Annotated in this window: 55 protein-coding genes and 1 pseudogene (1 of these 56 running past the window's edge); 27 read left to right on the top strand and 29 right to left on the bottom strand. The window is 68.2% G+C overall.

The window, feature by feature from the left end:
- Together DFR50_RS16610 and DFR50_RS16605 are read right to left on the bottom strand one after the other, a co-directional pair.
- Positions 1-576, bottom strand: the 5' portion of a protein-coding gene (locus tag DFR50_RS16610) for an ABC transporter permease (protein ID WP_113890395.1). The gene continues 453 nt to the left of window position 1, outside the view; 576 of the gene's 1,029 nt are visible here — the first part of the coding sequence; its start codon is at positions 574-576; its stop codon lies beyond the left edge, outside the window.
- A 39-nt stretch (positions 577-615) separates the two neighbouring features.
- A complete protein-coding gene (locus tag DFR50_RS16605) occupies positions 616-1,599 on the bottom strand; it encodes a substrate-binding domain-containing protein (RefSeq protein ID WP_113890394.1) in 984 nt (327 codons plus the stop codon).
- Positions 1,600-1,702: 103 nt separating this feature from the next.
- Between DFR50_RS16605 and DFR50_RS16600 the strand changes: the two genes are divergently transcribed.
- The 3 genes from DFR50_RS16600 to DFR50_RS16590 all read left to right on the top strand — a co-directional run bounded on the left by DFR50_RS16600 (position 1,703) and on the right by DFR50_RS16590 (position 3,307).
- Positions 1,703-2,584, top strand: coding sequence for an IclR family transcriptional regulator (locus tag DFR50_RS16600; RefSeq protein WP_113890393.1), 882 nt, complete (start codon positions 1,703-1,705; stop codon positions 2,582-2,584).
- A 73-nt stretch (positions 2,585-2,657) separates the two neighbouring features.
- The gene (locus DFR50_RS16595; protein ID WP_210208937.1) at positions 2,658-2,960 is read left to right on the top strand and encodes a S16 family serine protease; all 303 of its coding nucleotides are present in this window, start codon (positions 2,658-2,660) and stop codon (positions 2,958-2,960) included.
- A 41-nt stretch (positions 2,961-3,001) separates the two neighbouring features.
- Complete coding sequence (locus DFR50_RS16590; protein ID WP_245427861.1) at positions 3,002-3,307, top strand: hypothetical protein; 306 nt, start codon at positions 3,002-3,004, stop codon at positions 3,305-3,307.
- 52 nt (positions 3,308-3,359) lie between these two features.
- Here the strand turns inward: DFR50_RS16590 and DFR50_RS16585 are convergent, their stop codons facing one another.
- From DFR50_RS16585 to DFR50_RS16575, 3 genes are all read right to left on the bottom strand, one after another.
- Positions 3,360-4,901 carry an oligosaccharide flippase family protein gene (locus DFR50_RS16585; RefSeq protein ID WP_113890392.1) on the bottom strand — a complete coding sequence of 514 codons (1,542 nt, stop codon included), beginning with the start codon at positions 4,899-4,901 and terminating at the stop codon, positions 3,360-3,362.
- A gap of 449 nt (positions 4,902-5,350) precedes the next feature.
- The gene (locus DFR50_RS16580) at positions 5,351-6,952 is read right to left on the bottom strand and encodes an O-antigen ligase family protein (RefSeq protein WP_113890391.1); all 1,602 of its coding nucleotides are present in this window, start codon (positions 6,950-6,952) and stop codon (positions 5,351-5,353) included.
- 333 nt (positions 6,953-7,285) lie between these two features.
- Positions 7,286-8,092: a methyltransferase domain-containing protein gene (locus DFR50_RS16575; RefSeq protein WP_113890462.1), complete on the bottom strand. Its 807-nt coding sequence runs from the start codon at positions 8,090-8,092 to the stop codon at positions 7,286-7,288.
- 426 nt (positions 8,093-8,518) lie between these two features.
- Here DFR50_RS16575 and DFR50_RS16570 point away from each other — a divergent pair, with 426 nt between their 5' ends.
- Positions 8,519-8,866: an ArsR/SmtB family transcription factor gene (locus DFR50_RS16570; RefSeq protein ID WP_113890461.1), complete on the top strand. Its 348-nt coding sequence runs from the start codon at positions 8,519-8,521 to the stop codon at positions 8,864-8,866.
- 93 nt (positions 8,867-8,959) lie between these two features.
- Here DFR50_RS16570 and DFR50_RS16565 read toward each other — a convergent pair whose 3' ends face one another.
- From DFR50_RS16565 to DFR50_RS16550, 4 genes are all read right to left on the bottom strand, one after another.
- Positions 8,960-9,169, bottom strand: coding sequence for a YgaP family membrane protein (locus tag DFR50_RS16565; RefSeq protein ID WP_210208936.1), 210 nt, complete (start codon positions 9,167-9,169; stop codon positions 8,960-8,962).
- Between the two features lie 2 nt (positions 9,170-9,171).
- Entirely contained in the window at positions 9,172-9,795 is a 624-nt protein-coding gene (locus DFR50_RS16560) for a Crp/Fnr family transcriptional regulator (protein WP_281016379.1), read from the bottom strand.
- Between the two features lie 74 nt (positions 9,796-9,869).
- A complete protein-coding gene (locus DFR50_RS16555; RefSeq protein WP_113890389.1) occupies positions 9,870-13,091 on the bottom strand; it encodes an efflux RND transporter permease subunit in 3,222 nt (1,073 codons plus the stop codon).
- Complete coding sequence (locus DFR50_RS16550; protein WP_113890388.1) at positions 13,088-14,047, bottom strand: efflux RND transporter periplasmic adaptor subunit; 960 nt, start codon at positions 14,045-14,047, stop codon at positions 13,088-13,090. Before DFR50_RS16550 ends, DFR50_RS16555 begins: the two co-directional genes overlap by 4 nt.
- A 66-nt stretch (positions 14,048-14,113) precedes the next feature.
- Between DFR50_RS16550 and DFR50_RS16545 the strand changes: the two genes are divergently transcribed.
- The 7 genes and pseudogenes from DFR50_RS16545 to DFR50_RS16515 all read left to right on the top strand — a co-directional run bounded on the left by DFR50_RS16545 (position 14,114) and on the right by DFR50_RS16515 (position 17,921).
- Positions 14,114-14,422, top strand: coding sequence for an ArsR/SmtB family transcription factor (locus tag DFR50_RS16545; protein WP_245427859.1), 309 nt, complete (start codon positions 14,114-14,116; stop codon positions 14,420-14,422).
- A 30-nt stretch (positions 14,423-14,452) separates the two neighbouring features.
- Positions 14,453-14,656: a YgaP family membrane protein gene (locus DFR50_RS16540; protein WP_113890386.1), complete on the top strand. Its 204-nt coding sequence runs from the start codon at positions 14,453-14,455 to the stop codon at positions 14,654-14,656.
- 43 nt (positions 14,657-14,699) lie between these two features.
- Entirely contained in the window at positions 14,700-15,071 is a 372-nt protein-coding gene (locus DFR50_RS16535; RefSeq protein WP_113890385.1) for a carboxymuconolactone decarboxylase family protein, read from the top strand.
- A 14-nt stretch (positions 15,072-15,085) separates the two neighbouring features.
- Positions 15,086-15,421, top strand: coding sequence for a rhodanese-like domain-containing protein (locus DFR50_RS16530; RefSeq protein WP_113890384.1), 336 nt, complete (start codon positions 15,086-15,088; stop codon positions 15,419-15,421).
- A 69-nt stretch (positions 15,422-15,490) separates the two neighbouring features.
- A pseudogene (locus tag DFR50_RS16525) lies at positions 15,491-15,862 on the top strand (thioredoxin family protein); the annotation flags it as partial.
- 37 nt (positions 15,863-15,899) lie between these two features.
- Positions 15,900-16,766, top strand: coding sequence for a LysR substrate-binding domain-containing protein (locus DFR50_RS16520; protein ID WP_113890382.1), 867 nt, complete (start codon positions 15,900-15,902; stop codon positions 16,764-16,766).
- A gap of 3 nt (positions 16,767-16,769) precedes the next feature.
- Positions 16,770-17,921 (top strand): TDT family transporter, encoded by a 1,152-nt coding sequence (locus DFR50_RS16515; protein WP_245427857.1) that lies wholly within the window; start codon positions 16,770-16,772, stop codon positions 17,919-17,921.
- A 265-nt stretch (positions 17,922-18,186) separates the two neighbouring features.
- Here DFR50_RS16515 and DFR50_RS16510 read toward each other — a convergent pair whose 3' ends face one another.
- From DFR50_RS16510 to nirK, 3 genes are read right to left on the bottom strand one after another with little or no spacing between them, the layout of a single operon-like run.
- A complete protein-coding gene (locus DFR50_RS16510) occupies positions 18,187-18,780 on the bottom strand; it encodes an SCO family protein (protein WP_113890381.1) in 594 nt (197 codons plus the stop codon).
- On the bottom strand, positions 18,777-19,568 hold the full coding sequence (locus DFR50_RS16505; RefSeq protein ID WP_113890380.1) for a formylglycine-generating enzyme family protein: 792 nt from the start codon (positions 19,566-19,568) through the stop codon (positions 18,777-18,779). The genes DFR50_RS16510 and DFR50_RS16505 overlap by 4 nt, the downstream gene beginning before the upstream one ends.
- Positions 19,568-21,028 (bottom strand): copper-containing nitrite reductase, encoded by a 1,461-nt coding sequence (gene nirK / locus DFR50_RS16500; protein ID WP_113890379.1) that lies wholly within the window; start codon positions 21,026-21,028, stop codon positions 19,568-19,570. Before nirK ends, DFR50_RS16505 begins: the two co-directional genes overlap by 1 nt.
- A gap of 388 nt (positions 21,029-21,416) precedes the next feature.
- Between nirK and DFR50_RS16495 the strand changes: the two genes are divergently transcribed.
- Entirely contained in the window at positions 21,417-22,082 is a 666-nt protein-coding gene (locus tag DFR50_RS16495; RefSeq protein ID WP_113890378.1) for an alpha/beta hydrolase family protein, read from the top strand.
- Here DFR50_RS16495 and DFR50_RS16490 read toward each other — a convergent pair.
- Positions 22,036-23,205: a lytic murein transglycosylase gene (locus tag DFR50_RS16490; RefSeq protein WP_113890377.1), complete on the bottom strand. Its 1,170-nt coding sequence runs from the start codon at positions 23,203-23,205 to the stop codon at positions 22,036-22,038. The genes DFR50_RS16495 and DFR50_RS16490 overlap by 47 nt on opposite strands.
- A gap of 225 nt (positions 23,206-23,430) precedes the next feature.
- On the opposite strand from DFR50_RS16490, the gene DFR50_RS16480 reads away from it, so the two are divergent.
- Positions 23,431-23,862 carry a DUF1036 domain-containing protein gene (locus DFR50_RS16480; protein WP_113890375.1) on the top strand — a complete coding sequence of 144 codons (432 nt, stop codon included), beginning with the start codon at positions 23,431-23,433 and terminating at the stop codon, positions 23,860-23,862.
- A 75-nt stretch (positions 23,863-23,937) separates the two neighbouring features.
- Positions 23,938-25,365 (top strand): pyruvate kinase, encoded by a 1,428-nt coding sequence (gene pyk / locus DFR50_RS16475; RefSeq protein WP_113890374.1) that lies wholly within the window; start codon positions 23,938-23,940, stop codon positions 25,363-25,365.
- A gap of 14 nt (positions 25,366-25,379) precedes the next feature.
- Here pyk and DFR50_RS16470 read toward each other — a convergent pair whose 3' ends face one another.
- Entirely contained in the window at positions 25,380-26,432 is a 1,053-nt protein-coding gene (locus tag DFR50_RS16470) for a P1 family peptidase (protein WP_113890373.1), read from the bottom strand.
- Between the two features lie 1,394 nt (positions 26,433-27,826).
- Between DFR50_RS16470 and DFR50_RS16465 the strand changes: the two genes are divergently transcribed.
- Positions 27,827-28,336, top strand: a complete 510-nt coding sequence (locus DFR50_RS16465; RefSeq protein WP_113890372.1) for an RNA pyrophosphohydrolase — start codon at positions 27,827-27,829, stop codon at positions 28,334-28,336.
- Between the two features lie 16 nt (positions 28,337-28,352).
- Here the strand turns inward: DFR50_RS16465 and deoA are convergent, their stop codons facing one another.
- Positions 28,353-29,681, bottom strand: coding sequence for a thymidine phosphorylase (gene deoA, locus DFR50_RS16460; protein WP_113890371.1), 1,329 nt, complete (start codon positions 29,679-29,681; stop codon positions 28,353-28,355).
- 168 nt (positions 29,682-29,849) lie between these two features.
- Complete coding sequence (locus DFR50_RS16455; RefSeq protein WP_113890370.1) at positions 29,850-30,659, bottom strand: purine-nucleoside phosphorylase; 810 nt, start codon at positions 30,657-30,659, stop codon at positions 29,850-29,852.
- Between the two features lie 242 nt (positions 30,660-30,901).
- Between DFR50_RS16455 and DFR50_RS16450 the strand changes: the two genes are divergently transcribed.
- Complete coding sequence (locus DFR50_RS16450) at positions 30,902-31,318, top strand: DUF29 domain-containing protein (RefSeq protein ID WP_113890369.1); 417 nt, start codon at positions 30,902-30,904, stop codon at positions 31,316-31,318.
- Between the two features lie 24 nt (positions 31,319-31,342).
- On the opposite strand, the gene DFR50_RS16445 is transcribed toward DFR50_RS16450, so the two are convergent.
- The 9 genes from DFR50_RS16445 to DFR50_RS16405 all read right to left on the bottom strand — a co-directional run bounded on the left by DFR50_RS16445 (position 31,343) and on the right by DFR50_RS16405 (position 39,012).
- Positions 31,343-31,702, bottom strand: a complete 360-nt coding sequence (locus DFR50_RS16445; RefSeq protein WP_113890368.1) for a helix-turn-helix transcriptional regulator — start codon at positions 31,700-31,702, stop codon at positions 31,343-31,345.
- 16 nt (positions 31,703-31,718) lie between these two features.
- Entirely contained in the window at positions 31,719-31,967 is a 249-nt protein-coding gene (locus DFR50_RS16440) for a type II toxin-antitoxin system RelE family toxin (RefSeq protein ID WP_113890367.1), read from the bottom strand.
- Between the two features lie 43 nt (positions 31,968-32,010).
- A complete protein-coding gene (gene cdd, locus DFR50_RS16435) occupies positions 32,011-32,424 on the bottom strand; it encodes a cytidine deaminase (RefSeq protein ID WP_113890366.1) in 414 nt (137 codons plus the stop codon).
- On the bottom strand, positions 32,408-33,379 hold the full coding sequence (locus DFR50_RS16430) for an ABC transporter permease (protein WP_113890365.1): 972 nt from the start codon (positions 33,377-33,379) through the stop codon (positions 32,408-32,410). The genes cdd and DFR50_RS16430 overlap by 17 nt, the downstream gene beginning before the upstream one ends.
- Positions 33,380-33,393: 14 nt before the next feature.
- Entirely contained in the window at positions 33,394-34,503 is a 1,110-nt protein-coding gene (locus tag DFR50_RS16425; RefSeq protein WP_113890364.1) for an ABC transporter permease, read from the bottom strand.
- Positions 34,500-36,044 carry an ABC transporter ATP-binding protein gene (locus DFR50_RS16420; protein WP_245427855.1) on the bottom strand — a complete coding sequence of 515 codons (1,545 nt, stop codon included), beginning with the start codon at positions 36,042-36,044 and terminating at the stop codon, positions 34,500-34,502. The genes DFR50_RS16425 and DFR50_RS16420 overlap by 4 nt, the downstream gene beginning before the upstream one ends.
- 107 nt (positions 36,045-36,151) lie before the next feature.
- The gene (locus tag DFR50_RS16415; RefSeq protein WP_113890459.1) at positions 36,152-37,144 is read right to left on the bottom strand and encodes a BMP family lipoprotein; all 993 of its coding nucleotides are present in this window, start codon (positions 37,142-37,144) and stop codon (positions 36,152-36,154) included.
- A gap of 235 nt (positions 37,145-37,379) precedes the next feature.
- Positions 37,380-38,315, bottom strand: coding sequence for a ribose-phosphate pyrophosphokinase (locus DFR50_RS16410; protein WP_113890458.1), 936 nt, complete (start codon positions 38,313-38,315; stop codon positions 37,380-37,382).
- A gap of 151 nt (positions 38,316-38,466) precedes the next feature.
- Positions 38,467-39,012 (bottom strand): hypothetical protein, encoded by a 546-nt coding sequence (locus DFR50_RS16405; protein WP_147262785.1) that lies wholly within the window; start codon positions 39,010-39,012, stop codon positions 38,467-38,469.
- Between the two features lie 263 nt (positions 39,013-39,275).
- On the opposite strand from DFR50_RS16405, the gene uvrC reads away from it, so the two are divergent.
- The 3 genes from uvrC to DFR50_RS16390 all read left to right on the top strand — a co-directional run bounded on the left by uvrC (position 39,276) and on the right by DFR50_RS16390 (position 42,151).
- Positions 39,276-41,390, top strand: coding sequence for an excinuclease ABC subunit UvrC (gene uvrC, locus DFR50_RS16400; RefSeq protein ID WP_113890361.1), 2,115 nt, complete (start codon positions 39,276-39,278; stop codon positions 41,388-41,390).
- Between the two features lie 152 nt (positions 41,391-41,542).
- A complete protein-coding gene (locus DFR50_RS33605; RefSeq protein ID WP_425376077.1) occupies positions 41,543-41,842 on the top strand; it encodes a type II toxin-antitoxin system RelE/ParE family toxin in 300 nt (99 codons plus the stop codon).
- 12 nt (positions 41,843-41,854) lie between these two features.
- On the top strand, positions 41,855-42,151 hold the full coding sequence (locus DFR50_RS16390) for a HigA family addiction module antitoxin (protein WP_170153243.1): 297 nt from the start codon (positions 41,855-41,857) through the stop codon (positions 42,149-42,151).
- 27 nt (positions 42,152-42,178) lie between these two features.
- Here DFR50_RS16390 and DFR50_RS16385 read toward each other — a convergent pair whose 3' ends face one another.
- Positions 42,179-42,754, bottom strand: a complete 576-nt coding sequence (locus DFR50_RS16385; protein WP_245427852.1) for a cupin — start codon at positions 42,752-42,754, stop codon at positions 42,179-42,181.
- Positions 42,755-42,857: 103 nt separating this feature from the next.
- Between DFR50_RS16385 and DFR50_RS16380 the strand changes: the two genes are divergently transcribed.
- Positions 42,858-43,772, top strand: a complete 915-nt coding sequence (locus DFR50_RS16380) for a 50S ribosomal protein L11 methyltransferase (RefSeq protein WP_113890359.1) — start codon at positions 42,858-42,860, stop codon at positions 43,770-43,772.
- Between the two features lie 35 nt (positions 43,773-43,807).
- Here DFR50_RS16380 and DFR50_RS16375 read toward each other — a convergent pair whose 3' ends face one another.
- A complete protein-coding gene (locus tag DFR50_RS16375; protein WP_113890358.1) occupies positions 43,808-44,797 on the bottom strand; it encodes an SAM-dependent methyltransferase in 990 nt (329 codons plus the stop codon).
- A gap of 734 nt (positions 44,798-45,531) precedes the next feature.
- Between DFR50_RS16375 and zwf the strand changes: the two genes are divergently transcribed.
- The 6 genes from zwf (at position 45,532) to DFR50_RS16345 (ending at position 50,097) form a co-directional block, all read left to right on the top strand.
- Positions 45,532-46,995: a glucose-6-phosphate dehydrogenase gene (zwf, locus tag DFR50_RS16370; RefSeq protein ID WP_113890357.1), complete on the top strand. Its 1,464-nt coding sequence runs from the start codon at positions 45,532-45,534 to the stop codon at positions 46,993-46,995.
- Between the two features lie 41 nt (positions 46,996-47,036).
- On the top strand, positions 47,037-47,540 hold the full coding sequence (locus DFR50_RS16365; RefSeq protein ID WP_113890356.1) for a GNAT family N-acetyltransferase: 504 nt from the start codon (positions 47,037-47,039) through the stop codon (positions 47,538-47,540).
- Between the two features lie 166 nt (positions 47,541-47,706).
- Complete coding sequence (locus tag DFR50_RS16360; protein ID WP_210208935.1) at positions 47,707-48,630, top strand: fatty acid desaturase; 924 nt, start codon at positions 47,707-47,709, stop codon at positions 48,628-48,630.
- Positions 48,627-49,442: a phosphate/phosphite/phosphonate ABC transporter substrate-binding protein gene (locus DFR50_RS16355; RefSeq protein WP_113890354.1), complete on the top strand. Its 816-nt coding sequence runs from the start codon at positions 48,627-48,629 to the stop codon at positions 49,440-49,442. Before DFR50_RS16360 ends, DFR50_RS16355 begins: the two co-directional genes overlap by 4 nt.
- Positions 49,443-49,591: 149 nt before the next feature.
- A complete protein-coding gene (locus DFR50_RS16350; RefSeq protein WP_113890455.1) occupies positions 49,592-49,864 on the top strand; it encodes a type II toxin-antitoxin system ParD family antitoxin in 273 nt (90 codons plus the stop codon).
- Positions 49,861-50,097 (top strand): type II toxin-antitoxin system RelE/ParE family toxin, encoded by a 237-nt coding sequence (locus tag DFR50_RS16345; RefSeq protein ID WP_113890353.1) that lies wholly within the window; start codon positions 49,861-49,863, stop codon positions 50,095-50,097. The genes DFR50_RS16350 and DFR50_RS16345 overlap by 4 nt, the downstream gene beginning before the upstream one ends.
- 72 nt (positions 50,098-50,169) lie before the next feature.
- On the opposite strand, the gene DFR50_RS16340 is transcribed toward DFR50_RS16345, so the two are convergent.
- Together DFR50_RS16340 and zapE are read right to left on the bottom strand one after the other, a co-directional pair.
- Entirely contained in the window at positions 50,170-50,778 is a 609-nt protein-coding gene (locus DFR50_RS16340; RefSeq protein WP_113890352.1) for a TetR family transcriptional regulator, read from the bottom strand.
- Positions 50,779-51,948, bottom strand: coding sequence for a cell division protein ZapE (zapE, locus tag DFR50_RS16335; RefSeq protein WP_113890351.1), 1,170 nt, complete (start codon positions 51,946-51,948; stop codon positions 50,779-50,781). It abuts the gene before it with no gap.
- A gap of 345 nt (positions 51,949-52,293) precedes the next feature.
- Here zapE and DFR50_RS16330 point away from each other — a divergent pair.
- A partial coding sequence (locus DFR50_RS16330; RefSeq protein ID WP_210208934.1) for a beta strand repeat-containing protein occupies positions 52,294-55,055 on the top strand: 2,762 nt, incomplete at its 3' end.

Here is a 55,055-nt window from a genome sequence, read left to right as displayed (position 1 = left end):
CCAGAGAACAGCGACATTGGCCTGCCCCCATTGCGAACCGAACAGCAGTTCGACCCCTGGCGTCGTCTGGATCGACGAGGATGTCGTGTTGGTGAGAAGGCGCGAGAAACCGAGCGCGGCTCCGATGAGCGCGTAGTTGGTCGCGAGGGTCACGATAAAGGACGGCAGCCGCGTTTTCACGGTGATTGCGCCATTGACGAGACCCGTGACCGCGCCAAGGGCGAAACACATCGCCAGCATGATCCACGGATTCATCTGGTAATGATTGGTCCCGATCGCAAAAAGAATCGAGGTCGCCCCGATGACCGAGCCGATCGAGAGGTCGAATTCCCCTGCGATCATCAGAAGGCCTACGGCCAGCGCGACGATCCCGACTTCGGCCGACGTGTCGAGCCACGCGGCGGTTCCATTCAAGGAGACGAATCCAGCCCTCCACGCGCAGACCGCGAAGAACAGATAGACAAATGAGGCTGCAAACACTGCGCCGGCCTCGGGTCGGCGCAGCAGGCGTTGCAAATCAAATCGTCTCGGCGCGGCTTGCGCCGGGAGCGCGGCGGGGAGGCTTCGTTCGGTCATGACGGCGGGATCGCTGTCGGGCGCGGCGGCGTCATGGCCCTATTCGACCCCTCGGTAGCCGGCGTATTCCTTGTTGACGTCGATGATATGCTGGGCGTCCCCCTGCAAGATGAAATGCGGGGCGGCGAAGATCGGTTCCGCCGGCAGCATGTCGAACTTGGCCTTTTGATAGGCCATGGTCAGACCGAAATATCCGTCGAGATATCCTTGCAGGTCGACCACGAACATCGCCTTGCCGTCGCGCACCGCCTCGAGAACCCGGCGCGACACCGTGAGGCCGCCAATCTCGACCTTGCCGGTTCGTCCGGCCTCGTCGACTGCGCGAATGGCCGACTCGACCTGCGTCGGGCCCAGCGCGTAGACGCCGTCAATCGCGACGTCGGCGGCCAAGGCCCCCTTGATGGCCTGGAGATTAACCTGGGGGTTCTGCGTGTCCTGAAGCGGAATCGTCATCGTCTTGGCGTCGCCGCCGCCCGCCTTGATCGCTTCGACATATCCGCGGCACATCGCTTCGAGCGCCGGGTTGCCGGGCACCTGATTGACGCAGAGCCCATGCTTGACCCCGGCCTTGCTCTGCAGGTCGCCCGCCTGGGCGCCGACGAGATGCGAATCGTATCCGACATAGGCCTGACCGCCGACGTCGCGCCAAGATTCGTATCCCCCGTCCATGATGATGACGGGGATCCCGGAAGCGGCGGCCTTCTTGATCTGAGGGCCCATGGAGTCGGGAAAAAAGTCGGAAACCACCAGCACGTCCGGCCGCCGTGCGGCGGCCTGCTGCACGAGCCGAGTGAGGTCGGCTTGTACGTTATTGAAATCCTGAATGGTGGAGTACTGATACTCGACGCCGAGCGCCTTGGCGGCGTCGTCTGCGCCCTTCTTCAGCGGCCCGAAGAACGGCTCGATGAGCGGTCCCGACACCATGATGATGAATGGCTCCTTGGCCTGGGCGGATGGAACGGCCGAGGCCGCAATCAGACCAGCCCAGGCGAAACCCAATCCCAACTTAGCGAGCGCCCTCATGGATCATTTCCCTCCCGTCAGACGCTTTCCGGTCTTGCTCCGTCCGCGTCCTTTCGTCATATTTCACTTATGACATTCAAACTTCATATAAGAAATTATCGGCTTGTCAAATGGTCTGGAGGTCGTGTTGTCGAGTGAAGGGCCGCCCAATGCCGCCGCCGCGATCGCCCCTGATCGGCTGCAAAGCCAAGAGCCTCCGCGCTATGTGGCGCCGGCCGTCGAAAAGGGCCTGGACGTTCTGGAGTTGCTGGCCTCGTCCGCTGTCCCGCTGTCCCAGCGCGGGATCGCCGACCGTCTCGGCCGCTCCGTGCCTGAGGTCTACAGAGTGCTCGCTTCGCTGGAGCGGCGGGGATACATCGCTCGGGGCGCGGACGAGAGCTATTTCCTGACGATGAAGCTGCACCAGCTGGCGATGGAGCATCCTCCGGTCAAGCGGCTGGTCGAAAACGCGATGGCGCTCCTGAACCGGCTCGCGGCGGAGACCATCCAGGGCTTCCATGTCTGCGTGCTGGACGGCGCTGAGATACAAGCCATTATCCAGGTCGACAGCCCGGCCCCGATAGGCTTTCGTGTTCGAGTCGGCGGTCGGAATTCAGCTTTGCGGTCGGCGTCCGGCAGAACGTTGCTGGCTTTTCAGCCGCCCTCCGCCCGGCAGTGGGCGCTTGCGGCCTCGGGCGAATTCCCGGCGCGGGACCGCCTGATTGCGCGCATCGAAGCGATTGCGAAGGTTGGCTATGAATATGTCGTCGACGATACGCTCAAGGGAATCATCGACGTCAGCTTTCCAATCCTCGATTATTCGGGACATGCGATCGCCGCGCTGACGATGCCGTTCCTTGCGGCCCAAGCTCCGGTGATCACGCTTGAAGAGGCCGCGGCGATGGCCTCCGAAACGGCCTCGCGAATTTCGGAGAGCCTGGGAGGACGACAGCCGCAGACGATTCTGCCGGTTCGCGATCCGCTGTCGTACGCGGCAAGCCCCTAAAAGGCGCCGCCGCTCACGCCGCAATCGCGCTCGTCTCGCCTTCATCGAGCGCACCACCCGCAGCGGCGCCGCGATGACCGGCGAGATTTCTCTGCGCGGCCTCACTGTTCCGGTCGGCGGCGTCAAGGAGACGATCGTGTCGGCGCAGCGGGCGACGCCGCCGGCGCCCAACCGCAAAGACGACGAGGATATTGCCGAGGACGTGCGCGACCGGCTGTGGCGTTCGTACGGCTGGAAAACGTCGACGGCGCCGTCGCGCAGGCGCCGAAGCCGGCGAAGACTCCGGGCCCGGCGGCGGCGGAGCAGCCTGCGCCACGACCGCGGCGTCGACCGGGTGACGCCGACAGGCGGGGCGCGTCAACGTTCCCGCGTGTAAAGTCTTGCGCAAGTCGCCGGGAGGCATCATTTTAGCCAAGCATGACGACAGACGCTCTCGAAAAGAAACTGATCGAAGCCCTGAAGACCGTCGACGCGCACGGAGACGTGGCGCCGGCGCATGTCCACGACCCGATGACCATGCTCATCCGCGAGAACGCGATTCAGGCCAACCTGATGCGTTGGGACGAGGACCGGGGCCGCTACGTGCTGACCGGCACGGGCCGTCGGCGGGTCAGCGCGGGCAGCCGGGCGCCCGGCGCCGTGGTGGCGTTCCGACGGCGCGCCGCCCCGAACGGGGATCAGGGGACGGCGAAGCCCGGCAGCCACAAACCGCAGCCGGAATAGGGCAGGCGCCGCTCCTTCCATGCGGGCCCCCTCCGCGCCCGGTGCGAACGCGTTACGACGCCGAGGCGTCCGTCGCGGCTGTTTGTCCTTGCACGATGGCGGCCCGCAGCCGACTCATTCTGCGACGCAGGTCCACGACGCCCCAGGCCAGGACCGCGATCACGAACACGACGGTCGCCGCCAGCGACGGCAGAAGGGAGTCGCGCGCCGAGCCGAGCGCATAGGATCCAAGGCAGGCCAGGCCGAAGAACAAAAGCGCGACGAGGGTCGAAAGCGTGAAAGCGAACCGTCCGCCTTCCGGCGCCCTGCGAGCCATGAAAAACGTCACGACCCAGCTCGTGAGTTCTCCCGCCAGTCGAGCGCCGAGCAGCCCGTTGATGGAACGGTCGAGGAACGAAGCGCCGACCATGTAAGCCAGCGCGCTCGACGTCAGGATGTTCGAGGCGGCCAGTCGCTTGGTGCGGCTGGCGTTCAACATCACCGACGTGAACGGCTCGGTCCGCGCCAGCCGCGTGAACGCGGCGGCGCCGAGAAGGCCCATCGCCATGGGATCGGCATGGAACTTTGCTCCGAACACGAGCGTCACCACCGGGCTGAGCAGGAGAACGACCCCGCCGCCGTAGAGTGCCGCCAGAACGGCGACGACGCTGGCCGCCAGCTTGACCTCCGCGTTCAGCCGCCCCGGGTCCGAACTCGCGTGATAGAAGCGCGCGAGGATCGTGGTCTGGAGGACACGGTTCAACAGGGTCAGGGGGACAGTCGCCGTGAGCAGGATGACCGAATAGATCGCCAAGGTCTTGAGGTCGAAAAAAGCCGCGACGACGAACCGGTCGCCCTGCATGGCGATCGACAGACCAAGCCCATTGAACAGAAGTGGATAAGAAAACCTGAAGGCCGTCTTGAATAACGGGCTACGGAAATCAATCCGATACGGGACATCGGCGAATATCCGGCTCGCCAGAACGAGGGCGACGACCTGCGCGTAGGTCGAAGCGATCATGGCGTAGTAGTTTCGTGTGATCAATGCGACAATGATCATGACAACGATAGAAACGGTCGCGGTGACTCCCATGGTTCCGACCTGAGGCCAGTAGCGGAAGTCGCGTTCCGCGATCCTCGGCGACAAATTCTCGAACGAACGAATCAGCATCGGCGGCCCGAGCAATGCGAAGCTCGTCCAGGAATCGCCGAGCGATACCGCTGAGGCGACGAGAGGCGCGACGCAAACCGCGAGAATTGAAATCGCAACGCCTCTGACCAGGGCGAGCGCATGGGCGCTCGCCAGCGCCTCCTCGTAACGGTCTTTAGGGGCCGAATAGACGAAGCGGTAGATCGCTATATCGGTCGATACTTCAAGAAAAATACTGAAGGCCGTCAAGACGGAAATGAAACCGATCTGCGTCAACGACAAGATATGGGTCAACGCGAGCATCCGGACGAACGGCAGGCCGGTCTCGATCGAGCCGACGATCACCAGCGGATAGCTCTTTTTCAGGTTGGCCAGCAGGTTGAATTGCAGCGGAAGCAGTTCAATCAGGGTCGCCGCCAGGCGCGCCAACTTCGCCGTCGGTCGCGGGTCCCTCCGGTCAGACATCTTGGAAAGTCGCCGGACGCGCGGAACACGCCCGGTCCTGTGAGCAAGACCAGGGAGACGACGGCGACCGCCGACGCTGCCTGTTGATGACCGCGCCCGTCACAATCTGCAGACCCTGCCTGGTGCCAACGTCATCTTGCGTGCCCGGCTTTCGCCTCGCGCCGTTCGAAGTCTTTGAATCAGCGACGGCTCTGCGCGCCCACGCAGCCAAGATCCGGGCGATTCGACACCGGCGACGGGCGAGGTCGACCGCGCAGTTTTATATCGACGCCTCAAGCGCGAGGAAAGGGACATTGTCTGACCGCTCCGAGGGACACTCCATCCGGCAAACCCGTCGGAGACCGATCGAACCGGGCTGGACGAGACTGCCTTCGTGCCGGTCCATCCGATGTCCGAGGCGGGGAACGCCAGGCTGCGGGCGAACCCGATCTCGGGCGGCCGCCTGGAGATTATCCGGCTGGGGTTCGGGCCGCTCGCTCCTCTACATACAGATGGCGCACGATCGCGACGCAGCCAACGAGAATGAAGAGCAACGTCTGGTTTTCGCGCTGCGACAGAAAAAATCGATAGGCCGTGAACCCTGTAATCGAGCAAGCCAGTCCTCCCGCCAGGACGCCGCCTCTACCTTGATCAAGAAAATACTGCTTGACGCCGACAAACGTAGAGACAAGTGAGGTTCCAAAGTAAAGAATGACAGAAGGCAGGCCGGTTTCCACCAACAATGACAAAAGAAAACTATCGACGCTCAATGGAGCGGCAGCGGAAGCTCGGTATCCAACGATTTCACCGCCTGCGGCAAAACCGTGTCCGGTAACGGGATTTGCGACGATCTTTGGCCATGCCAAAGTCCATTGGAGCAGGCGCGCCTGATTGCTCGAGTCGCCTTCCCCGCTTGCGAATATTACGTTGTGAACCCTGCCGACGAAGGCGATCGCCACAGCGACGACGACGAACGCCGCGCCGCCGAGAATCCCGAACAACGGCGCAATCAAGCTGCGCGGTTGCAACAGCCGGCTCCGCACGACGAAAAGCATGACGAACATGAAGTTCCCGACCAGGAAGGACAGATATCCGCCGCGCGAGCCGGACATGTAAATCGCGATCAAACACGCAAGAAGGACAGCGATCCCGAATACCCTGTCAAACATATTGCGGCCGTGGAGCAGGAAGGCTGCGCCGAACGGCGCGACCATCGCCTGGAACTCGGCAAAGGACAAGGAAACCGAGTAGGGGCCGTTGACCCGAACCTGACCCATTCGGTTGTGGAAACCGGACGTCAAGACATCCCGAGCATAGTCAGAATTCGCGATCATCTGATCGTACATAAACCTCGGCATGATCGAAATATAAAGGCTCTTTCCGGTAACGAATTCGACGGCGGCGACGAGCATCAAGCCGATCGCGCACCAACAAATAAACCGAATCATCATTTCGACGTCTTTTACGTCTCTCAAAACGTAAATTGCACAAATGAACGGAACGTACCATTCCAGGAGCGCACTGACCAGACCGTTCAACGAACCAAATGGAGTAATTGAAGTAAAAATCGACGCAACGATGGTTATCAAAAAGCCAAATACTCCAACAAAGATCAATTTGTTATCATTTACAACGCTGAATATTCTCGCTCGAGACGATCTAGACGTAGAAAACGCGATTGAAAACATGAATATCAGTACAAATGTGACAACTCTTCGCACCGAGATCCAGGGAAGGCCTGGCACCTGTAACGAATAGTATGTCGGGATGCAGATATCGGCGAAAACCACAATCAGCAGATTGAGCCGAATGAACCTGTCCGGCGGGGTCAATCCATCGGGCAGCACCCAGAGGAGGGCCAGGCCAAAGATGCCGACAACGCCCGCGAGTCCCATCGGAGGGAGAGCGACCGCGACGACGCCGACGAGCAGCCCGCTCAGGATCGCCGCAACGGTCCATCCGGCGAGGCCCAGCAATCGCCAGGCGACCTGCGGCGCTCCAGCCGATGCGATCCGCGCCTCGCCGCGCGCGACGGCGAAAAATCGGACGATGGAGACGCGGAAGGAACTCATGTCCAAAGATCCTCGACCGATCGAGCGCTGCAGTCGCTCTCCTCGCCAGGCGCAACGTCAGCGCATCTTCCTTCCGTCGCCTGTTCTGCAACGGGCGTTGCGAGGGAGACCGGACCTCGAGCGGGGCCTCGCCCGGCCCGGGTCACGCCCCGCCGCCTCGTCGACCCTTAAGCGACCAAGCGCGCCCCAGGCTGGCGCTCTTGGCCCCTCGTACCGGCGCGCGCCGCCCGGCTCAAGCGCTAATGCGCGCGAGGTCGCGGTCGCGCCCTCGGCGGCGTAACGCGCGTCGAGAGCGGCGTCGGGTCTTCGCCGCCCCGCAGCTGCGCCGGCTCCTCAGTCGGCTCGCGCGAACGCCTTGAAGAAGGTGTAGCAGAACACGGCGTCCGGGCTCGCGGTCCGCCGCAGGTCGGCGGCGCCGCGGTCGAAGTCATCGGCAGTCGCGAGCCCCGAGGTCACGGCCGCTTCGCGAACGCCTTCGATCATGCTCGTGAATGTCTTTCTGGTGAAGCTGTCGATCAACTGCGGTCTGCTTCCGTCGACGTAAACCAGCCGCGGAGACACGCGGACGTCGGCGAAGCCCGCGTCCGCGAGCAGCGGGAACAGGCGGCGACCGATCATGGCGTCGCCTCCGGCGCGCGCCTGCAGTTCGACCTGACACGCGATCGCCCGTCGCGCGTAAGAACTGTCGGGATGGAAACAGGCGGTGCCGTGATCGCCCTCGATAACGGTCAGCGTTCCCCCGGGACGAAGGACCGTTCGGATCTCGCGCAGAGCCGAGGCCGGGGCGGACAGATGTTCGAGCACGAAACACAGGAACACATGGTTGAACGAAGCGGGCGGGAACGGCAACGCGAAGACGTCGGCGACCAGAAAGCGGACGTCGGCGAACCCGGCGCGCTCGACCGCGCTCCTCGCCTGCTCCAGCGACGCCGCGGACCGGTCGATGCAGGTGAATCGGGCCTTCGGGCTGTTGCGCAGCAGGGTCACGGTCTGCGCGCCGACCCCGCAGCCGACCTCCAGAATCTCCTCCCCCGGCGCGTAGCGCGTGTCGGAATGCAGGAGGTCCGTTAGGGCGCCGGCCTGATCCTGAAGCCGGCGGGCTTCGAGGTCGTCGTATCCGTGGACGTAATCGATCGGCATGAGAGGCCCTTCGCTCGATTCCGACCGGCCCTGTTGGCCGAGCCACGCTCGGCCTCGGCCCGCTTCGGCGTCGATCTCCAGCGCCCCAAAGGCGCGCGCCCGGCCGCCGGCCCGGCCGAGCCCGGACGACATTCGGCGTCGACAAGGCGGTGTCCCTACAGGCTCATGGATGTCGTTGCAACGCTCGGATCGACCGTCGGGCGGGGTTGGCCCTGCCGTCGCCCGCGGCCTCCGCGGTTCCTCACGCGGCATCGGGCGGATGCGGGAACCGGTCGATGCGCCGGGATCCGCCGAATGCGCCTTGCTCTCCTCGCCGCTCCGGGCGGAAAGCGGCGGTCGCGCGCCGCACGGCGATATGGCTTGGCGCAGCGGCGGATTCGGTTATAGTCGAACATTCGTAGATATGAAAATTACGCGATGGACGGGATGGCTTTGGCGAAAGCGGTCGAGCGGCAGGAGAGCGTGAAGGTCGACCGGATGGCCGACAGCGCGCGCGAGGCCAGCGACTTTCTCAAGGCGCTCGCTCACGAGTCCCGGCTGATGATCCTGTGCAACCTGCTCGACGGCGAGAAGTCGGTCGGCGAGCTCGAGGCGTTTCTGTCGCTGCGGCAGTCGACAGTGTCGCAGCAGCTCGCGCGCCTGCGGCTCGAAGGGCTCGTGTCGGCGCGCAGGGACGGCAAGACCATCCACTACAGCATCGCCGACGACAAGGTGCGCGCGCTCATCGACGTCCTGTACACCACATTTTGCGGCGGGCGGTCGCCGACCGGGTGACGTCGGGCGCGCGCCGCAGCCGTCAGCCGCGGGTCGTGAACCCGAGCGCGCTGTCGAGCGGGCAGGTCCCCAGGGACGCGGTCGCGAGCCGGATCACCCGACCCAGCCGACCCAGTTGAATCCGGTCCCAGGCGCGATGAAGCCGAGCGCGAAGGCGATGAGCGCGGCGCCGAGGACGAAGCGCACGATCCGGTCCAGCGTTCCAACATTCGGCGACCTGAGCCTCTCCCGACTTCCTCTCGGCCGGACTTCGGCCTCGACCGCCCTCGCGATCGCTTGAAGGGCCGCCGACGTCGGTGACATGGTCACGGTTCGCCTGCGGCCATTCGTCGCAGTGCGTCCCGATCGCGGATCACGATCCGCCCGCGTTCGACCGCGATCAGCCCCTCGCGCTCGAAGGGTTGCGCCACGCGGGTCACGACCTCGCGCGCTGCCGAGTTCGCCCGCCAGCGCCTGATGCGTCGCTTCGACGACCCCTCCGCTTTCGCGCGCGAGAAGGGTCCGCGCCAGCCGCTCGGGGATCGAGCGGAACAGCGCGCCCTGATGGTCACGACGAGATCGGCGACCCGGTTGGCGTAATTGCGCAGGACGTCGCGGCGGAAGGGCGGGTCTTCGGCGACGAGGCGCTCGAAGGCCGCTCTTGCGACGATACGGGCTTCCACGTCGGTCTCGGCCCAGCCTTCGGCCGGAAGCGGTTCGTCGCCCATCAGCGCCGACGTCGTGGGGAGGCAGGAATCGCCCGCGCCGATGCGGTAGAGCGTCGCCTCCCGGCCCGCGGGGGCGAGCATGCTCACGCGCACGCGGCCGCTGACGATGGCGATCAGGCCGCCCGGCCGGTCTCCGGGCGCAAACAGCCTGTCGCCCGCCTTGAAGCGAACGGGCTGGCCCTCGGCGCGAAGGGCGCGCGCGACCGAGCCGGACGATCTCAGTCATTGTCCCTCGCCGGCGCGGTTTCCGCCGACGCCGAGCCGGGCGCGTTCTCCCTCCGCCGGCATGGATCGTATCAATCGTCCCCGTCCAGCGCCCGCCCGTCGTCCCTGAGCCAGACGTAGATCGCCGGGATGACGAGCACCGTCAGCGCCGTCGAGGAGGCGAGGCCGAAGACGAGGGAGATGGCGAGGCCCTGGAAGATCGGGTCGGTCAGGATGAAGGCCGCGCCGATCATCGCGGCCGCCGCCGTCAGCACGATCGGCTTGAACCGCGTCGCGCCCGCCTCGATCAGCGCCTGGCGAAGCGGAATGTCGGCGCCGGTCCGCCGGTGGCGGATGAAATCGACCAGAAGAATCGAGTTGCGCACGATGATGCCGGCGAGCGCGATGAAGCCGATCATCGAGGTCGCGGTGAAGGCGGCGTTGAACAGCCAGTGCCCGATCACGATGCCGATCAAGGTCAGCGGAACGGGAACGAGGATCACCAGCGGCAGCAGGAACGAGCCGAACTGCGCCACGACGAGCAGGTAGATGCCGAGGATCGCCACCCCGAAGGCCGCGCCCATGTCGCGGAAGGTGACGTAAGTGACTTCCCATTCGCCGTCCCAGAGCAGCGTCGGCTTCGCGTCGTCGACCGGCTGGCCGTGGTACGTGATGGTCGGCGGCCCCTCCTTGCCCCAGTCCTGCTTCGCAATCGCGTCCTCGACCGCGAGCATGCCGTAGACCGGCGCTTCGAATCGGCCCGCGACGTCGCCGGACACCATCTCGGCGAAGCGGCCGTTGTGGCGGAAGATCGGATAGGAGGCCGGCTCGCGCACGACCCGGACGACGTCGCCGAGTTCGACATTGGCGCCCTGCCGCACGGTGCCGCCCGCGGGCAGAGGCGTCGACAGAAGCTTCTCGCCGAGTCTTCGTTCGCTCCTCGGCAGCGCCACGCTGATGTCGATCGGCTTCAGACCGTCGCCGCGCTGCGAATATCCGACCTTCACCCCGCCGATCAGCGCGCCGATCGTGTCGTAGATCGCCTGCTGCTCGACCCCGTGGAACTCGGCCGCCTCCTGATCGACGGCGAAGCGCAGCCGCTCCGACGGCTTGCCGAAGCTCATGTCGCTGTCGACGACGAAATCGACCGAGTCGAACGCTTTGCGCACGCTCGTCGCGAGGTCCCGTCGCGCCTCGGGCGTCGGCCCGTAGACCTCGGCGAGCAGGGTCGCGAGCACCGGCGGACCCGGCGGAACCTCGACCACCTTGAGCGCCGAGCCGGGCGGAAGGGCGAGGCCCTGAAGCCGGCGGCGGACGTCGAGCGCGATCGCGTGGCTCGCCCGGTCGCGCTTGCCCTTGTCGAGCAGGTTGATCGCGAGGTCGCCCTGCTCGGGATTCGCGCGCATGTAGTAGTGGCGCACGAGGCCGTTGAAATTAAAGGGAGCAGCCGCGCCGGAATAGGCCTGGATCGACACCAGCTCCGGCAGGTCCTTCAGCCGCTCGGCCGCCGCTATCAGCACGCGATCGGTGTCCTCGAGGCTCGCCCCGTGCGGCAGGTCGAGCACGACCTGGATCTCCGACTTGTTGTCGAACGGCAGCAGTTTTACGCGCACGTCCTTGGTGATGAAGAGCGTGCACGCGGCGATGGTGGCGACGCCGATCGTGACGAGGAAGACCTTCGAGCGCCGCCGGCCTTCGAGCAACGGCCGGGCGATGCGGACATAGAAGCGCCCCATCGCGCCGATCCCGTGGCTCCCGTGCTCGCCGAGCGCGGCCGCCTTGCGCCCGGCGAAGCGCAACAGCAGCCACGGCGTCACCGTCACCGCGACGAAGAACGAGAACAGCATCGCGATCGAGGCGTTGGCCGGGATCGGGCTCATGTACGGGCCCATCATGCCGGAGACGAACATCATCGGCAGGAGCGCCGCGACGATGGTCAGCGTCGCCACGATCGTCGGGTTGCCGACCTCGGCCACCGCTTGAATCGCAGCTTCCGCGGGGCTGCGCTTGCCGAGCATGCCCCAATGCCGCGCGATGTTCTCGACCATCACGATCGCGTCGTCGACCAGAATGCCGATCGAGAAGATCAGCGCGAACAGGCTCACGCGGTTGATCGTGTAGCCCATCAGCCAGGAGGCGAAGAGCGTCAGCAGGATCGTGGTCGGAATGACGATCAGCACGACGAGGCCCTCGCGCCAGCCGATCGCGAGCGTGATCAGGGCGACGATCGAGACGGTGGCGAGCGCGAGGTGGAAGAGAAGCTCGTTCGCCTTTTCGGTCGCAGTCTCGCCGTAGTTGCGGGTGACGGCGATTTCGAGGCCCGCCGGAACCACGCGGCCGCGCACGATCTCGAGCCGCTTCAGCACATCGTCGGCGACGGTGACTGCATTCGCCCCCTTGCGCTTGGCGACCGCCACCGTCACGGCGGGCCGGCGCTGCAGGTCGCCGTTCGGACCGCGCGTGATCGTCCAGGCGCGATGCTCGAGCTCGGCGCTGCCCGCGACCACGTTGGCGACGTCTTTGACGTAGACCGGCCGACCGTCGCGGGTGGTGAGCAGGAGAAGCCCGATGTCCGGCACGCCCTGGAGCGTCTGACCGGCGAGCACAGGCAGCGCCTTACCGCCGTCGCGGAACGCGCCGACCTGGAACGAGCGGTTGGCGTTGGAGATTTTATCCACGAGCTGGTTGAGCGTGACGCCGAACACGGAAAGCTTCTCAGGGTCGGGCTCGACGCGGATCTGGTTCGGGGCGCCCCCGACGATCGTGGCCGCGCCGACATTGTCGACCTTGGCCAATTCGTGACTCAGTTCCTCGGCGATCTGGAAGAGGCCGTTGTCGGACCACCTTTTCGCTTCGCGCGCGGAAGCCGAGAGCGTGAGCGTGACGATGGCGACGTCGTTGACGCCGCGCCCGACGATCAGCGGCTCCGGAATGCCTTTCGGCAGATCGCCGAGATTGGCCCGGATCTTCTCATGGATGCGCAACGTCGCGACATCCTGGTCGGCGCCGACGAAAAAGCGCGCCGTGACCAGGACGGAATCGTCGTTGGTCTGGGAATAGACATGCTCCACGCCGTCGATGCCCTTGACGATGTCCTCGAGCGGCCGCGTAACGAGTTCGACCGCCTGGTCGGCCTTGTAGCCGTTCGCCTGAACGAGGATGTCGACCATCGGCACGCTGATCTGCGGCTCCTCCTCGCGCGGCAGGGACGTGAGCGCGATCATGCCGGCGACCAGCGAGGCAAGCAGCAGGAGCGGCGTCAGCGGCGAATTGATGAACGCGCGCGTGAGCGTCCCTGAAATGCCGAGATTCATGGCGTCACGACCTCGTCGCCGTCTGCGAGACCGGCGAGGATCTCGACCGTTTTGTCGTCGCCCGACCCGATCTGGACCACGACCTCGACGCCGTCCTTCAGCTTGACGTAATCGACCCCCGCCCGGCGGTGGACGTAGGCCCGCGGGACGACGATTGCGGGCCGGTCGCCGGTCGCGACATAGACCCGGGTTCGCTCGCCGACGAAATAGTCGCCGACGTCCGGCGCCTCGACGTCGGCGATCACCCGTCCGCCCTCGATCTCCGGATAGACGATGCGGACCTTGCCTTCGCTCAAGCTCCCGCCGCCCGCGGCGCCGCGCCCGCCGATCTTCACCACGTCGCCCGCGCGCATGACCCTCGCGTGGCGCTCGGGAAGCTGCAGGCGCAGGATGTAATGGTTCTCGGCGATGGTCGCGATCGTCTCGCCGGGAAGCACGACCGAGCCCTCGGCGCCAGGCGTCTTGAGCACCCGGCCCGCGCCGGGCGCGAGTGTCGCGCCTTCCTTCATCTGCTGGTCGAGAACGTCGCGATCCGACCCCATCGCCGACAGCGTGCGGTCGGCGACGTCGAGCGCCGTCCTGGTCGCGTCGACCTGCACCTGCGTGCCGACGCCGCGCCTCATGAGTTCGAGCGCGCGGTCGTAGTCCGACCTCGCCTTGTCGCGCTGCGACTGCTGCGACTGGATGCGGGAATCGAGCGCCTGGCGCTGCAGGACCAGCTTTTGGTCGGCGATGACGGCGATCTCCTGGCCTGCCGTCACCCAATCGCCTTCCTTGACCGAGAGCGAGGCGATCGTCCCGCCGATGCGGGCGCGCGCCGTCAGTTCGTGCGCGGGCTCGACGGTGGCGACGATCGCCTTCTCGTCCGGCGTGGCGGACGCGTGCACGACGAGGCTTGCGGCGACCGCGGGCGGCGGCGCGGACATCGCGAGGGCGAGACACAGGGCGAGACGCATTTCCAGTTCCTTCAGGCGACGCTCTTGACATACATATACGAATATTATAATTTCACAAGTATGAATATGATCGAGCTGCAATCCAAGGCCGCGGCGGTCGAGGCGCTGCTGAAGTCGGTCGGCAACCGCAACCGGCTGATCGTGCTGTGCGAACTGTCGAAGGGCGAGCGGTCGGTCGGCGCGCTGCGACAGGCGCTGGGCCTGAACCAGCCGGCGCTGTCGCAGCACCTCGCCCGCCTCCGCCTCGACGGCGTCGTCGCGACGCGGCGGGAGCAGCAGACGATCCACTATTCGCTCGCCAGCGAGAAGGTCTCCCGCCTGATCGGCCTGCTCGACGAACTCTACTGCGCTCCGGGGTGCGACGCGCCGGATTGAATCCGACAAACGGAAGACAAGGACGATCTCATGACACTCGACCAATCGGTGATGCGATTCGCAGGTTTCGTGATCCTGCTCAGCCTCGCGCTTGCCGTCGTGTCCAGCCCCGCCTGGCTGGGGCTCGCAGCCTTCGCCGGCGCGAACCTGATCCAGGCCTCGTTCACCGGCTTCTGCCCGGCCGCGATCCTTTTCAAGCGCCTGGGCGTCAAGTCCGGCTGCGCCTTCCGCTGACGCGGCGCACGACCCCACCGACCCGAACCGATTGGAGACGACGATGACGCAAACCACGAACTGGCCGGACCTGACCAAAAGCCTGAGCTCGGAACTCAAGAATCTGCGCGGCGGCGCGCCGGAGGTGATGAAGGCGTTCTCCGCGCTGGCGCAGGCCGCGCTGACGCAGGGCGCACTCGACCCGAAGACGAAGGAACTGATCGCGCTCGCGATCGGCGTGGCCGTCCGCTGCGACGACTGCATCGCGTTCCACGTCAAGGCCGCGGTCGATCACGGCGCGAGCCGCGAGGAGATCCTCGAAACCCTCGGCATGGCGATCTATATGGGCGCCGGGCCTTCCGCCATGTACGCGAGCCACGCGCTCGGCGCCTACACCCAGTTCGCCGCGGCGAAGGCGAACCCCGGCGCCGCCTGATTCACGGAGCAAGTATGTTTGGAAAACTCTTTTCCCGGGCGCCCGATCCGGCCGAGCTCGGTTTCGACGCGTTCGCCGAGGCGGTTCGCGACAGCGCGGTCACGGTCGTCGACGTGCGCGAGCCGCACGAGTTCGCCGCCGGCCACATCCCGGGCGCCGTCAACCTTCCGCTCTCGCGCTTCGATCCGGGCAAACTGCCGAACGGCAAACCGGTGGCGCTGATCTGCCAGGCCGGCGGCCGATCGCGCAATGCGCTCAACCAGGCGCAAGCGGCGGGACGCGAGGACGTCAGGCACTACCCCGGCGGGATGTCGCAATGGCGCTCGCACGGCGGCGCCGTCACGGCCTGACGCCGAGGCGGTGGGTGGCCGCTTCGCGAGCCAACGCCTGCCGCCCGGGGCGGCGGCGTCGAATGCTGGGCGCCGGGGCGCGGTCCATGCCGCGCGATGGCGCCGATCTTCGAGCGGGCGGCCCGAGACCTCGAGCCGCGCGCCCGTTTCGCCACGGTCGATGTCGACGAGGAGCCGTCGATCGTTGGCCGTTACGGCGTCCGCGGCATCCTGACGCCGATCGTGTTCGACCACGGCGAGGTCGTCAGACGGCGCGCCGGCCTGGTGGACATGGCCTTCCTGCGCGGGATGGTCGGCAAGCCCGACGATGTGCGGGCGGACCCTCGCGACGGGGTTCGGGCGAAGCGCCGCGCAGCCGCCCGGCGATCCGGCCCGAGACGCGCCAATCGATCGTCAAACCTGATCATAACAAAGCGAATATCTTGTTGGACTGATCGATGACCCCGGCGCATCGTCACAGGCGAGGAGCCTGAGACCCGTGACGCTGGAGCAACTTCGCATCTTTGTCGGCGTCGCCGAACGCGAGCACATGACGCGCGCGGCCGAGGACCTCAACGTTACGCAATCGGCCGCGAGCGCGGCGATCGCGGCGCTGGAGGGGCGCTATGGCATCGCTCTGTTCGACCGGGTCGGGCGCCGCATCGCGCTGACCGAGGCAGGGCGGATGTTCCTCGCCGAGGCGCGCGCCGTGCTCGGGCAGGCCGCCAGCGCCGAGCTGGCGCTCGCCGAGTTCGGCGATCTCAGACGGGGCACCCTGCGAATCGTCGCCAGCCACACGATCGCCGGCTACTGGCTTCCGACCTATCTCGCGGCGTTCCACGCCCGATACCCTGGCGTCGCGCTCCACGTCTCGATCGCCAACAGCGACGGCGCGGCCGCGCGCGTGCGAAGCGGCGACGAGGCGCTGGGGTTCATCGAGGCCGAAATCGGCGATCCCGCGCTCGACCGCTTTGCGGTCGCGCGCGACAGTCTGGTCCTCGTTTCGGCCACGCCCTTCGAGCGGGTCGACCCGAAGGGCCTCGCCGCGGCGTCCTGGATCGTGCGCGAGCGCGGGTCCGGGACACGGTCGAGCGCCGAGACGGCGCTCGAGGCGCTGGGCCTCGATCCCTCGACGATGACGATCGCCATGACGCTTCCCTCGAACGAGGCGGTTCGAACCGCGGTCGAGGCGGGAGCGGGCGTCGCAATTCTCTCCGCTCTCGTCGTCCGCCACGCGCTCGAGACCGGCGCCCTGCACGCCGCGCCGCTCGACCTGCCGCCGCGGACTTTCTTCGCCCTCCATCACAAGGAGCGGCGACGCCACAAGGCCGTCGACGCCCTATTCGAACTCATGAAAGGATCGTAACCTGTGAGCCCCGACTCTTTTTCCGGCGTCATGGTCGGCCTGCGGCCGCTGAGCCGTCTCGACCATCCGCGGGAGATCGTCCGCCAGTTCACGCCGAATTGGTTCGCGGCCACGATGGGAACCGGCATTCTGGCGCTCGTCCTGCCCCAGGTCCCGGTCGTCGGACCGGCGCTGTCGGGCGTCGGGCAAGCGCTGTGGATGGTCAATATCGCGCTGTTCATGGTTTTTTCGATCCTCTACGCGGCCCGCTGGGCGATCTTCCCCCACGAGGCGCGACACGTGTTCGGCCACAGCGTCGTCTCGATGTTTTTCGGCGCGATCCCCATGGGGCTCGCCACCATCGTCAACGGCTTCGTCGTGTTCGGCGCGCCGCTGTTGGGCGAGCGGGCGATCGGGATCGCGACGGACTTGTGGATCGCCGATGCGGCGATGGCGCTCGCCTGCGGCGTGGCCATTCCCTATCTGATGTTCACCCGCCAGGAGCACAGCGTCGACCAGATGACCGCGGTCTGGCTCCTGCCGGTCGTGGCGGCCGAGGTCGCCGCCGCGAGCGGCGGTCTTCTCGCGCCCCATCTCGCGAGCGGCGCGGCGTTCTCGGTGCTGGTGGCAAGCTACGCCCTGTGGGCCTATTCGGTGCCGGTCGCATTCGGAATTCTCTCGATCCTCGTGCTGCGGATGGCGCTGCACAAGCTGCCGCACAGCAGCATGTCGGCGTCGAGCTGGCTTGCGCTCGGGCCGATCGGCACCGGCGCGCTCGGTCTCCTGGTCCTCGGCGGCGACGCCCCGGCGATCTTCGCCGCGCACGGGCTCGCTCCCGTCGGCGCGGTCGCGCTGGGGATCGGCGTAATCGGCGGGCTCATGCTGTGGGGTTTCGGCCTGTGGTGGCTGCTGCTCGCGACGATCATCACCATCCGCTATGTCCGCGAGGGCGCGCCGTTCAACCTCGGCTGGTGGGGCTACACCTTCCCGCTCGGCGTCTATACGGCGGCGACCCTGAGGCTCGGCGCCTCGCTCGACCTCGCCTTTTTCGCCGTCGCCGGCGCCCTGCTCGCGGTGATCCTGGCTGGAGCCTGGACAATGGTCGCGGCGCTGACGATCCACGGGGCGTGGAAGGGTCATCTGTTCGTCAGTCCGTGCCTCGCCGCCCGCGCGTGACTGCGCGCCGAGCGCTCGGGACGTGGCCGGCGGTTCGGCGGTCTTCCGCGAGGAGCGCCGGGCCCTGGCGTCATTCGTCGCCGGCTCGTTCCTCTGACCGCTCCGCCCGTCGCCGCGTCGTCATCGCGAGTGGTCGACCTCTGTCTCGGGCGGAAGGCTTACGCCGACCGGTCGGAGGCGATCCGGGACCTTTTGCGCGAGCGGCTCGAGGCCGACCGCCTGGCGACGGACGCGCCGATCCGGCGGAGCGACTTGCAAGCGACCGCTATTCGCCCTTCGCGATCAAGCCCTTCAGCCGCCCCAGCAGTTCGTCCGAGGACGCCTGCGTCCCGCGCTGCTGAAAGGCGATCTCGCCCTTGCCGTCGAGCAGGGTCAGCACGGCGGCATGGTCGAAGCCGTTGCGATCGTTGGGACGCCAGGGCACGTCGAGCGCGGCGGCGAGTTCGCGCGCCGCGCTGTCGTCGGCCCGGAGCAGCGTCCACCGGCGCGGATCGAGCCCGTGGCTTTCGGCGTAGAGTTTCAGCCGCTCGGGCGTGTCGGCCTCGGAATCGAAGCTGAAGAAGGCGAAGCGGACGCGCGACGTGGCGCCGGGCGGCAGATGCCTTTCAACCCACATCATGTCGGCGACGATCGCCGGGCAGATGTCTCTGCAGGTCGTGTAGCCCATGGCGACGACGACCGGCGCGCCGGCGAAGGCGTCGAGCGCCACGCTCCCGCCGTCCTGGTCAGTCCAGCGGGATTCGAGATTGTAGAGCGACGATCCGGGCCAGCCGCCCGGACCCGCTGCGGCGGCGCCGAGCGCGAGCGCCGCGACCGCGGCAAATGCCTGCATGACTTTCAGCGCCCTCGACCGAGTCATGGAGCGCCTCCGGCGCAGCGAAAGCCGAGCATGTCGGCGGTGTAGTTCGCCTTCAGGCTCGCCCGCATCGAGGCGCGCATGAAGGCCGGGTAGTCGGACGCGTCGGCGATCCCGGCCGCCGCGCCGCCGCAGACCGCGGCGCTGTCGTTGCCGTTGGGGTCACGCGATTCGGCGGTTATCGCATAGGCGTTGAAATCCTCGGTCCATTCCCAGACCAGCCCGATCAGATTCCCGACGCCGTAACCGTTGACCGGACCTCCGATTGCTCCGGGGCCCGCGCCGTTCGGTCGGGAAAACCATTCGAGCGAGCGGGCGCGAACGCGCGCTTCGTCGCGGCCGGCGTCGGCGAGCGCATATTCCCATTGCGCGGTCGTCGGCAGGTCCAGGCCGCGCGTCTTGCAATAGGCCCGCGCCGCGAACCACGACACGTCGGTCACAGGCCGATCACCCGCCTCGGCGTGGCCGAAATCGAGGTCGGCCGGCCAGCGCCCGAGGTAGCGGCCATCGGCGAACAGCGTCTTGGTCCAAGATTTGCGCCACTCGGGATGCGCGGTGACGAAGCCGAGATATTCGGCGTTGGTCACCGGCGCCCGATCCATCGCGAAGGCGGCGATCGCCTCGGGGGCCTGCGCCTCTGTTTCCCCCGAGTTGGCTGCCTTCACCCGCTGGAACGGCGTGTAGAGGCCGGGCGGGATCGTAACGAGGCCGCCGCGCTCCGCCCCGGCCGCGGCTGCGGCCGGCGAAGCGACCGCGAGGATCGCGACGACGAAGACGGCGGCGGCGCCCATTACTCCTTGGTCTCCTTGGCGCCGGCCGTCACCCGGTGGAGCTTGACCTCCTGCGGCGTCACCTCCTGCCCGGAATTGTCCCACTTCGAGTAGACGAAGGTCAGCACGTTGGCGATGTCCTCGTCGGACAGCGTCCAGGCCGGCATGACGCCGTTGAAGCCCTTGCCATTGACGGTCAGCGGCTGTTCGAGGCCGCCGGTCACGGTCTTGATCGCCCGAATCTTGTCGCCGTTCAGGTAGTCCGACCCGGCCAGCGGCGGGAAAGCGTCCGGCACGCCCTGCCCATCCTGCTGATGGCAGGCCTGACAATTGTTGGCGAACACCTCCGCGCCGAGCTTGATCCGCTCCTCCTTGCTCCGGGCGGCCGGCGCGAGGACGACCTGCCGTTCCCCCGTCGCGGCGCGCGCCCCCGCGCCCTCGGGCTGGTAGACGAGGTCGAACTGCTTGCCGGAATAGACGAGCTTGTCCTCGGGCCCGGTGACCTTGAGCTGCGCCAGCGCGCCCCGGTTGAACGCGCGTTCGAGCGAATGGTCGACCAGAATGAAGGTGCCGGGCACGCTCATCCTGAATTCGGCGATCGCCGCCCCGCCGGCTGGCACCGTCGTCGTCTGCACGTTATGGGTCGGCGCGCTCATGGCGCCTTCGGGATAGACGGTGTCGAAGATCTGCCCGATCGCGTGGAACGACGAGACGACGTTCGGGCCGCCGTCGCCGACGAACAGGCGCACCGTATCGCCGACCTTGGCGGTCAGCGCCTTGTCGCCGGTGGTCGAGCCGACCGCGCCGTTGAACACGATGTATTCCGGCTTTTCGTCGATCACCTTCTCCATGCTGAATGGCTGAAGGCCTTTCTCGCCGTTCTTGCCCTGCGTATAGAAGTCGCTCTGCATCAGGTAATATTCGTGATCGACCTTGGACAGGCCCTCCTTCGGCTCGACCAGGATCATGCCGTACATGCCGTTGCCGACGTGCATCGCCACCGGCGCGGTCGCGCAGTGATAGACGAAGAGGCCGGGATTGAGCGCCTTGAACGAAAACACCGAGCTGTGTCCCGGCGCCGTGAGCGAGGCCGCCGCGCCGCCTCCGGGGCCATTGACCGCGTGCAGGTCGATGTTGTGGGGGTTCTTGTTGTCGGGATGGTTGTCGAGGTGGAACTCGACCTCGTCGCCCTCGCGGATACGGATGAACTTGCCCGGCACGCGGCCGCCGAAGGTCCAGAAGACGTAGCGCACGCCGTCGGCGAGTTGGCCTTCGACCTCCTTCACCTCGAGGTGGACGACGACCCTGGTCGCGTGATTGCGATGAATCGGCGGCGGCACATTGGGCGCGTCGGTCAGAACCGCCGTTTCCTCGCCGACGATCGGATCGGCGCGATTCGCCTCGCGCGAAGCGCCGAGCGCCGCCCCGGCCGCGAGCATCGCGACGACGGCCACTCCCGAACCAAATGACCCCGGTCTCATGCTCGCTCTCCCAAACTCATGTCCGCGATCCGCCGCGGTCTCGCGAGCGTCGATAGCCAGCGGCCGGCCGGGGCGCCTTGACCTCTGTTAAGCCTGCGTGGATTTGGCGGCAGGACCCGCCGCCCTCGCCGCTCGCCCCACGACCCGCTCGACAAGATTGTCGGCCGCATCGATGGGCCTCGCCAATGCTCGGTCTTGTTCAACCGGGCCGGTCCTGCGCACGACCATGGGCTTGTCGGCGAGCAGAAATGCGGCGAAACCGACGGCCCAGGCCGAAGACCCGACGTTCGAGACGAGGGCGCCGGCGGGGCGGCTCTGCTAGGGTCACGAGGGGCGAAGGCGCCGCCCGGCGCGCCGGCGCCCCGCCGGGAACCGAGGCTTTCCAGCCATGGCCGATCGCGCCGTCGCCTTTCTGCTCGCCCCCGGCGCCGGCGCGCCGTCATCGCATCCGCGCATGCTGACCTTCGCGCGCCTCATCGCCGCCCTAGGGCCCGTGGTCGCCTTCGACTACCCCTACATGCGGGAGGGGAGGAGGCGGCCGGACCCGCTGCCCAAGCTGATCGCGGCGCATCGGGCGGCGCTGGCAGGGCTGAGGGAGCGCCACGCCGGACCGATCGTTCTGGTCGGCAAGAGCATGGGCGGGCGGGTCGGCTGCCACGTCGCCCTGATCGAGCCAGTCGAAGCCGTGATCTGTCTCGGCTACCCGCTCTGCGGCGCCGGCGACCGCTCGAGATTGCGCGATCAGGTCCTGGTGGAACTCAGGACGCCGGCGATGTTCGTCCAGGGGACGCGCGACGCCCTCTGCCCGCTGGACTGTCTCGACGGCGTACGCAAGCGCATGGTCGCGGAGTCCCGGCTGTGCGTGGTCGAGGGCGCCGACCACTCGCTGCTCGTGGCCAAGGCGGCGCTGAAGGCGCGCGGCGCGACCCAGGAGCAGGCCGACGCGACGTGGCTCGCGGCGGTCGGCGAATTCCTGGCCGGGCGCGGGCTGGCGGTCGGCGGCCAGTCTACTGGCGCAGGGCCTGAAGCACCTTCTGCGACGCCCGGCCGTTGACCGGCAGCCCGACCTTCCCCTGGAAGTCGGCGATCGCTTCCTTGGTCTTGTTGCCGATCGCGCCGTCGGGCTGGCCGACGTCGTAGCCGCGCCGCGCCAGCAGGGTCTGCAATTCGCGCCGCTCGACCCGCGACAGTCCCGGATCGTCGGTCGGCCAGGGAGTGACGATGCCGGCCCCGCCGGCGAGCCGGTCGGCCAGCACGCAGGCGGCGAGCGAATAGGATTCGGCGGCGTTGTAGGAATAGACGACGTCGAAGTTGCGCGTGACCAGGAAGGCAGGCCCGTCGGCGCCGGCGGGCAGCAGGAGCCCGGCCTCGCCCTCCCCGAGCGGCCGCCCGTCCACCCGGGCAATCCCGCGCGCCGCCCAGGCGGACATCGGCTGCTTCGCCTTGCGCCCCGAAGGGCCGGCGTACCCGGGCGGCAGCCTGACCTCGAAACCCCACGGAACGCCGGAGCGCCAGCCGGACTTGACGAAATAGTGCGCTGTCGAGGCGAGCGCGTCGTCAGCGGAATCGACAATGTCGCGGCCCCCGTCCGACCCGGGCGCAGCCAGCCTGAGATAGCTCGAGGGCATGAACTGGGTCTGCCCGAACGCGCCCGCCCAGGAGCCGGCGAGCTTTTCCGCCGGGATGTCGCCGCGGTCGATGATCTTCAGGGTCGCCATCAGCTCCGAGCGGAAGTAGCCGGCGCGCTCGCCGAAGCAGGCGAGCGTCGAGAGCGACTTCACGAGCGGGCGCCCGCCCATCTCCGTGCCGAAATTCGACTCGACGCCCCAGATCGCCGCCAGCATGTATCGGCTCACGCCATAGGCCTGCTCGGCGTGGGCGAGCGCGCGCGCCTCGCGCGCCATCGCCGCCTTGCCGTCGGCGACCCGCTCCTCGTCGACGAGGCCGTCGACATAGTCCCAGATCGGCGTCTTGAACTCGGGCTGCACCTTCTGGAGGTCGAGCACCTTCATGTCCGGCTCGAGGCCGGAGAACGCCTGGTCGATCGTGCCGGAGGAGATGCCGGCGTGGGCGGCGTCCGCCCGCAGCGCGGCGACGCAGGAGGCAAAGTCGGCGCGCGCCGGCGCCGCCGCAGTCGCAGCCACAACCGCCAGAGAGACGAGAGCAAGACGAGTCATGCGGCGATCATCGTCGATTCGACCCGGTCCGTCGAGCCGGCGCCGCAGACAGCGCCATCTTCGAACCGCGAACGCCGAAGTCGGCGCGAGCATGGGACGCCGGTCCAGCGCGAGACGGAACCAGGCTGATCCGTTCGGTCCGGCCGGACTGGCGCTTCGACCGCCGGGGCGAGTTGACAGCGGCAGGCGCGCGGCGAATATGGCCGCCCGAAGCGCGAGACCGATTTGGCGAGACTCAGCAATGCCCTGTCCTTTTCCGCGCTGGCCGTCGCGCTGCTCGGCGCCGGTCCGGCCCTCGCGGATCTGCGCATGTGCAACAACACCGGCAGCCGGGTCAGCGTCGCGCTCGCCTATACCGACGGCCAGGGGTGGGTAAGCGAGGGCTGGTGGAATCTGAAGTCGCTGGACTGCGTGACCTTGCTGCGCGGGGCGTTGGCCGCGCAATATTACTACGTCTATGCGATGGACGAGCGCGGCGGCGAGTGGAAGGGCAAGGCGTTCATGTGCACCTCGGACCGCGAATTCAAGATCTTGGGCCGGCAGGATTGCTTCGTGCGGGGCTTCGACCGCACCGGCTTCTTCGAAGTCGACACCGGCAAGGACGCGAAGAACTGGACGGTCCAGCTGACCGACCAGGCTACCCCCTCGACGCCCTGACCCCGTCATCATAACGAGCCGGTGGGGCGCCAGAATCCGCCCCAGACACCCTGCCCGATCCCGAGGAGACGTCCCTTGCAGTCCAGCCGCCGCCGACGCGTGAAGATCATCGCGACCCTTGGTCCGGCCTCCGCCGACCGGCAGACCGTCTCGGCCCTGTTCGACGCCGGCGCCGACGTCTTTCGCATCAACATGAGCCACGCGTCCCACGACGCGATGCGCGAGCGGGTGGCGATGATCCGCTCGATCGAGGAGGAGAAGGGCCGGCCGATCGGCATTCTCGTCGATCTGCAGGGGCCGAAGCTGCGGCTCGGCCTGTTCGCCGAGGGCGGCGTCGACCTGCACAAGGGCGAGGGGTTCGTGCTCGACGCCGACACGACGCCGGGCGACGCGTCCCGGGTTCAGTTGCCCCATCCCGAGATCCTGAGTTCGCTCGCGCCGGGCCACCGCATCCTGATCGACGACGGCAAGGTGCTCCTGCGGGTGGTCGAGGCGGAGCCCGCGCGCGCGACCACCGTGGTCGAGGTGCCGGGCCGGGTGTCGAACAAGAAGGGCGTGAGCCTGCCCGACACCACGATCCCGACATCGGCCCTGACCCCCAAGGACCGCGCCGACCTCGCCGCCGCGCTCGAGGAGAACATCGACTGGATCGCGCTGTCGTTCGTCCAGCGGCCGGAGGACGTGATCGAGGTCAAGGCGATCGCCCGCGGCCGGGCGCTGGTCATGGCCAAGATCGAGAAGCCGCAGGCGGTGGCGCGGATGGACGAGATCATGGAGGTCTCGGACGCGTTCATGGTGGCGCGCGGCGACCTCGGGGTCGAGATGCCGCTCGAGCGCGTGCCCGGCATCCAGAAGACGCTGACCCGCTACGCCCGCAGGCTCGGCAAGCCCGTGGTGGTGGCGACGCAGATGCTGGAATCGATGATCACCTCGCCGGTGCCGACCCGGGCCGAGGTGTCGGACGTCGCAACCGCGGTGTTCGAGGGCGCCGACGCGATCATGCTGTCCGCCGAGAGCGCCGCCGGGCAATATCCGCGCGAGGCGGTCGCAACGATGAACAAGATCGCGATCGCGGTCGAATCGGAGGGCATCTATCCCTCGATCATCGAGGCGCAGCGCGCCTCTCCCGAGCAGACCGGGGCCGACGCCATCGCCGAGGCGGCGCGCGACGTCGCCGAGACGCTCGGGCTCAAGGTGATCTGCGCCTGGACCAACTCCGGATCGACCGGCCTCAGGATCGCCCGCGAGCGGCCGCGCTCGGCGATCCTGGCGCTGACGCCCAACGAGGAGGTGGCGCGACGGCTGGCGGTCGTCTGGGGCCTTCATCCGATCGTCACCGACGACGCGCGCGACGAGCGCGACATGGCCGAGCGCGCCTGCCGCTACGCCTATATCGAGGGCTTCGCCGGCGCCGGCGAACGGATCATCGTCGTCGCCGGCGTGCCGTTCGGCACCTCGGGCCTCACCAACAACCTGCGCATCGCGGTGGTCGGCGGGCAATAGGGCGAGACGCCGCCTCATCGTCCGGCGCCCTCGGGAGGGAGCGCGTCCCGCGCTCCGGGCGGCGAGACGCCGCCGGTCCCATGCCCGTAAAGCTGCCGCCAGCTCGGCTGTGCGCCCTCCACGGCGAGCGGCGTCGCCTCGTAGACGCCGCGAGCGACCGAGCGGGCCACGCATTCGGCCGCGAGCATGCCGATCTCGGTCAGGTCGACGAGGTCGGGCGCCCGACCGACCCGTCCGGTGGCCGCGGCGAACACGGTGTCGCCGTCGGTCGGGGCGTGCGCCGGACGCAGCGACAGCGCAAGCCCGTCCTGCGCCATGACGGCGAGCCGCTTGACCTGGACCTTGGTCATCGGCGCGTCGGTGACGACGACCGCGAGATTGGTGTTGGCCGGGTCGCCGTTCTTCATCGCGAACACCAGCGGTTCGTCGCGGGTCCCGGTTCCAAGCCCGCCGAACTCGGCCTCCCGCTCGAACGGCGCCGCCCAGAACCAGCGGCTCGCGCCCCGGGTCGCGCGACCGACGGCGTTGCAGGCGACGAGAGCGGCCACGCGATAGCCGCGCGAGGTGAGCGCGCTCGCCGAGCCGAGGCCGCCCTTGAGGTCGAACGTGGTGGCGCCGAAGCCTGCGCCGACGGTTCCGAGGGCGAAGCGCCTGTCGGCCGCGAGCGCCGCCCGGCGTCCGAGCTCCCAGTAGACCGGCCTCGTCCGGTCCCACCGCTTGTCGCCGCCGTTGAGGAGGTCGAACAGGCTCGCGCCCGGGACGATCGGCACGCGCGCCGCGCCGACCCTGTGGCCGCGCCCGATCTCGAGCAGATGGGCCATGACGCCGCCGGCCGCGTCGAGGCCGAACGCCGACCCGCCCGACAGGACGAAGGCGTCCACCCGCTCGACCGTCATGTGCGGCGCGAGCAGTTCGGTGTCGCGCGACGCCGGCGCGCCGCCGTGGACCGCGATCGAGGCGACCGCCGGCTCGTCGAAGATCACCGCCGTCACCCCCGAGCCGAGCCGGGCGTCGTCGGCCGACCCGACGCGCACGCCGGCGACGTCGGTCAGGAGGTTTTCGCTCATCGCCCGGCGCCCGACCCGCCGGCCGCCCGGGCGGGCCGCGAACGGGCTGCGCTCGCTTGGCGCCGGCTGTGGGATATCAAGGCGTTGGGCGCCCAAACCTGTCCAATTGTTACTCCCAACCCCGTCATTGCGAGGAGCGAAGCGACGAAGCAACCCATGCCGCCGCTTGCCTCCTGCGGAAAAAATCGCTCCGTCTTCTGCTCGCAACGAAGGGCGGCGGGACGATCAGAGGGCGCAACAGCGGCCCAGCGGCCCTGGATCGCTTCGCTTCGCTCGCGATGACGGCGCTGTTGGCCACCGGCTTGGGAGTTACGTCCAATTGTAACTTCCAACCCCGTCATTGCGAGGAGCAAAGCGACGAAGCAACCCATGCCGCCGCTTGCTTCCTGCGGAAAAAATCGCTCCGTCTTCTGCTCGCAACCAAGGGCGGCTGGACGACCAGAGGGCGCGACAGCAGCCCAGCGGCCCTGGATCGCTTCGCTTCGCTCGCGATGACGGCGCTGTTGGCCACCGGCTTGGGAGTTACGTCCAATTGTTACTCCCAACCCCGTCATTGCGAGGAGCGAAGCGACGAAGCAACCCATGCCGCCGCTTGCCTCCTGCGGAAAAAATCGCTCCGTCTTCTGCTCGCAACGAAGGGCGGCGGGACGATCAGAGGGCGCAACAGCAGCCCAGCGGCCCTGGATCGCTTCGCTTCGCTCGCGATGACGGCGCTGTTCGCTGCCGGCTTGGGAGTTACGTCCAATTGTAACTACCAAGGTGGCTGTCCTCGAGGAGCCGGACAGGGCGCGCCCTGGGAGGGTGCGCGTCTCGCGCACCCCGGCGGCGAGACGCCGCCGCTCCCATTGGGCGCCGTGACCGCCGCTCGTACGCCGGGCTTGGGAGTTACGTCCAATTGTCACTTCAAGGCCGGGGGAGGCAGTGGGCAATCCCTCTCCCTCAGGGAGAGGACAGGCCGCGAAGCGGCCAGGTGAGGGGGCGCCACGCCGACTGTCGGCGTTCCGGACCCTCACCCTGCCGGGCTTCGCCCGGCTGTCCCTCTCCCTGAGGGAGAGGGCGAGACCGGCTTGGGATGCGACGTTCGCCGCCGGAGGCGTGCGCGAGGGCGACAGGGCGCGCCCGGGGAGAGGCGGCGCGCCGCCGTCCGGGCGCGCGGGACGCGCGCCCTCGCGTTCCACGCCGAGCCCGCGGCTCGTACGCCCGTCAACATGCGTTTCCGCAACGATGGATCTCAAGGACTTCGCTCATTCTGCCGTTGAAAACAAAGACTACCATGTATTCTGAAAAACGTGAAGAACTTTTCGCATGGCGACGGGGAGAGCCGTGTTACGACGGCTCGCGCGCGAGCGGCGCTTTCGCTATGGTCGGTCGCGGTCCACCGTCATCCGGTTGTCATGAATAACGATCTTCCCTATCGCCCCTGCGTCGGAATCGCCTTGATCAATTGGGAGGGGGAGGTGTTCGTCGGACACCGCAAGCGCCGGCGCGGCGGCGAGCCTCTCGATGCGCGCGCCTGGCAGATGCCGCAGGGCGGCATCGACGAGGGCGAATCGCCGCTGGCCGCCGCCCGACGCGAGCTGTGGGAAGAGACCAACGTCCGCTCGGTCGAACTGATCGCCGAACTGCCGGACTGGCACAGCTACGACCTTCCCGAGGAGGCGCGCGGCAAATGGGCCGGGCGCTACCGCGGGCAGACGCAGAAGTGGTTCTTGTTCCGCTTCGTCGGGTCCGAGTCCGAGATCGACGTGCATCGTCCGGCCGACGGCCTTCACGGGGCGGAGTTCGACGACTGGCGCTGGGAGCGGTTCGGCGCCCTGCCCGACGTGGTGGTGCCGTTCAAGCGCCCGGTCTACGAGGCCGTCGCCGCCGCCTTCGCCCCGCTGGCGCGGCCGGCGAAGGGCTGAACGCGATCCCGTCGCGCTACGGCTGCGCAACGATGCGCTCGACCACCGGGTCGGCGGACGGCGGCGCGACGTTGCCGAGGCGATAGGCTTCGCGCAGCCGGCTGACGACGGCTTCCGCCGAGAGCGGGTCGCGCGCATGCACGATCGCGAGCGGCCGGTCGGCGCCGACCGCGTCGCCGAGGGCGGCGAGGTCGGTCAGGCCGACGGACGGATCGATCGCGTCGGAGGCGCGCGCCCGGCCGCCGCCGAGTTCGACTACCGCGAGGCCGAGCGCGCGCACGTCGACGCTCGCGACGATCCCGCTCCGCTCGGGCCGCGCTTCGACCACGAGGCCGGCGCGCGGCAGGAGGGCGGCGGAGCGGCCGAGAAAGTCGGCGGGACCGCCGAGGGCGGCGACCATGCGCTCGAAGATTTCCGCCGCCTTTCCGGAATCGAGCGCCGCGCGCAAAACCGTCTCGCCCTCGGCCGGCGAGCGCGCGAGGCCGGCGAGATGGAGACACTCGGCGCCGAGCGCCAGCGTCACCCGGAGAAGGCGCGGGTCGCGGCGCTTTCCGGTCAGGAAATCGACCGCGTTCTGCACCTCGACCGCGTTGCCGGCGGCGCTGGCGAGCGGCTCGTTCATGTCGGTGATCAGCGACACCGTCGGCAGGCCGGCGCCGGCGGCGACCGTCGCGATGCTTTCGGCGAGCTCGCGCGACGCCTCGAGCGAGGTCATGAACGCGCCCGAGCCGGTTTTCACGTCCATCACCAGGCCCTCGAGCCCGGCCGCGAGCTTTTTCGACAGGATCGAGGCGGTGATGAGGGCGACGGACTCGACCGTCGCGGTGACGTCGCGAATGGCGTAGAGGCGCCGATCGGCCGGCGCCAGCGTCTCGGTCTGGCCGATGATCGCGCAGCCGACGTCGCGCACCACCTGCTTGAACCGCAACAGGTCCGGCTTGGTGTCGTAGCCGGGAATCGCATCGAGCTTGTCGAGGGTGCCGCCGGTGTGGCCGAGGCCGCGGCCCGAGATCATCGGCACGAAGCCGCCGCAGGCGGCGAGCATCGGCGCCAGCATCAGCGACACGTTGTCGCCGACGCCGCCGGTCGAATGCTTGTCGAGCACGGGGCCGGGCAGGTCGGGCGCGCGCCAGTCGATCGTCGTCCCCGACAGCGTCATCGCTTCGGTCAGCGCCACGCGCTCGGTCATCGTCATGCCGCGGAAGAACACCGCCATGGCGAAGGCGGCCGCCTGGCCCTCGGTGACGTCGCCGCTGGTCAGGCCGGCGATGAAGGCGCCGATCTCGGCGGCCGAAAGCGCGTGGCCGTCGCGCTTCAAGCGGATGATTTCCTGGGGGAGGATCATGGGAGCTCGCAACGATAGGGTTTGCGCGGCGACCCCTCCTCCGGCCCCCGAACTTGATCCGGGGGTCGCGCCGCCTTCCCCGCGAGGGGGAAGGGACACCCTCTCCCACCGGGAGAGGGACAGCCGCGAAGCGGCAGGGTAAGGGCCGTGCGCCGCATCGACGAAGCCTCACGCCGCCTGGCGGACGAAGGCGCGCAGCAGGCGCTTGAACTGGTCCGCCGCGAGCCGGGCGTATTCCTGGGTCTCGTCGTGGCTCGGGTCGCCGCCGGAAAGGCCTGCGGCGTAGTTGGTGACCACCGAAACCGCGCCGACCCGAAGGCCCGCGCGCCGCGCCAGGATGACCTCGGGAACCGTCGACATGCCGACGAGGTCGGCGCCGAGGATCTGCGCGGCGCGGATCTCGGCCGGGGTCTCGAAGCTCGGCCCGGAGAACCACATGTAGACGCCCTCGTGCAGGGCGACGTCCGCTTCGCCCGCGGCGCGGCGCAGCGTCCGGATCAACTCCGGGTCGTAGGCGCGGGTCAGCGGCACGAAGCGGTCGCCGCCGGCGTGGCCGATCAGCGGATTGGTTCCGGAAAAATTGATGTGGTCGGTGACCGCGACCAACGCCGGCGGCTTCCATTCTGAACGAAGGCCGCCGGCGGCGTTGGTGAGCAAGAGGGTCGCGCCGCCGAGGTTCTTGAACGCATCGATCGCGACCCGCATCGCGCTCGCGTCGCCGCGCTCGTAATAATGGCCGCGGCCCTGAAACAGCGCCACCCGCCGACCCTCGATCGCCCCAACCACGAGTCGGCCCGCGTGGCCCTCGACGCTGGGCACCGGAAAGCCGGGCAACTCGGCGTAACCGACCGCGATCGCCTCGGCCGCCTCGTCGGCGAACGACCCGAGGCCGGAACCGAGCACGATGCCGAGCGGCGGCAGGCTGTCGAGGCCGTGCTTCTTCAAGGCGACGATCGCGCCTCCGATGTCCTGGTCCATGCGGCGCTCCTTGGGTGCTCGCCCTGTATAACGCTGGTAGCGGCGGAATGCGCCCGCCCGCGGGTCGTCGATTCGATCGACCACTCGCGCCACGCACCGCGCGCGAAGCGGCCATTTCAGGGCGAGAGCGGAGCGCGAAGGGCGGCCGAAGTCAAGGACGCGAGCGCTTGCGGCGGCGAACGCGCCGAGGCTCGGCCTGCGAAGACCTTGCCGGCGCTCGTCGACGGGCTACACTCGGGGCCATGAGCTACCAATCCGACCTCTACGAATGGACGAAGGAGCAGGCCGACGCGCTGCGGCGGCGAGCGCCGAATTCGCTCGACTGGGACAATCTGGCGGAGGAAATCGAGTCCTTGGGAACCAGCCAGCGCAGCGAGATTCGCTCCCGTCTGAAAGTCCTTCTCGTTCATCTCCTGAAATGGCGACACCAGCCCGAGTTGCGATGCGGAAGCTGGCGCGGCTCGATCCGGGAGGCGCGCGACCAGATCGAAGACCTGCTGGAGGACAACCCTTCGTTGCGGGCCTATCCGGCCGAATGCCTGACGAAGGCATACGCCAGGGCCCGCCTGAGGGCGCTCGACGAGACTGGCCTTCTGTGCGTGCCCGAGACCTGCCCGTGGACGATCGAGGACGTGCTGGCGGGGGATTTTTGGCTGTGACGGGCGCCGACCGCGGCGCGGCAATCATCCGGCGGACGCGAGGTCGTCGATCTTGACCGCGAGGGCTTTGGCGATGCGCGCCATGAGCTCGAGCGATCCGCCGTGCTTACCCGATTCCAGGTCGGCGATATGCGGCTGCGTCGTCCCGGCCGCCTTGGCGAGAGCGGCCTGGGTGAGCCCGCGTTTCGCGCGCCAGAACGCCAGGGGCGTCGGGGCGGCGAGCAGCGCGTCCACCTCTTCGAGTGTCAAGCCTTCTTCACGCCCGGACCGATAGTCGGCCATGGCGGTCGCGTGCGCCAACTGATCGCAGAGATCTTCGAATTCGTCGGCCGGAAGGATGGCGAGCTTCTCGCCACCGGGCGTGGTGATGAGCTTTGCGGTCATGGTCCTGGCAAACCCTTCAATCGTAGATCGAGCCCCGCGGCCCGATTTTCGAGACGATGATCTCCGTCGCCGTCTCCTCGAACAACACACGAAAGTCGCCGACCCGTAGCTTTTTTAGCGGGGAACCCCGCAATACAGTCACAAGATTGGCGAGGCGGTCTGGATTTACTGCATACTCGGCGATTTTCTCCCGAATGCGTGGAGCTATGTTCTGGTGCTTGCGGAGCGCTGTCGCCGCCGCTTTCAGGAGAACGACCTTCTTCACGGCGAGAATATATAGATATCTTGTATAATGTCAAAACCAGCCGTCATGGCCGCAAATGCCCCGGCCCGAACGACTCCGGCAGCAGCGCCGACAGGCGGAAGGTTGCGCGCACCCCCTCCGGGCCGGCGACATGGACGATCGTCCGGTCGTCGGCGAATTCGCGGATGCGCTGGCGGCAGCCGCCGCACGGGGTGCACAGCGCCTCGCCGTCGCCGATCACGCAGATTTCCGCGATTTTTCGCGCCCCCGCCGCCGCCATGGCGGCGATGGCGCTGGTCTCGGCGCACCAGCCCTCGGGATAGGCCGCGTTCTCGACGTTGCCGCCGCAGAAAAGGGCCCCCTCCGGAGTGCGCAGCGCCGCCCCGACGCGGAAGTTCGAATAAGGCGCGTGGGCGTTCGCCTGGGCGGCCTTCGCCGCGGCGAACAGGATCTCGAGGGGGTCAGCGTTCCTTGACATAGGGAATTCCCGAGGCGCGCGGCGGGATCGCCTTGCCGATGAAGCCGGCGAGCAAGACGACGGTCAGGACGTAGGGCAGCGCCTCGATCGCCTGCACCGGCACCGGGCCGATCACCGGCAGCTCCATCCCCTGCATCCGGATCGCGACCGCGTCGAGGAAGCCGAACAAGAGGCAGGTGGCGAGCGCCGGCCACGGCCGCCACTTGGCGAACACCAGCGCGGCGAGCGCAATGAAGCCGCGGCCCGCCGACATGTGCGGCTGGAAATAGCCCGTCTGCGCCAGCGCCAGATAGACGCCCGCGAGCCCGACCAGAACGCCGCAGATGACGACCGCGCTGTAGCGCAGCGCGCGCACCGATATGCCGGCCGTGTCGACGGCGGCCGGGTTCTCGCCGACCGCGCGCAGGCGCAGCCCGAACCGGGTGCGGTAGAGCGCCCACCAGGTCAGCGGCACGATCAGGAAGGCGACATAGGTGATGATGTCGTTGCCGGAGATCAGCCGGTCGTAGATCGGCCCGAGGATCGGGATCCTGGCGATCTCGGGCTCGAACGGCCAGGCGATGGCGCGGAACTGGGCCTCGGGCGGCAGTTGCGGCGTGCGGCCGCCCTGTTGCCAGATCGCGTTGCCGAGCAGCGCGGTGAGGCCGTCGGCGACCATGTTGATCGCCGTGCCCGAGACGATCTGGTTGGCGCGCTGGTCGATCGAGGCGTAGCCGTGGATGAGCGAGAACAGGACGGTCGCGGCGACGCCGACCGCGAGCCCGACCCAGGCGCTGCCGCTGAAGAACGCGCCGGCGGCGGACGCGAAGGCGCCGACCAGGATCTTGCCTTCGAGGCCGATGTCGACGACCCCCGACCGCTCCGACCACAGCCCCGCGACACAGGCGAGAATGAGCGGAATGGCGAGCCGCATCCCGGAGGCGAACACGACGATGAACGCGTCGAACCATTCCATCGCGTGCGGGCCCTTCAGATCGGCGGCTGGGTCGTGCGGCGCGCGAGCAGCGTCGCCACCGGGCGGCGGAACATGTGCTCGAGCGCGCCGGCGAACAGCACCACCAGGCCCTGGATGACCACGATCATGTCGCGGCTGATCTTCGGCTTGTCGAAGGCGAGTTCGGCCCCGCCCTGGTACAGCATGCCGAACAGGATCGCGGCGAGAATGATGCCGACCGGATGGGCGCGTCCCATCAGCGCCACCGCGATGCCGACGAAGCCGAAGCCCGCGGTGTATTCGAGAATGAGACGGTGCTCCTCGCCGAGGATGACGTTGACCGCCATGCCGCCGGCGAGCGCGCCCGACAGCAGGGTCGAAACGATGACGACGCGCTTGGGCGAAATGCCGCCGTAGACCGCCGCGGTCGGATTGGCGCCGACGGTGCGGATCTCGTAGCCGAGCCGCGTGCGCCAGATCAGGAGCCACACCACCCAGGCCGCGGCCAGCGCCAGCAGGAACGACAGGTTGAACGGCGTCACCGGCCACTGGACGCCGAAATGGGCCAGGATCACGTGGAACTGCGGCGCCCATGCGTTCGGCGGAAACTGCGCGGTCTCGGCGTTCATCTGGCCCGGCACCCGCATCACGTTGACCAGCAGGTAGCCCATGATCGCCGAGGCGATGTAGTTGAACATGATCGTGGTGATCACGATGTGGCTGTCGCGGTAGGCCTGCAGGTAGCCCGGGATCGCGGCGAAGGCGGCGCCGAACACAGCGGCGGCGACAATCGCGGCGACGGCGAGCCCGTAGCCGGGCAGGAAGCCGAGGTGGAGCGCGGCCAGCGCCGCCCCCAGCCCGGCGATATAGGCCTGCCCCTCGACCCCGATGTTGAACAGGCCGGCATGAAAGCAGAGCGCGACCGCGAGGCCGGTGAAGATGAAGCTCGTCGCGTAATAGAGGGTGAAGCCGACGCCCTCGAGGTCGCCGAGCGCGCCGGTGATCAGGATCTGCACCGCCTCGAGCGGGTTCTCGCCGATCGCCAGCACGACCAGACCGGAGATCAGGAAGGCGGCGGCGACGTTGACCAGCGGGATCAGCGCGACGTCGGCCCATTGCGGCAGGGGCTTGAGGGGCGCGCTCATGCCGCGCGCTCGCTGACGCCGGCCATCAGCAGGCCGAGATCCCGGGCGTCGGTCTCGTCGGGCCTGCGCTCGCCGGTCAGGCGCCCGCCGCACAGGACGATGATCCGGTCGGAGAGCGCGAGGATCTCGTCGAGCTCGACCGAAACCAGCAGCACCGCCTTGCCGGCGTCGCGCTGGGCGACGATGCGCTTGTGGATGAACTCGATCGCGCCGATGTCGACCCCGCGGGTCGGCTGGCCGACCAGCAGGATTCTCGGATTGCGCTCGATCTCGCGCGCCAGCACCAGCTTCTGCTGGTTGCCGCCGGAAAAATTGGCGGTCTTGAGCAAGGGATCGCGCGGGCGGACGTCGAACGCGTCCATCTTCCGGTCCGCGTCCTTGACGATCGCCTTGCGGTCGTAGAACAGGCCCCGGCCGTAGGTCGGCTCGTACTGGAAGCCGAGCATCGCGCTCTCGCACGCCTCGAACGGCATGACCAGACCCATGCGGTGGCGGTCTTCCGGCACGTGGCCGACGCCGATCAGCCGCTCGTCGTGCGGGTTGCGCTCGGCGGCGGAAAGCGGCCGGCCGTGGATCATGATCTCGCCGCCGCTCAGCGGGCGGATGCCCGCGAGCGCCTCGAGCAGCTCCGACTGGCCGTTGCCGGCGACGCCCGCGACGCCGAGAATCTCGCCTTCGCGCAGCGCGAACGAGATGCGGTCGACCCGGACCACCCCGCGGTCGTCGCGCACCACGATGTCGCGGGCTTCGAGCGCGACCGCCCCGGGATGGGCCGGGCCCTTGTCGATCCTGAGGATCACCTTGCGCCCGACCATCGCGTCGGCGAGTTCGGGCGGCGAGGTCAGGCCCGTGTCGAAGGTCGCAACCATCTCGCCCCGGCGCATCACCGACACGCGGTCGGTCAGGCTCATGATCTCGCGCAGCTTGTGGGTGATGAAGATGATCGTCTTGTTCTGGCCCTTCAGCACCCTGAGCATCTGGAACAGCTGATCGGCCTCGGCCGGGGTGAGCACCGCGGTCGGCTCGTCGAGCACCAGGATCTCGGCGCCGCGCACCAGCGCCTTGAGGATTTCCACGCGCTGCTGCAGGCCGACCGACAGCTCGCCCGCGATCGCGTCCGGGTCGACGTCGAGGCCGTATTCCGCGCCGAGCTCGGCGAGCCGCCTGCGGATGGCGCTCGCGCCGCGGGCGAGCAGCGCCCCGCCCTCGGCCCCCAGCATGACGTTCTCGAGCACGCTCAAGGTCTGCACCAGCATGAAATGCTGGAACACCATGCCGATGCCGCAGTCGATCGCCTCGCGCGACGAGCGGATGCGCACGCGTTCGCCGTTGATGCGGATCTCGCCGGAATCGGCCTCGTAGAAGCCGTAGAGGATCGACATCAGCGTCGACTTGCCGGCGCCGTTCTCGCCGACGATGCCGTGGATGACGCCTTTCTCGACGCGAAGGTTTACGTTCCGGTTGGCGTGGACCGGGCCGAAGCTCTTGTTGATCCCGATCAGCTCGATCGCGGGAGGGACTGCGCCGGCGGCATGTGTCACGCGCTTTTCCTCATCCTCGAGCGTGTCGCCCCCGGGAGACGGGACGGGCGGCGTCGCGCCGCCGGGCGCGCGAGACGCGCGCCCTCCCATGCGTCAGCCTCCGCGCCTCACATCGGGCACTTGTTGTCGGACATGTAGTCGTGAACCTGGATCTTGCCGGCGATGATGTCCGCCTTGGCGGCGTCCGCCTTGGCCTTGACCTCGGGCGTGATCAGCTTCTCGTTGTACTGGTCGAGCGCGTAATCGACTCCGCCTTCCTTCAGGCCGAGCGCCTGGACGCCGGCCTTCCACGTGCCGTTCTTGGCGTCGAGGAAGGACTGGTAGGTCGCGACGTCGACGTGCTTGAGCATCGAGGTCAGGACGTGGCCGGGGAACAGGTAGTCCTGGTCGGAGTCGACGCCGATGGAGAGCTTGCCGGCGTCTGCGGCCGCCTTGAGCACGCCCTGGCCGGTCGAGCCGGCGGCGGCGTAGACGATGTCGGCGCCGCGGTCGATCTGCGATTTGGCGAGTTCGCCGCCCTTGACCGGATCGTTCCACGCCGCCGGGGTCGTTCCGGTCATGTTGGCGAACACCGTGCCCTTGCCGTCCGAGGCGTATTTGACGCCCTGCGCATAGCCGCACTCGAATTTCGAGATCAGCGGAATGTCCATGCCGCCGACGAAGCCGACCTTGCCGGTCTTCGACGTCTCGGCGGCGATCACGCCGACGACGAACGACCCCTCGTGCTCCTTGAACACGATCGACTGGACATTGGGCAGGTCGACGACATCGTCGATGATGCCGAACTTGCTGTTCGGGAACTCGGGCGCGACCTTTTTCAGCGCGGTCTCCCAGGCGAAGCCGACGGTCATGATCGGCGAGAAGCCGTCCTTGGCGAACTTGCGCAGGACCTGCTCGCGCTGAGCTTCGTTCTGGATCTCGAGATCGCGGAAGGCGACGCCCGTCTCCTTGGTGAAACGGGTCGCGCCGTTGAACACGCCTTCGTTGAACGACTTGTCGAATTTTCCACCGAGGTCGTAAATGACCGCCGGCTTGACGTCGGCGGCCAGCGCGGCCGCCGACGCGACCAGGCTGCCGCAAAGCAGCGCCGTCCTGAGCATGGTGTTGCGACGGAACATGAAGAGATCTCCCGGTGAAATGCGCCGGGCCGGACATCCGGCCGAGCGCCCTGACCCACACGAAACTGACCGATCGGTCAGGAGAACGCCACCCGCCGGGACTTGTCAACGCGCGTCCGCCGAGTGCGCGACCCATCGCCGATCCCGCGCCAAAAGACTATGCGGCGGAGTCCCGGAGGGCAAGGCGATCGCGGGGTTTTTGCCGGCGGCCCGCCGCTCAGTTGAACAGCGACGAGACGCTTTCTTCCTTGGCGATGCGGGCGATCGCCTCGCCGATCAGCGGCGCGATCGAAATCACGCGGATGTTGCGCGCCACCCGCACCGCTTCCGTCGGGGCGATGGTGTCCGTCAGCACCAGTTCGGTGAGCTTGGACGCGGCGACCCGGGCGACCGCGCCGCCCGACAGCACGCCGTGGGTGATGTAGGCCGACACGCTCGCCGCGCCCTGCGCCAGCAGCGCGTCGGCGGCGTTGCACAGCGTGCCGCCCGAATCGACGATGTCGTCGAGCAGCACGCAATTGCGGCCCTTGACGTCGCCGATGATGTTCATGACCTCGGACTCGCCCGCCCGCTCGCGCCGCTTGTCGACGATGGCGAGCGGCGCGTCGAGGCGCTTGGCGAGCGCGCGCGCGCGCACCACGCCGCCGACGTCGGGCGAGACCACCATCACGTTCTTGCCGCCGTCGCCGCGCGACTGGATGTCGCGCACCATGGTCGGCGCGGCGAACAGATTGTCGGTCGGGATGTCGAAAAACCCCTGGATCTGGCCGGCGTGCAGGTCGACCGTCAGCACCCGGTCGGCGCCGGCGCGGGTGATCAGGTTGGCGACGAGCTTGGCCGAGATCGGCGAGCGCGGGCCGGGCTTCCGGTCCTGCCGGGCGTAGCCGAAATAGGGGATGACCGCCGTGATGCGATGCGCCGAGGCGCGCCGCAGCGCGTCGATCATGATCAGCAGCTCCATCAGATTGTCGTTGGCCGGATAGGAGGTCGACTGGATGATGAACGCGTCGCGGCCGCGGACGTTCTCGAGGATCTCGACGAAGATCTCGAGGTCGGCGAAGCGGCGGACATGGCACCCGGTCAGGGGCTCGCCGAGATAGGTGGCGATCGCATTGGCGAGAGACGGGTTGGAGTTGCCGGCCAAAACCTTCATCTTGCCGACCACGGCAAATCTCCTCGGCCGCCTTGTGCGCTGCGATAGACGCGGACGACGCGGCTCATAGCAGCCGCGTCCGTCGCAAACAACATGACATTTTCAAGACGATTGGCCAGCCTCGCCCGCCGTTCCCGGGCGATACGGCGGCTCACTGCGCGTAGCTGAGCGCTCCGCCGGGCGCGGCTTCCGGCGTGTTGGACAGATAGGCGGCGAGGTCGTCCGCGCTCTTCGCCGCGATGCTGTCGAGCGCCGCCGGGCTGACCATCGCCCACGGATCGTCGCCTGACCCGCGCACGACGATGGTGTCGGTCAGCCGCTGCGCCCGGCGCTTGTCGGGGGTGAAGACGTCCCAGACGAAGTCCACCGCCGCGCCGTCCTTGACGGCGGAGGCGCTGAGATAGCCGCGGACGAGATATTTCGCCGAAGTCGGGGGCGCGATCGCGATCTGCTCCTGCGCCGCGGCGGCTTTCAGGCTGTCGTCGAACGGCCCGGCGAGCCCGTCGGGCGCGCCCTCCACCGACATGATCGCCACCGTCGCGAAGCCCATCGCGGCGTCGGGACGCTTTGCGAACTGCTGCGCGTCGTCCGGGCTGGTCGCCAGATCGCCTGCGGCTTCCACGCAGCCGCCGAGCGCGAGCGCGGCAAACGTCGCGGCAAGCGCCAGTCCGAACCCGCCGCCCCGTCTGATGGTCACGCTGGAAACCTCCCGCTCCTGCGTCGCTTCGCCGAGCCCGTTGGTAAACAAAGCCTTAACACGGGGCGACAGCTAGCCCCAAACGGGCCCGAGGTCCAGCCGGGGGCATGGGAAGAGGTTAACGGGCCGGGTCGGCGCCCAGGCTGGATTTCGGGCGAGGCGCTCCTGTCGCCGCGCTCGGCGGGCGCAGCGCGCTCGCCGGTCGCGCCGGCGGCGTCCGCGACTATTCCCAACGCTTCGCGGCGGCCCTAGATAGGCGCGTGATGACCGGCGCGCCAAAGCACTACCCTCCGGGCGAGGCGCCCGAAGCCGAAGCCCGGGCCGAGGCCGCGCTCGAGCGGGAACTCGGCGCCGACACGGCCCCCCTCGACATCGCGCTCGACGAGCCGCCGGCCGAGCCGTCGAGCCTCGCGCGCGGCGCCGAGGCGATCAAGGCGTTCTGGCGCCATGCGCCGCTCGGCCCCGGCGTCTACCGCATGATCGGCGGCGAGGGCGAGGTGCTGTACGTCGGCAAGGCGCGCTCCATCAAAAAGCGGGTCGCCGCCTACACCACCCCCGAGCGCCAGTCGACGCGCATCGCCCGCATGGTCGCCCAGACGCGCTCGATGGTGTTCGTCACCACCGAGTCCGAGGCCGAGGCGCTGCTGCTCGAGGCCAACCTGATCAAGCAGCTCAAGCCGCGCTACAACGTGGTGCTGCGTGACGACAAGAGCTTTCCGTACATCCTGATCTGCACCGGCCACGAGGCCGCGCGGCTGGTCAAGCACCGCGGGGCGCGCTCGAGTCCCGGCGACTATTACGGGCCGTTCGCCAGCGCCGGCGCGGTGTTCCGCACCATGAACGCGCTCCAGCGCGCCTTTCTGCTGCGCACCTGCTCCGACAGCTATTACGAGAACCGCACCCGCCCCTGCCTGCTGCATCAGATCAAGCGCTGCTCGGCCCCGTGCACCGGCGAGATTTCGCCGGACGACTACGCCGGGCTGGTCAAGCAGGCGAAGGACTTCCTGTCCGGCCGCAGCCGCGCAATCCGCAACCGGCTGGCCGAGGAGATGAGCGCGGCCTCGGCGGCGCTCGAGTTCGAGCGGGCGGCGCGGCTGCGCGACCGCATCTCGGCGCTCTCGGCGATCCAGGGCGAGCAGAGCGTCAATCCGCGCACGATCCCCGAGGCGGACGTGTTCGCCGTCACCGAAGAGGCGGGGCAATATTGCGTCGAGGTGTTCTTCTTCCGCACCTACCAGAACTGGGGCAACCGCGCCTATTTTCCCCGCGCCGGGGCGGTCGGACCGGAGGAGGTGCTCGACGCCTTTCTGGCGCAGTTCTATCTCGAACGGCCGGCGCCGCGGCTGGTGCTGCTGAGCCACCCGGTCGCGAGCGCGGCGACGCTCGGCGAGGTGCTGAGCGCGCGCGCCGGCCATCGCATCGCCATCGGCGTGCCGCGCCGGGGCGAGAAGCGCGACCTCGTCGACGCCGCCATGCGCAACGCCCGCGAGGCGCTGTCGCGCAAGCTCGCCGAGACCGCGAGCCAGGAACGGTTGATGGCCGCGCTGGCGCAGGCGTTCGGGATCGCGACGCCGCTGCGCCGGGTCGAGATCTACGACAATTCCCACATCATGGGGACCAACGCGATCGGGGCGATGGTGGTCGCGGGGCCGGAGGGTTTTGTGAAGTCCGCCTACCGCACCTTCAACATCAAGAGCGCCGACCTGACGCCGGGCGACGACTACGCCATGATGCGCGAGGTGCTGACGCGGCGATTTTCGCGGCTGAAGCGGCAGGCGGCGGCGGTGGCGGAGCGCGACCCCGTCGCCGCGGTCGCCCCTGTAGCCGCGGTCGCTGACCGCGGCGAGACGCTGGCCGATCCCGCCGCCGGGCCCGGCGGCCGCGCTCAGCGAGCGCGGCTACAGGACGACGCCTTCCCCGACGCGCCCGACCTCGCGATCATCGACGGCGGGCGCGGCCAGTTCGAAGCCGCGCGCGAAGTCTTCGCCGCGCTCGGCGTCGAGGGCGTCGCGCTCGCCTCGATCGCCAAGGGGCCGGACCGCAACGCCGGGCGCGAGACCTTTTTCGTCGAAGGCCGCGAGCCTTTCCGGCTCAGCCCACGCGACCCCGCCCTGTTCTTCGTGCAGCGGCTGCGCGACGAGGCGCACCGCTTCGCCATCGGCACGCACCGCGCCAGGCGCAAGAAGGATTTCGTCAAGAGCCCGCTCGACGAAATTCCCGGCGTCGGCCCGGCGCGCAAGCGCGCGCTCCTGCACGCCTTCGGCTCCGCCAAGGCGGTGGCGCGGGCGGGCTTGTCGGACCTGGAGAAAACGCCGGGGCTGAACGCGGCGACAGCGAAGCTGGTGTACGATTTTTTCCACGAGGCCGGAGTCGGCTAGATGCGCGGCCTTGCCGGACCTTGCGTCGTCTTCTCCGACGCTTCCGATCGGGAGCCCGCTCGTCCGGCGCCAAATAACGGCGAGCTGGCCGCAGCCGAGGAACGGCTTGATCGCCATAGGCGCTGAAGCGCAGGCGCCGCTTGTAAAGTGTCATGTTACAGGTTACGATGCGACGTGATCGCGAGCTTCAAACACAAGGGCTTGAAGCGCCTGTTCGAAGACGACGACCGCAGCAGGTCGCCGCCGACCTGGTCGAGAAAATCCGGCTTGTTCTCTCCGCTCTCGAGGCGGCGGGAGCGATCGGCCACCTCAACCAGCCGTCGTTTCGCTTGCACCCGCTGAAGGGCGACCTCAAAGGCCATTGGGCTGTCACGGTCCGGGCGAACTGGCGGATTGTCTTCGGGTTCGAGGGCGACAAGGCGACCGACGTCGACCTTATCGACTATCACTGAGGAGTGTTTGCGATGGCGCCCAGCATGAAGAACCCGCCCCACCCCGGGGGACTGGTCAAGGACAACATCGACGAACTCGGCCTTTCCATTGCCGAGGCGGCCGAAGGGCTCGGCGTGACCCGTCAGCAGCTCTACCGCGTCATTCGCGGGGAGAGCGGCATCTCCCCCGAAATGGCGGTGCGCCTTGAAAAGGCGTTCGGAGGAACGGCCGATTTCTGGCTTCGAATGCAGATGAGTTTCGACCTGGCGCAAGTTCGCGCGCATGCCGAAGCGCTCGGGGTAAAGCCCTTCGAGCCGAAGGTGGCCTGACAGTTTCGGCGGCGTTCGGCGCCATCCTCAACGCAGCCGCGCCAGCCATGCCTCTTGCCGCCAGCGCTCCGTCAGCGGCCCAGAAACGCCCCCGACCGGGTCGGACGCCGGAACGGGAAGCGCCCGCATCCGCTCGGTCTGCTCCGGGCTCGGCGCGGCGCGACAGAGGTCCCAGCGCGCGCCGGGCGGGTAGGCCCCGACGACGACGAGGTCGGCGCTCGCCTGCAACCGGCAATGGCCGGTCCCGGCCGGCAGGACGAGGACGTCGCCGGCTTCGACGTCGGCCTCGAGCCCGTCCGGGCCGCCGAGGACCAGCTTCGCCGAGCCGGCGGCGAAGCCGAGCGCTTCGTGGGCGTTCGAATGGTAGTGATGACAGCCGTAGACGCCGTTGCGCCACGCCGGCGGCCAGCCGTTGCGCCGGAACAGGGCCTCGAACGCCGAGGCCAGATCCGGCCCGGCCTCGCCGAGCCGCACGCTGCGGTAGAGAAGGACCGGCAGGCGGGCGTTGTTCGGCGTCCAGCCGTTGCGGCGGAGCCGGATCGCCTGCGCGGTCCGTGCGAAATCGACTGTGAGGGCTTCCTTCGTCGCCAAGTCCGTGGCCATCGCACGCCGCTCCGCGCCAGAGAGAACGATTGAATACCAGCATGATGTGGAGATTGTAAGACCGAGGCTGGCGGGGAGCGGACAGCCGTGATAGGCGGCGGCCATGCTCGAAGGCCTGCCGCCCAACAACGCCGCCCACCGTCTCACGCTCACCACCGACGAGCGCCGCGCGCGCGCCGTCGCCGATCTCATCGTCGAGAGTTTCGAGCCGGCGGAAGCCGCCGCCTCCGCCTTCGAGACCGAGGACGTCTGGCCGGGCGGCGGCAAGGCGTGGCTGGTCGAGGCCTATTTCGGCTTCGAGCCCGACGAGGACGAGCTGCGCGCCCTGATCGCCGCCGCCGCCGACGAAGAGACCGCCCAGGCGGCCGCATTCGGTCTCACGGAGAAAAAGGACTGGGTCGCCAATGCGCTCGCCGGCCTCGCGCCGGTGCGCGCCGGCCGCTTCCTCGTCCACGGGAGCCACGACCGGGCAAAGGTCGGCGTCAGCGACATCGGCATCGAGATCGAGGCCGGCCTCGCCTTCGGCACCGGCCATCACGGCACGACGCGCGGCTGCCTGATGCATTTCGACCGGCTGCTCAAGCGCCGCCGCCCGCGGGCCGTGCTCGACGTCGGCTGCGGCGCGGGCGTCCTCGCCATCGCCGCCGCCCGGGTTCTGAAACGGCAGGTCCGGCTCGGCGACCTCGATCCGGTCGCGGTCACGGTCGCCAACGACAACGCCCGCCTCAACGGCGTCGGCGAATTCTGCAAGGCGATTGTTTCGCGCGGCGTCGAGAATCGCGCCCTGCGCGACGCCGGTCCCTACGACGTGGTGTTCGCCAACATTCTCGCCAAGCCCCTGCGCCTGCTCGCCTCCTCGCTGGCCGCGGTGACGGCGCGGGACGGCGACGCCATCGTCTCGGGCCTGCTGCTCGCCGACGTTCCCGGCGTGCTCGCCGCGTGGCGCGCGCAGGGCTTTTTTCTCGCCGAGCGGATCGACCTCGAAGGCTGGGCGAGCCTCAGGCTCAGGCGGCGGTGAGGCCCACTGAGATCCGGCGCCTCGCCAGCAGGAATTCACGCAATCTTGCGGATCGCCAGCGATATGTAAGGCGTCAGCGTCATGCCGGTCGCCTTCTTCAGCGCCTCCATGCCCCACATTGCGAGCTTTCGCAGCGCGGTCGGCTGCAACGTGTTGGAGTAGCGATACCAGAGTTCAATGTGGTCATTTGCGCCGAAGCGCTTCGGCTGCAATGACAGCGCCTTGCGGCCGTCGCGATTGAGTTCGGCCAACACGCCCCCGTGCGTCGCGCCGCGAATGCCCTTGCGCAACAACGTCTCCCAAGTCTCGTCGCCCTCCATGCGCTTCGAGAACGTCCGCGCGCAGACCGCAGTCAGGCCGTCCGGCAGATAGTTGACGAGCGGCAGACCCGTCGTGTGATGTTCGACCGGGAACCAGCGGTGAGGCGTCTGATTGAGGAAAAGGATACCGCCTGTTTTCAAGTGGGACCATAGCAAGGGCATAAGCTGCGCACGCTCGCCGGGAAGCAAATGTTCGTAGACAGCAGACAGGAAAATGAAATCGAATTGACCCAGGTCCGGTGGCAACTGTCTTGGCGACGGAGAGATATGAAAATGAACGCGGTCTGAAACGCCGTAGAATTCTGCTATTCGTCGTGAAATCCTGACAAAGTCCTCTCTCAGTTCAACGCCAACGACAGTCGCACTGGGTGCGATACGCGATAACACGATGCTGGAAGAGCCGCCTCCTGAGCCAAAATCCAGCAAACGGCATCCGTCGAGATCTTTGTCATCAATATAGCTAAGTACTTCCCACTTAATTTCCAGCGGAACGTAAAGAGGATTTTCTTCATGCATGATAGCATCGACTATCCAGAGCCCGGCGGTCTCTAGCATCAAATCAATCATATCCAGCGAATAATGGGTATCCCAATTGCTACAGGGTAAGAATTTGTTACACTTTGGCTGAACCGTGATCCTGCGCATTCCGTCGCCAAGTTCATCGACGACTACAATCGCGTCCGTATGATCCAGCGTCACAGCCATCAGACGGACTCCTGGTGTTGAGAATAAAGACGAAAGCGCTTGTCCGCTTGTCCCTCCCTGCCATGTTTCGCATCGTATCAGGCGGATCCCATTGGGCAAAGGTGCGGGACGAGGTTGACATCGGCATCAATTGCGAAGTTTCCCGCGAAGCGGCCAAACGCGGCTGCGGATCCTTGCGCTGACGTTGCCGGAGGGGCGCGGCCTGACGGAGACTAAAGACGAGTCCGGTCACCGCCAAACCTTGGGGCGCCTTGGGCATGACCCGTCGTCGACGCCGATGACGCTTCCCGCCGTCCTCGCGAGGAGCCCGAAGGGCGACGCGGCGATCCAGGGGCCGCCTGCGCCGACGTCGAAGCGCGGCGAAGCGTGGCATACGGCAGATCTTGGCCGCGCCCCCCTGGATCGCCGCGTCCCCCCGGATCCAAGTCTGGATCCAAGTCCGGGGGTCGCTCCTCGCGATGACGGCGGCTCGGCTGTTCCCGAGTCCGCGGGCGTCTTCGGCAAGTCCCTGAAAATATTCGATTCGGACGAGAGAATCCAAGCCCGTCCAAACGTCGTTCAGGCCGGTTTTCGCGGGGCGGCGGGGGCACGGCGGCGGAGGGGCGGGGAACGTCCCGACGCGCGCATTCGCGCGCCGGGCGCTTGGGCCGCCTTGCGTCCGCCCCGCTCCTGTCGCACGACTGTCACGCAATGCCCGTCAAGAGTGGACGGCCAGCGGATGACGGGAGAGCGCGATGTCCAGAATACCGACCGGAGTGGGTCCGAAACTGCCGCAGATCGTCGTCCTGTTCGGCGCGACCGGCGATCTGTCGCAGCGCAAGCTGCTGCCGGGGCTTTTCCACCTCATCACCGCGGGCTTCATCCCGAAGTGCCGGATCATCGGCGTCTCGCTCGACGACATCGGCGTCGACGACTTCCGCAGGCTCGCCCGCAAGGCGGTCGAGATGCATCACGACCACCCGCCGACGGACGGCGACTGGCCGGCGCTCGACACGGCGCTCGACTACGTCCCGATCAAGCAGGGCGCGCGCGCGCTGGCCGCGGCCGTCGAGCGGGCCGCCGAAGCGCTCGGCGGAAGCTTCCAGCTCGTCAACTATCTCAGCGTGCCGCCGGCCGCCGCGCTGTCGGCGGTGCGGATGCTGCAGGAGGCGGACCTCGCCAAGGGCTCGCGGGTGATCATGGAGAAGCCGTTCGGCACCGACCTCGAGAGCGCGGTCGCGCTCAACGCCGAACTGCACAAGGTGTTTTCCGAGGACCAGATCTTCCGAATCGACCATTTCCTCGGCAAGGAGCCGGCGCAGAACATCCTCGCCTTCCGCTTCGGCAACGGGCTGTTCGAGCCGATCTGGAACCGCAATTTCATCGACCACGTGCAGATCGACGTGCCCGAGACGCTGGAGATCGGCAATCGCATCGGCTTTTACGAGCAGACCGGCGCGTTTCGCGACATGGTGGTGACCCACCTGTTCCAGATCCTCGGCTTCGTGGCGATGGAGCCGCCGACCTCGCTCGCGCCGGGCCCGATCAGCGAAGAGAAGAACAAGGTGTTCCGCTCGCTGATGCCGATCGACCCGGCCAATGTGGTGCGCGGGCAATACATCGGCTACCGCCAGGAAAAGGGCGTCGATCCGGATTCGGACACCGAGACCTTCGTCGCCCTCAAGTGCCGGATCGACAACTGGCGCTGGGCCGGCGTTCCCTTCTATCTGCGCACGGGAAAGCGCATGGCGCAGGGCCAGCGAATCATTTCGATCGCCTTCAAGGAGCCGCCGCGCAGCATGTTCCCCGAGGATTCGGGGCTCGGTCTGCAGGGGCCCGACCACCTCACCTTCGACCTCGCCGACCAGACGCGGGTGTCGCTGTCCTTCTACGGCAAGAAGCCCGGGCCCGGCATGCGGCTCGCCAAGCAGAGCCTGCAATTCCGGCTGCACGACACCGGAGACGGCGACGCGGTCCTCGAGGCCTACGAGCGGCTGATCCTCGACGCGATGCGCGGCGACCACACGCTGTTCTGCACCGCCGACGGCATCGAGCGCCTGTGGGAGATCTCGACCCGCGTGCTCGACAACCCGCCGCCGGTCCGCATCTACGCGCCCGGCTCCTGGGGGCCGCAGTCGATCTACCAGCTGGTCGCGCCCCATTCCTGGCGCCTGCCGTTCGAGCGCGGCTGGCGCGATCCCGACGAGTTCGGCGCCTGACGGGGATGACCGGCGGCCGCGCCGCGTGATATGGCGGCGCGATGCCCGAACTTTCCCTTCTGCTCGACCCCGAAACGCCCGACGACGCGGCGGCCATCGAACGCCTGAACGACCGCGTGTTCGGCCCCGGCCGATACGCCCGCTCGGCCTATCGGATCCGCGAGACGGCCGAACCGGACCGGGGCTTGAGCTTCGTCGCGCGCGTCGGCACGCTGATGGTCGGCGCCAACGCGATGACGCCGATCGACATCGGCGGCGCGCCGGCGCTGTTGCTCGGGCCGCTGATCGTCGAGCCGGTGTTCCGCAGCCAGGGCATCGGCGAAAAGCTGGTGATCCGCTCGCTCGAAGCGGCGAAAGCGGCCGGGTGGACGCTCGTCATCCTGGTCGGCGACGAGCCTTATTACGCGCGCATGGGTTTCAGGACCGTGCCGCTCGGCCGCATCACCCTGCCCGGCCCGGTCGACCCGGCCCGCCTGCTCTACTGCGAGCTTCAGGCGGGCGCGCTGGAAGCGGCGAGGGGCGAGGCGCGGGGAATGGAGCGCTGACGCCAGATCTGGCGCCTTTGTCCCGCCTCCTCAGCAAATCTAGACTTTGCCGCCAGAAAAAGTTTTCATTCGTCGCTTTTTCGCCGCATTGTCGCAAGCGCCGGGCAATGGTTTTCTCAACTCCGACGTCGGGGCCGCGAAAACCTCCCCGAGCGCGGAGCGGAGCTTGGAGATTGTCGAATTGCCGCCGCTGGGCCGGCGGGTCGAGCGGCCGACGGTCATCTTGGCGCTGGTCGTCTACGCCTGGTGGGGGCTCGCGACCTGGTTCTGGCGGGACCTGCCGGTCTGGGCGCTGGTTCCGCTCGGCGCCTGGGTGGTCGCCTGGCAGATGAACCTGCAGCACGAGATCATCCACGGCCATCCGACGCCCTGGCGCGCCGTGAACGAAGCGATTGCAGTCTGGCCGCTGTCGCTCTGGCTGCCGTGGTCGAGCTATCGCGAGACGCATCTGCGCCACCATCAGGACGCCAACCTGACCGATCCGTTCGAGGACCCGGAAAGCTATTACTGGACGGCGGCGGGATGGCGCGACCTCGGCCCGCTCGGGCGGGCGCTGGTGCGCGCCCAGTCGACGCTGATCGGCCGGCTGGCTTTCGGCCCCGCCTGGATGATCGGACGCTTCCTGCGCGACCTCCTCCGCGACGCCTGGCGCGGACGCGGCGCCGCCCGGCGGGTCCTGTTCCGGCATGCGCTGAGTTGCGTCCCCGTGCTGGTCTGGGTGATCGGCGTCTGCGGCATGCCGCTGTGGCTCTATGTCGCCGCCTTCGTCTATCCGGGCATGAGCCTCGCCATGGTCCGCTCCTTCGCCGAGCACCGCGCCGCGACCGAGCCCGAGAAGCGCACCGCGATCGTCGAGAACGCGCCGATTCTCGGCCTCCTGTTCCTCAACAACAACCTGCACGTCGCCCATCACCTGCGCGGCGGGCTGTCGTGGTATCGCATTCCGGCGTTCTATCGGGCGAACCGCGAGGCGCTGATCCGCCGCAACGGCGGGCTCGTCTACGACGGCTACGCCGACGTCGTCCGGCGCTACGGGCGGAAACCGCACGACCGCTTCGTCCATCCCGACTGGACCGGCGGCGCGGCATGAGCGCGGGCGCGCCGGTCGCGGCGCTGCCGATGTACGACTTTCCGGACCTGGTTCCGGCCCACGACGCGCTGTGGCGACGGATCGCCCGAGGCCTCGCCGCCCGCGGTATCGACGCGCCCGCGGCGCTGACGCGCGGGCGCGACCTGCCGGGCCTGTGGCGCGATCCCGGCCTGATCTTCAGCCAGACCTGCGGCTATCCTTACGTCACGGCGCTGCGGGACGACCTCGCCCTGATCGCGACGCCGGACTATGCGTTTCCCGGCTGCGCCGGCGCCGATCACCGCAGCTTCATCGTTTGCGCGGCCAGCGACCGGCGACGCCGACTCGAGGACTTCCGCGGCGCGATCGCGGCGGTCAACGCCCTCGACAGCAACACCGGCATGAACCTGTTTCGCGCCGCGATCGCGCCGCTCTCGGGCGGGCGGCCGTTCTTCTCGGAGGTCCGCGTCACCGGCGCGCACGCGGAAAGCCTGGCGGCCATCGCCGACGGAAGCGCCGGGCTCGCCGCGATCGACTGCGTCACCTTCGGCCTGATCGCCCGACACGAACCGGGGCTCGTGTCCCGGATCGCCATCGTCGCCGAAACCGAGGCCACGCCCGGCCTGCCGTTCGTCTTGAGCGCCGGCCTGCCGGCGGCGACCCTCGCCGCCGCGCGCGCGGCGCTGTTCGACGCGTTGGCGGACCCGGATATCGACGAGGCGCGACGCGCGCTCGGGCTCACCGGAGCGCGGGTCCTCGCCGCGGCCGACTACCGGCGCGTGCTCGACCCCGAGCGCGCGGCGGAAGCGATGGGGTATCCGACGCTCGGGTAACATTGTCGCCGCTGGGCCGCTTCGCGCCTCGAAGCGGGCCAGCGGCGGGGTCGCGGCGGTTTTCAGATGCTGGTCGCGCAGCATCGCTCGCGCCGGCGGACCTCGCGTCGTTGCCCTCAATCTGCTACCAGGAGGGCAAGGAGGCCCCCATGTCTAATGTCCAGAAAGTGAGCGTGGCGCTCACCCCTGAATTCGTCGCCATGCTGCGAGAGGCGGTCGAGACCGGCGAATACACGTCCACGAGCGAAGTTGTGCGGGAAGCTCTGCGTGCATGGAAGCTGCGCCGGGCCGCGCATGAAATCGAGGTGAGCGAGTTGCGGAGGCTCTGGAACGAGGGGATCGCCAGCGGCAGTCCCGTTGACGGCGAACCGCTGTTCAAGCGCTTGCGCGACAAATACGCCGGCCAGGCGCCGGAGACATGAACCGTCTCGTCGTCACCCCGCGCGCGGCTGCCGATCTCGAGGAAATCGGCGATTACATCGCTCTGGACAATCCGGCGGCGGCGGTGCGGATGATCGAGCGCCTCGAAGACATATCGGTCCTTTTGAGAGACAATCCGCGCGTCGGCACAATCCGCGACGACATTGCAAAGGGCGTGCGATCTTTCCCCGTGGGCAGCTATGTCAACTGTTCCGGTCGCTCGAGGACGGCGTAGAGATTGTCCGATACGTCTATGGAGCGCGGCGACAGCTAGGACCTATCTAGACGGCGCCCGATTCGGGCGACGTCACGCCCGCCCCGTTCTCAGCGCCCGCAGCGTGATCGCCAGCACCGTCTCGAAGCGGCTCGCAACCGCCTGGGCGGGGGCGTCGCGGTCGAGCTTCAGCGCCACCGGATGGATGAAGCGGTGGGCCGCATCGAAGATCAGCGACAGGGCGCGGCGGCGGTCGGTCATCGCGAAGGCGCCGGACGCCACCCCCTCCTCGTACACCCGCTGGATCTCCGACTGCACCCGGGCCCGATGCTTGCGCGCGCTCGGCCGGTTGCGGGCGAGCGCGTCGATGAGCAGGTCGAACAGCTCCGGGTCGTCGTCGAGCTTGCCGCGATAGTCGCGGTGGACCGCGATCAGCATGCGCTCGAGCTTGTCGTGGGCCGGGTCCGCGCCCTCCGCCGCCTCGCGCAGGCGCGCTTCGAGCGGCCTCAGGCCGCTCGCCACGACCTCGTCGAGGAGCGCCGTCTTGGCGGCGAAGTAGCGGTAGACGTTGGCGTGGGTCATGCCCGCCTCGGCCGCGACCCCGACGACGGTGGTGCGCGCGTGGCCGAACCGGCGCACGTGCGAGCGGGCGATCTCGACCAGCCGCGCCTCGTTGTTTTCGGGGCTGGGCGAGCCTTTCACTCACGTCTCCGCGATGCCGCCGAGGTCGCCGAGGCGCGCCGCCTCGGAGCCGTGCGGCAGCGCGAGGTAGTCCGCCGAGCGCATTTCGGCGAGGCGCGAGGCCGTGCGGGCGAATTCGAACGCCTCGGCGCCATCGGCGCCGGCGAACAGCGCCTCCGGCTCGGCGGCGGCCGAGGCGACCAGCTTGACCCGCATGTCGTAGAGCGTGTCGATCAGGTTGATGAAGCGCTTGGCCTCGTTGCGCTCCGTTGGCCGCAGCACGGGGATGCGGTCGACGACCACCGTGTGGAAGCGTTCGGCGATCTCGAGATAGTCGGCCGACCCGAGCGGCTTTCGACAGAGCGCGTCGAAGTCGAACCGGGCGACGCCGCCGAGCGCCTGCGGCACGTCGAGATGGCGGCCGAGCAGCTCGATCTGCGCCGGATGGCCGCGCGGCGCGCCGGTCAGCGTCGAAAACATCGCATCGAGCGCGGCGTCGGCGGCGGGGCCGAGGGGCGTCGTGTAGACCGGCGCGCGAACCAGCTTCTCGAGCCGGTAGTCGGTGCGCGCATCGAGTTCGACCACCTCGCAGCGTTCGCGCAGCAGCGCCACGAAGGGCAGGAACAGGGCGCGATTGAGGCCGTCGCGGTAGAGGTCGCCGGGCGCGACGTTGGAGGTCGCGACCACGACGACGCCGGCGGCAAAGAGCGCGGTGAACAGGCGCCCGAGGATCATCGCGTCGGCGATGTCGCGCACCGCGAATTCGTCGAAACACAGCACGGACGCCTCGCGGGCCAGATCCGCGGCGACCGGCGCGATCGGGTCTTCGCCCGTCACGGTCCCGACCTTCCTCGCCTGGCGCCATTCGTGCAGACGGGCGTGGACGTCGGCCATGAAGGCGTGGAAATGCGCCCGCCGCTTCCTCGGCGCCGCGACCGAGGCGAAGAACAGGTCCATCAGCATGGTCTTGCCGCGCCCGACCGAGCCGTGGACGTAGAGACCGCGCGGCGCCTCGGCCGCTCTCGCCCCCATGAAACGCGCGAGCACGCCCGGCCGCGCGGCCGCGGGCCGCCAGGCGCCGAGCCGGGCGGCGAGCGCGTCGAGCTTTTCCACCAGGGCCGCCTGGGCGGGATCGGCTTCGATTCGGCGCTCGTCGAGGAGCGCGCGGTAACGCCCGGAGATGGAAGTCATGACGGGCGTATAACCAAAAGGCGCGCAGCGACCTAGTGGGGAAACCGCGACGACGCTTCCCCTGCGGCCATGACGCAAATCCACGGCGGGATCTCGAGTCGACGCGGCCGACGCGACGATTCGACGCGACACGTGTACGCTGATATCATCGCAGAGTGAATGAACGACGTTACGATGGGCAATCGTACTTTGGTTCATACAGATTGGTCGCATTCGGCGATTCGCGCGACCAATACCGGGTCGATTAAATGTATCTGTCAGTCATAGCAATAAGCGCATAGCCACAATATTGACGTTCAACTGAACGAAGCAGCGCCAGAAGTGATTTAACTAGGGGAGGTTATTTTGGTCACTTACACTTGGGGCGGCGGCGCCGGCGACTGGAGCGTGGCGGCGGACTGGACGGGCGGCCCGCCTTCGCCCCCGCCCAACGGCGCGACGGCGACCGTTCAACTCACCACCTCGGGGGCAGCCACGATCGCCTCGGGTGAGAACTTCACGGTCGGCGGGGTGACCATCGGCCCGACCACGCTGGCGATCCAGGGGACGCTGACCGTCGATGGCGCGCTCACGGCCGCCGCGGGAGCGCTGAGCCTGACCGGAACGCTGGCGCTGAATGGCGCGGGCGTCTCGACCATCGGCGGCGCGTTCGCCAACAGCGGAGCGCTGAACCTCGATGCGGGCTACGGCGACGGCGGCGGCGCCCTGGCGATCGCGGGCGCGCTCGCCAACACCGGGACGGCGCAGGTCGGCAGCGCCTACGAAAACGCGAGCGCGGCGACCACGCTGACGCTGGGCGCGCTCACCAACGCCGCCGGCGCGTCGTTCGCGGTCTACGGTTCGGCCGCCCACGCGGCGACCCTGACCTTCACCGGCGCCGGCTTCACCGCCAACGCCGGAACCTTCAGCCTCTTCGACACCAACGCGCTGACGGTGAGCGGCGGCTTCACCAACAGCGGGACATTCAGCCTCGGCGGGACCACGTCGGTGACCGAGACCGGCGCGTTCACCAACAGCGGGGCGTTGAACCTCGACCAGGCCTCCTCCGACGGCGGCGGCAGCCTGACGATCGCAGGCCTGCTCGCCAACACCGGGACGGTGCAAGTCGGCAGCACCGCGGACACCATGAGCGCGGCGACCACGCTGACGCTCGGAGCGCTCACCAACGCCGCGGGCGCGTCCTTCATGGTCAACGGTTCAGCCGCCCATGCGGCGAAGCTGACCTTCACCGGCGCCGGCTTCACCGCCAACGCCGGAACCTTCAATCTGTCTTACACCAACGCGCTGACGTTCGGCGCCTTCGCCAACAGCGGGACCTTCGGCCTCGGCGGGACGGAATCGCTGACGGAGACCGCTGGCTTCACCAACAGCGGAGCGCTGTACCTCGACACGGCCTACGGCGACGGCGGCGGCAGCCTGAAGATCGCAGGCACGCTCGCCAACACCGGGACGGTGCAGATCGGCAGCGCCTACGAAAACGCGAGCGCGGCGAACACGCTGACCGTCGCCGCGCTCGCCAACGCCGCCGGCGCGTCGTTCGCGGTCTACGGTTCGGCCGCCCACGCGGCGACCCTGACCTTCACCGGCGCCGGCTTCACCGCCAACGCCGGAACCTTCAGTCTCTTCGACACCAACGCGCTGACGGTGAGCGGCGGCTTCACCAACAGCGGGACGTTCAGCCTCGGCGGGACCGAATCGCTGAAGGAGACCGGCGCCTTCGCCAACAGCGGGACGCTGAACCTCGACCTGAACTCCGGCGACGGCGGCGGCAGCCTGACGATCGCAGGCCTGCTCGCCAACACCGGAACGGTGCAGGTCGGCAGCACCGCGGACAACCTGAGCGCGGCGACCACGCTGACGCTCGGAGCGCTCACCAATGCGACGGGAGCAACCTTCCGGGTCAACGGTTCGGCTGCCCACGCGGCGACCCTGACCTTCACCGGCGCCGGCTTCACCGCCAACGCCGGAACCTTCAATCTGTCTTACACCAACGCGCTGACGTTCGGCGCCTTCGCCAACAGCGGGACCTTCGGCCTTGGCGGGACGGAATCGCTGACGGAGACCGCTGGCTTCACCAACAGCGGAGCGCTGTACCTCGACACGGCCTACGGCGACGGCGGCGGCAGCCTGAAGATCGCAGGCACATTGGGCAACACCGGGACGGTGCAGATCGGCAGCGCCTACGAAAACGCGAGCGCGGCGAACACGCTGACCGTCGCCGCGCTCACCAACGCCGCCGGCGCGTCGTTCGCGGTCTACGGTTCGGCCGCCCACGCGGCGACCCTGACCTTCACCGGCGCCGGTTTCACCGCCAACGCCGGAACCTTCAGCCTCTTCGACACCAACGCGCTGACGCTCGGCGCCTTCACCAACAGCGGGACGTTCAGCCTCGGCGGGACCGAATCGCTGAAGGAGACCGGCGCCTTCACCAACAGCGGGACGCTCAACCTCGACCTGAACTCCGGCGACGGCGGCGGCAGCCTGACGATCGCAGGCCTGCTCGCCAACACCGGAACGGTGCAGGTCGGCAGCACCGCGGACAACCTGAGCGCGGCGACCACGCTGACGCTCGGAGCGCTCGCCAATGCGACCGGAGCAACCTTCCGGGTCAACGGTTCGGCCGCCCAGGCGGCGACCCTGAAGTTCACCGGCGCCGGCTTCACCGCCAACGCCGGAACCTTCAACCTGTCTTACACCAACGCGCTGACGTTCGGCGCCTTCGCCAACAGCGGGACCTTCGGTCTCGGCGGGATGGAATCGCTGACGGAGACCGCTGGGTTCGCCAACAGCGGCGCGCTGTACCTCGACACGGCCTATGGCGACGGCGGCGGCAGCCTGAAGATCGCAGGCACGCTCGCCAACACCGGGACGGTGCAGATCGGCAGCGCCTACGAAAACGCGAGCGCGGCGAACACGCTGACCGTAGCCGCGCTCACCAACGCCGCCAGCGCGTCGTTCGCGGTCTACGGTTCGGCCGCCCACGCGGCGACCTTGACCTTCACCGGCGCCGGCTTCACCGCCAACGCCGGAACCTTCAGCCTCTTCGACACCAACGCGCTGACGCTCGGCGCCTTCGCCAACAGCGGGACGTTCAGCCTCGGCGGGAC

The sequence above is a fragment of the Roseiarcus fermentans genome, from assembly GCF_003315135.1.
GTDB lineage: Bacteria > Pseudomonadota > Alphaproteobacteria > Rhizobiales > Beijerinckiaceae > Roseiarcus > Roseiarcus fermentans.
The sequence above is the reverse complement of the archived record's forward strand: the minus strand, read 5'-3'. Positions and strand labels throughout refer to the sequence as shown.

Excerpts from the sequence above, each read along its gene's own strand:
- DFR50_RS16605 (WP_113890394.1), bottom strand. The coding sequence starts at position 1,599 with ATGAGGGCGCTCGCTAAGTTGGGATTGGGTTTCGCCTGGGCTGGTCTG.
- DFR50_RS16595 (WP_210208937.1), top strand. The coding sequence starts at position 2,658 with ATGACCGGCGAGATTTCTCTGCGCGGCCTCACTGTTCCGGTCGGCGGC.
- DFR50_RS16590 (WP_245427861.1), top strand. The coding sequence starts at position 3,002 with ATGACGACAGACGCTCTCGAAAAGAAACTGATCGAAGCCCTGAAGACC.
- DFR50_RS16585 (WP_113890392.1), bottom strand. The coding sequence starts at position 4,901 with ATGTCTGACCGGAGGGACCCGCGACCGACGGCGAAGTTGGCGCGCCTG.
- DFR50_RS16580 (WP_113890391.1), bottom strand. The coding sequence starts at position 6,952 with ATGAGTTCCTTCCGCGTCTCCATCGTCCGATTTTTCGCCGTCGCGCGC.
- DFR50_RS16575 (WP_113890462.1), bottom strand. The coding sequence starts at position 8,092 with ATGCCGATCGATTACGTCCACGGATACGACGACCTCGAAGCCCGCCGG.
- DFR50_RS16570 (WP_113890461.1), top strand. The coding sequence starts at position 8,519 with ATGGCTTTGGCGAAAGCGGTCGAGCGGCAGGAGAGCGTGAAGGTCGAC.
- DFR50_RS16565 (WP_210208936.1), bottom strand. The coding sequence starts at position 9,169 with ATGTCACCGACGTCGGCGGCCCTTCAAGCGATCGCGAGGGCGGTCGAG.
- DFR50_RS16555 (WP_113890389.1), bottom strand. The coding sequence starts at position 13,091 with ATGAATCTCGGCATTTCAGGGACGCTCACGCGCGCGTTCATCAATTCG.
- DFR50_RS16550 (WP_113890388.1), bottom strand. The coding sequence starts at position 14,047 with ATGCGTCTCGCCCTGTGTCTCGCCCTCGCGATGTCCGCGCCGCCGCCC.
- DFR50_RS16545 (WP_245427859.1), top strand. The coding sequence starts at position 14,114 with ATGATCGAGCTGCAATCCAAGGCCGCGGCGGTCGAGGCGCTGCTGAAG.
- DFR50_RS16540 (WP_113890386.1), top strand. The coding sequence starts at position 14,453 with ATGACACTCGACCAATCGGTGATGCGATTCGCAGGTTTCGTGATCCTG.
- DFR50_RS16535 (WP_113890385.1), top strand. The coding sequence starts at position 14,700 with ATGACGCAAACCACGAACTGGCCGGACCTGACCAAAAGCCTGAGCTCG.
- DFR50_RS16530 (WP_113890384.1), top strand. The coding sequence starts at position 15,086 with ATGTTTGGAAAACTCTTTTCCCGGGCGCCCGATCCGGCCGAGCTCGGT.
- DFR50_RS16510 (WP_113890381.1), bottom strand. The coding sequence starts at position 18,780 with ATGACTCGGTCGAGGGCGCTGAAAGTCATGCAGGCATTTGCCGCGGTC.
- DFR50_RS16505 (WP_113890380.1), bottom strand. The coding sequence starts at position 19,568 with ATGGGCGCCGCCGCCGTCTTCGTCGTCGCGATCCTCGCGGTCGCTTCG.
- nirK (WP_113890379.1), bottom strand. The coding sequence starts at position 21,028 with ATGAGACCGGGGTCATTTGGTTCGGGAGTGGCCGTCGTCGCGATGCTC.
- DFR50_RS16495 (WP_113890378.1), top strand. The coding sequence starts at position 21,417 with ATGGCCGATCGCGCCGTCGCCTTTCTGCTCGCCCCCGGCGCCGGCGCG.
- DFR50_RS16490 (WP_113890377.1), bottom strand. The coding sequence starts at position 23,205 with ATGACTCGTCTTGCTCTCGTCTCTCTGGCGGTTGTGGCTGCGACTGCG.
- DFR50_RS16470 (WP_113890373.1), bottom strand. The coding sequence starts at position 26,432 with ATGAGCGAAAACCTCCTGACCGACGTCGCCGGCGTGCGCGTCGGGTCG.
- DFR50_RS16465 (WP_113890372.1), top strand. The coding sequence starts at position 27,827 with ATGAATAACGATCTTCCCTATCGCCCCTGCGTCGGAATCGCCTTGATC.
- deoA (WP_113890371.1), bottom strand. The coding sequence starts at position 29,681 with ATGATCCTCCCCCAGGAAATCATCCGCTTGAAGCGCGACGGCCACGCG.
- DFR50_RS16455 (WP_113890370.1), bottom strand. The coding sequence starts at position 30,659 with ATGGACCAGGACATCGGAGGCGCGATCGTCGCCTTGAAGAAGCACGGC.
- DFR50_RS16450 (WP_113890369.1), top strand. The coding sequence starts at position 30,902 with ATGAGCTACCAATCCGACCTCTACGAATGGACGAAGGAGCAGGCCGAC.
- DFR50_RS16445 (WP_113890368.1), bottom strand. The coding sequence starts at position 31,702 with ATGACCGCAAAGCTCATCACCACGCCCGGTGGCGAGAAGCTCGCCATC.
- cdd (WP_113890366.1), bottom strand. The coding sequence starts at position 32,424 with ATGTCAAGGAACGCTGACCCCCTCGAGATCCTGTTCGCCGCGGCGAAG.
- DFR50_RS16430 (WP_113890365.1), bottom strand. The coding sequence starts at position 33,379 with ATGGAATGGTTCGACGCGTTCATCGTCGTGTTCGCCTCCGGGATGCGG.
- DFR50_RS16425 (WP_113890364.1), bottom strand. The coding sequence starts at position 34,503 with ATGAGCGCGCCCCTCAAGCCCCTGCCGCAATGGGCCGACGTCGCGCTG.
- DFR50_RS16415 (WP_113890459.1), bottom strand. The coding sequence starts at position 37,144 with ATGCTCAGGACGGCGCTGCTTTGCGGCAGCCTGGTCGCGTCGGCGGCC.
- DFR50_RS16410 (WP_113890458.1), bottom strand. The coding sequence starts at position 38,315 with ATGAAGGTTTTGGCCGGCAACTCCAACCCGTCTCTCGCCAATGCGATC.
- uvrC (WP_113890361.1), top strand. The coding sequence starts at position 39,276 with ATGACCGGCGCGCCAAAGCACTACCCTCCGGGCGAGGCGCCCGAAGCC.
- DFR50_RS33605 (WP_425376077.1), top strand. The coding sequence starts at position 41,543 with ATGTTACAGGTTACGATGCGACGTGATCGCGAGCTTCAAACACAAGGG.
- DFR50_RS16390 (WP_170153243.1), top strand. The coding sequence starts at position 41,855 with ATGGCGCCCAGCATGAAGAACCCGCCCCACCCCGGGGGACTGGTCAAG.
- DFR50_RS16385 (WP_245427852.1), bottom strand. The coding sequence starts at position 42,754 with ATGGCCACGGACTTGGCGACGAAGGAAGCCCTCACAGTCGATTTCGCA.
- DFR50_RS16380 (WP_113890359.1), top strand. The coding sequence starts at position 42,858 with ATGCTCGAAGGCCTGCCGCCCAACAACGCCGCCCACCGTCTCACGCTC.
- DFR50_RS16375 (WP_113890358.1), bottom strand. The coding sequence starts at position 44,797 with ATGGCTGTGACGCTGGATCATACGGACGCGATTGTAGTCGTCGATGAA.
- zwf (WP_113890357.1), top strand. The coding sequence starts at position 45,532 with ATGTCCAGAATACCGACCGGAGTGGGTCCGAAACTGCCGCAGATCGTC.
- DFR50_RS16365 (WP_113890356.1), top strand. The coding sequence starts at position 47,037 with ATGCCCGAACTTTCCCTTCTGCTCGACCCCGAAACGCCCGACGACGCG.
- DFR50_RS16355 (WP_113890354.1), top strand. The coding sequence starts at position 48,627 with ATGAGCGCGGGCGCGCCGGTCGCGGCGCTGCCGATGTACGACTTTCCG.
- DFR50_RS16350 (WP_113890455.1), top strand. The coding sequence starts at position 49,592 with ATGTCTAATGTCCAGAAAGTGAGCGTGGCGCTCACCCCTGAATTCGTC.
- DFR50_RS16345 (WP_113890353.1), top strand. The coding sequence starts at position 49,861 with ATGAACCGTCTCGTCGTCACCCCGCGCGCGGCTGCCGATCTCGAGGAA.
- zapE (WP_113890351.1), bottom strand. The coding sequence starts at position 51,948 with ATGACTTCCATCTCCGGGCGTTACCGCGCGCTCCTCGACGAGCGCCGA.